General features: G+C 55.9%; 42 protein-coding genes (1 of these 42 running past the window's edge). 21 read left to right on the forward strand and 21 right to left on the reverse strand.

The window, feature by feature from the left end:
* Positions 1-451 precede the first annotated feature (451 nt).
* Positions 452-2,878: an alpha-L-rhamnosidase-related protein gene (locus FBR45_RS17940; protein ID WP_138504806.1), complete on the forward strand. Its 2,427-nt coding sequence runs from the start codon at positions 452-454 to the stop codon at positions 2,876-2,878.
* Between the two features lie 15 nt (positions 2,879-2,893).
* On the opposite strand, the gene FBR45_RS17945 is transcribed toward FBR45_RS17940, so the two are convergent.
* From FBR45_RS17945 to FBR45_RS17965, 5 genes are all read right to left on the reverse strand, one after another.
* Positions 2,894-3,631: a DUF1223 domain-containing protein gene (locus tag FBR45_RS17945; RefSeq protein ID WP_138504808.1), complete on the reverse strand. Its 738-nt coding sequence runs from the start codon at positions 3,629-3,631 to the stop codon at positions 2,894-2,896.
* Positions 3,632-3,685: 54 nt separating this feature from the next.
* Positions 3,686-4,486: a molybdopterin-dependent oxidoreductase gene (locus FBR45_RS17950; RefSeq protein WP_138504810.1), complete on the reverse strand. Its 801-nt coding sequence runs from the start codon at positions 4,484-4,486 to the stop codon at positions 3,686-3,688.
* Positions 4,483-5,229 carry a cytochrome b/b6 domain-containing protein gene (locus tag FBR45_RS17955; protein WP_138504812.1) on the reverse strand — a complete coding sequence of 249 codons (747 nt, stop codon included), beginning with the start codon at positions 5,227-5,229 and terminating at the stop codon, positions 4,483-4,485. The genes FBR45_RS17950 and FBR45_RS17955 overlap by 4 nt, the downstream gene beginning before the upstream one ends.
* A gap of 94 nt (positions 5,230-5,323) precedes the next feature.
* Positions 5,324-5,884: a carboxymuconolactone decarboxylase family protein gene (locus FBR45_RS17960; RefSeq protein WP_138504814.1), complete on the reverse strand. Its 561-nt coding sequence runs from the start codon at positions 5,882-5,884 to the stop codon at positions 5,324-5,326.
* A 102-nt stretch (positions 5,885-5,986) separates the two neighbouring features.
* Positions 5,987-6,865 (reverse strand): helix-turn-helix domain-containing protein, encoded by an 879-nt coding sequence (locus FBR45_RS17965; protein ID WP_138504816.1) that lies wholly within the window; start codon positions 6,863-6,865, stop codon positions 5,987-5,989.
* A gap of 82 nt (positions 6,866-6,947) precedes the next feature.
* Here FBR45_RS17965 and FBR45_RS17970 point away from each other — a divergent pair, with 82 nt between their 5' ends.
* From FBR45_RS17970 to FBR45_RS17995, 6 genes are all read left to right on the forward strand, one after another.
* Positions 6,948-7,808 (forward strand): MBL fold metallo-hydrolase, encoded by an 861-nt coding sequence (locus tag FBR45_RS17970; protein ID WP_138504818.1) that lies wholly within the window; start codon positions 6,948-6,950, stop codon positions 7,806-7,808.
* A gap of 73 nt (positions 7,809-7,881) precedes the next feature.
* Positions 7,882-8,664 carry a patatin-like phospholipase family protein gene (locus FBR45_RS17975; protein ID WP_138504820.1) on the forward strand — a complete coding sequence of 261 codons (783 nt, stop codon included), beginning with the start codon at positions 7,882-7,884 and terminating at the stop codon, positions 8,662-8,664.
* 416 nt (positions 8,665-9,080) lie between these two features.
* Positions 9,081-12,374: a SusC/RagA family TonB-linked outer membrane protein gene (locus FBR45_RS17980; RefSeq protein ID WP_138504822.1), complete on the forward strand. Its 3,294-nt coding sequence runs from the start codon at positions 9,081-9,083 to the stop codon at positions 12,372-12,374.
* A gap of 71 nt (positions 12,375-12,445) precedes the next feature.
* Positions 12,446-14,173 (forward strand): SusD/RagB family nutrient-binding outer membrane lipoprotein, encoded by a 1,728-nt coding sequence (locus tag FBR45_RS17985; protein WP_138504824.1) that lies wholly within the window; start codon positions 12,446-12,448, stop codon positions 14,171-14,173.
* A 75-nt stretch (positions 14,174-14,248) separates the two neighbouring features.
* A complete protein-coding gene (locus FBR45_RS17990; protein WP_138504826.1) occupies positions 14,249-14,941 on the forward strand; it encodes a hypothetical protein in 693 nt (230 codons plus the stop codon).
* A 70-nt stretch (positions 14,942-15,011) separates the two neighbouring features.
* Complete coding sequence (locus FBR45_RS17995) at positions 15,012-16,250, forward strand: c-type cytochrome (RefSeq protein ID WP_138504828.1); 1,239 nt, start codon at positions 15,012-15,014, stop codon at positions 16,248-16,250.
* A 9-nt stretch (positions 16,251-16,259) separates the two neighbouring features.
* Here FBR45_RS17995 and FBR45_RS18000 read toward each other — a convergent pair whose 3' ends face one another.
* A complete protein-coding gene (locus tag FBR45_RS18000; protein ID WP_138504830.1) occupies positions 16,260-16,781 on the reverse strand; it encodes a thioredoxin-like domain-containing protein in 522 nt (173 codons plus the stop codon).
* A gap of 193 nt (positions 16,782-16,974) precedes the next feature.
* Between FBR45_RS18000 and FBR45_RS18005 the strand changes: the two genes are divergently transcribed.
* From FBR45_RS18005 to FBR45_RS18025, 5 genes are all read left to right on the forward strand, one after another.
* Positions 16,975-20,010, forward strand: a complete 3,036-nt coding sequence (locus FBR45_RS18005) for a SusC/RagA family TonB-linked outer membrane protein (RefSeq protein WP_138504832.1) — start codon at positions 16,975-16,977, stop codon at positions 20,008-20,010.
* Positions 20,011-20,028: 18 nt separating this feature from the next.
* Positions 20,029-21,426 (forward strand): RagB/SusD family nutrient uptake outer membrane protein, encoded by a 1,398-nt coding sequence (locus FBR45_RS18010; RefSeq protein WP_246082296.1) that lies wholly within the window; start codon positions 20,029-20,031, stop codon positions 21,424-21,426.
* Between the two features lie 78 nt (positions 21,427-21,504).
* Entirely contained in the window at positions 21,505-22,356 is an 852-nt protein-coding gene (locus FBR45_RS18015) for a hypothetical protein (RefSeq protein ID WP_138504834.1), read from the forward strand.
* Positions 22,356-22,859, forward strand: a complete 504-nt coding sequence (locus FBR45_RS18020) for a hypothetical protein (protein ID WP_138504836.1) — start codon at positions 22,356-22,358, stop codon at positions 22,857-22,859. Before FBR45_RS18015 ends, FBR45_RS18020 begins: the two co-directional genes overlap by 1 nt.
* Positions 22,860-22,879: 20 nt before the next feature.
* Positions 22,880-25,243 carry a M43 family zinc metalloprotease gene (locus FBR45_RS18025; RefSeq protein WP_138504838.1) on the forward strand — a complete coding sequence of 788 codons (2,364 nt, stop codon included), beginning with the start codon at positions 22,880-22,882 and terminating at the stop codon, positions 25,241-25,243.
* Between the two features lie 236 nt (positions 25,244-25,479).
* Here the strand turns inward: FBR45_RS18025 and hemE are convergent, their stop codons facing one another.
* Positions 25,480-26,511, reverse strand: a complete 1,032-nt coding sequence (gene hemE, locus FBR45_RS18030) for a uroporphyrinogen decarboxylase (RefSeq protein ID WP_138504841.1) — start codon at positions 26,509-26,511, stop codon at positions 25,480-25,482.
* Between the two features lie 168 nt (positions 26,512-26,679).
* Here hemE and FBR45_RS18035 point away from each other — a divergent pair, with 168 nt between their 5' ends.
* On the forward strand, positions 26,680-27,753 hold the full coding sequence (locus tag FBR45_RS18035; protein ID WP_138504842.1) for a glycosyltransferase family 4 protein: 1,074 nt from the start codon (positions 26,680-26,682) through the stop codon (positions 27,751-27,753).
* A gap of 6 nt (positions 27,754-27,759) precedes the next feature.
* On the opposite strand, the gene FBR45_RS18040 is transcribed toward FBR45_RS18035, so the two are convergent.
* The 3 genes from FBR45_RS18040 to FBR45_RS18050 form a co-directional block, all read right to left on the reverse strand.
* Positions 27,760-28,968, reverse strand: coding sequence for an FG-GAP repeat domain-containing protein (locus FBR45_RS18040; protein WP_138504844.1), 1,209 nt, complete (start codon positions 28,966-28,968; stop codon positions 27,760-27,762).
* Between the two features lie 166 nt (positions 28,969-29,134).
* Positions 29,135-29,989, reverse strand: a complete 855-nt coding sequence (locus FBR45_RS18045) for an MBL fold metallo-hydrolase (protein WP_138504846.1) — start codon at positions 29,987-29,989, stop codon at positions 29,135-29,137.
* 13 nt (positions 29,990-30,002) lie between these two features.
* A complete protein-coding gene (locus FBR45_RS18050; protein ID WP_138504848.1) occupies positions 30,003-30,848 on the reverse strand; it encodes an SDR family NAD(P)-dependent oxidoreductase in 846 nt (281 codons plus the stop codon).
* Between the two features lie 334 nt (positions 30,849-31,182).
* Between FBR45_RS18050 and FBR45_RS18055 the strand changes: the two genes are divergently transcribed.
* The 4 genes from FBR45_RS18055 to FBR45_RS18070 all read left to right on the forward strand — a co-directional run bounded on the left by FBR45_RS18055 (position 31,183) and on the right by FBR45_RS18070 (position 35,881).
* Positions 31,183-31,749 carry a hypothetical protein gene (locus FBR45_RS18055; RefSeq protein ID WP_077924343.1) on the forward strand — a complete coding sequence of 189 codons (567 nt, stop codon included), beginning with the start codon at positions 31,183-31,185 and terminating at the stop codon, positions 31,747-31,749.
* A gap of 57 nt (positions 31,750-31,806) precedes the next feature.
* Entirely contained in the window at positions 31,807-32,154 is a 348-nt protein-coding gene (locus FBR45_RS18060) for an ArsC family reductase (protein WP_138504850.1), read from the forward strand.
* Between the two features lie 28 nt (positions 32,155-32,182).
* Positions 32,183-32,569, forward strand: coding sequence for a group III truncated hemoglobin (locus FBR45_RS18065; RefSeq protein ID WP_138504852.1), 387 nt, complete (start codon positions 32,183-32,185; stop codon positions 32,567-32,569).
* Between the two features lie 486 nt (positions 32,570-33,055).
* A complete protein-coding gene (locus FBR45_RS18070) occupies positions 33,056-35,881 on the forward strand; it encodes a PAS domain S-box protein (RefSeq protein ID WP_138504854.1) in 2,826 nt (941 codons plus the stop codon).
* A 10-nt stretch (positions 35,882-35,891) separates the two neighbouring features.
* Here FBR45_RS18070 and hemN read toward each other — a convergent pair whose 3' ends face one another.
* Positions 35,892-37,259 carry an oxygen-independent coproporphyrinogen III oxidase gene (gene hemN, locus FBR45_RS18075; RefSeq protein ID WP_138505345.1) on the reverse strand — a complete coding sequence of 456 codons (1,368 nt, stop codon included), beginning with the start codon at positions 37,257-37,259 and terminating at the stop codon, positions 35,892-35,894.
* Between the two features lie 112 nt (positions 37,260-37,371).
* On the reverse strand, positions 37,372-38,196 hold the full coding sequence (locus FBR45_RS18080; protein WP_138504856.1) for a universal stress protein: 825 nt from the start codon (positions 38,194-38,196) through the stop codon (positions 37,372-37,374).
* Positions 38,197-38,353: 157 nt separating this feature from the next.
* On the opposite strand from FBR45_RS18080, the gene FBR45_RS18085 reads away from it, so the two are divergent.
* Positions 38,354-40,855 carry a heavy metal translocating P-type ATPase gene (locus FBR45_RS18085; RefSeq protein WP_138504858.1) on the forward strand — a complete coding sequence of 834 codons (2,502 nt, stop codon included), beginning with the start codon at positions 38,354-38,356 and terminating at the stop codon, positions 40,853-40,855.
* A 10-nt stretch (positions 40,856-40,865) separates the two neighbouring features.
* On the opposite strand, the gene FBR45_RS18090 is transcribed toward FBR45_RS18085, so the two are convergent.
* The 7 genes from FBR45_RS18090 to FBR45_RS18120 all read right to left on the reverse strand — a co-directional run bounded on the left by FBR45_RS18090 (position 40,866) and on the right by FBR45_RS18120 (position 51,459).
* The gene (locus FBR45_RS18090) at positions 40,866-43,385 is read right to left on the reverse strand and encodes a phosphocholine-specific phospholipase C (protein WP_138504860.1); all 2,520 of its coding nucleotides are present in this window, start codon (positions 43,383-43,385) and stop codon (positions 40,866-40,868) included.
* A gap of 192 nt (positions 43,386-43,577) precedes the next feature.
* Positions 43,578-44,735 (reverse strand): aldose epimerase family protein, encoded by a 1,158-nt coding sequence (locus FBR45_RS18095; protein WP_138504862.1) that lies wholly within the window; start codon positions 44,733-44,735, stop codon positions 43,578-43,580.
* A gap of 64 nt (positions 44,736-44,799) precedes the next feature.
* Entirely contained in the window at positions 44,800-45,498 is a 699-nt protein-coding gene (locus tag FBR45_RS18100) for an L-ribulose-5-phosphate 4-epimerase (protein WP_138504864.1), read from the reverse strand.
* A gap of 126 nt (positions 45,499-45,624) precedes the next feature.
* A complete protein-coding gene (locus FBR45_RS18105) occupies positions 45,625-47,169 on the reverse strand; it encodes an alpha-N-arabinofuranosidase (protein WP_138504866.1) in 1,545 nt (514 codons plus the stop codon).
* Between the two features lie 182 nt (positions 47,170-47,351).
* Entirely contained in the window at positions 47,352-48,860 is a 1,509-nt protein-coding gene (gene araA / locus FBR45_RS18110; protein WP_138504867.1) for an L-arabinose isomerase, read from the reverse strand.
* Positions 48,861-49,035: 175 nt separating this feature from the next.
* Positions 49,036-50,703, reverse strand: a complete 1,668-nt coding sequence (locus FBR45_RS18115; RefSeq protein WP_138504869.1) for a ribulokinase — start codon at positions 50,701-50,703, stop codon at positions 49,036-49,038.
* Between the two features lie 45 nt (positions 50,704-50,748).
* Complete coding sequence (locus tag FBR45_RS18120) at positions 50,749-51,459, reverse strand: NUDIX hydrolase (protein WP_138505347.1); 711 nt, start codon at positions 51,457-51,459, stop codon at positions 50,749-50,751.
* Between the two features lie 145 nt (positions 51,460-51,604).
* Between FBR45_RS18120 and FBR45_RS18125 the strand changes: the two genes are divergently transcribed.
* From FBR45_RS18125 to FBR45_RS18135, 3 genes are all read left to right on the forward strand, one after another.
* Positions 51,605-53,692, forward strand: coding sequence for a glycoside hydrolase family 97 protein (locus FBR45_RS18125; protein WP_138504871.1), 2,088 nt, complete (start codon positions 51,605-51,607; stop codon positions 53,690-53,692).
* 459 nt (positions 53,693-54,151) lie between these two features.
* On the forward strand, positions 54,152-55,063 hold the full coding sequence (locus FBR45_RS18130) for a type II restriction endonuclease (RefSeq protein ID WP_138504873.1): 912 nt from the start codon (positions 54,152-54,154) through the stop codon (positions 55,061-55,063).
* Positions 55,064-55,066: 3 nt separating this feature from the next.
* Complete coding sequence (locus FBR45_RS18135) at positions 55,067-55,993, forward strand: DNA adenine methylase (RefSeq protein ID WP_138504875.1); 927 nt, start codon at positions 55,067-55,069, stop codon at positions 55,991-55,993.
* A gap of 374 nt (positions 55,994-56,367) precedes the next feature.
* On the opposite strand, the gene FBR45_RS18140 is transcribed toward FBR45_RS18135, so the two are convergent.
* Both FBR45_RS18140 and FBR45_RS18145 read right to left on the reverse strand, forming a co-directional pair.
* Complete coding sequence (locus FBR45_RS18140) at positions 56,368-57,105, reverse strand: class I SAM-dependent methyltransferase (RefSeq protein ID WP_138504877.1); 738 nt, start codon at positions 57,103-57,105, stop codon at positions 56,368-56,370.
* Positions 57,106-57,254: 149 nt separating this feature from the next.
* Positions 57,255-57,671: the 3' portion of a hypothetical protein gene (locus FBR45_RS18145; RefSeq protein ID WP_138504879.1), read on the reverse strand. It continues 204 nt past the right edge of the window; only the last 417 of its 621 coding nucleotides appear in the window; its start codon lies beyond the right edge, outside the window; its stop codon occupies positions 57,255-57,257.

Consider the following 57,671-nt stretch of genomic DNA (forward strand, 5'->3'; position numbering starts at 1 on the left):
GCTAGGGAGAGCTCGACGGCCATCCGTTTGAACTCCTCGTCGTACTGTCTTCTGCTGGTTTTCATGGTTCACTAAGTTAGATCACACTTAACTTAATGTCCAGTCAAATGTAGCAGGTCCAGTTATACCCAGGCGTTGGGCTAGTTCTTTGGGCGAGCCAGTGGCCCGTTTGCGGATCAGGGAATCTAAAAAGCGAAACCGGTTGGCTAGTTTCTGAATCATAATGGTGGGTAGGGTTAACTACTCCACTTAAGACGACATCATGCTGTAGAATGTGCACTTGTTTACGGGTCAAACTGCGTGAAATCACTCTTTTTATGTGTGAAATCACCCATAAACCTGTATACAAGTACAGACGCTAGTTTTGCCTATATGCTATTTATACCGCTCCGGAAGCAGTAAAAGGGAGAGAAAGCTAACTTGCAATCCTATTAGTAAGTCCCTCTGCCTTATGATCCGGTTCCGATTCGTGTTCCTGTTCCTTGTTGCGTCGATAGCCTCGTTGGCTCAGACACCTACTACCGACTGGACTACCACCTACTGGCCTGCGCGCTGGATTCTGCACCCAACGGCGCCGGCCCGGCAGTATGGGGTGTTTCACCTGCGCAAAGCCATTGACCTGCTGCAAAAGCCGGCCCGCTTCGTTGTACACGTTTCGGGCGATAACCGGTATCGGCTGTTTGTGAATGGTCGGGCGGTGCTGCTGGGGCCAGCCCGCAGCGATACGCAGAACTGGAACTACGAAACGATTGATCTGGCGCCGTATCTGCAGGCCGGGCGGAATGTACTGGCCGCGCAGGTCTGGAATATGGGCGAGGGTATTCCGTTTGCGCAGATGAGCTACCAAACCGGGTTTGTTTTGCAGGGCGACACCGACGCGGAAAAAATAGCCAACACCGACGCTAGCTGGAAGATATACCAGAACCTGGCTTACTCACCCATCAAGAACGACATCCCTAAACTGCGAACCTATATCGTGGCGGGCGACGGCGACCGGGTCGATGCGGCCCGCTATCCCTGGGGCTGGGAGCAGCCCGACTTCAACGATAGTGCCTGGCTGGCGGCCAAGCCGTTTGGTTTTCCGACCAAGCCCCGCGGGCTCGGCACCGATGGGAACTGGGGGCTGGTACCCCGTCAGATTCCGATGATGGACGAACATCCCGAGCGGCTGGCGGCCGTTCGGCGAGTAGAGAACGGACAGATGGAAGCCGCCTTTTTGCAGGGAAAAGCGCCCGTAACCGTTACCGCTAATAAAAAAGCGGTCTTTCTGATTGACAATGGTGTGCTGACCAATGCCTACCCGGAGCTGACCGTGAGCCGTGGCAAAAACGCGGTAATCACCCTGAGTTATGCCGAAGCCCTGATCGACGCAGCCGGTAAAAAAGGAAACCGGAACGAGGTGGAAGGCCGGTCGTTACGTGGCTTCGACGATCAGTTCGTAGCCGATGGGTCAGACCGCCGTACGTTTCGGCCTCTCTGGTTCCGGACGTATCGGTACCTACAGCTGACGGTAGAAACCAAAGACGAACCGCTCGTACTGAACGACCTCGTCGGGCAATTTACCGGCTACCCATTCGAGCAGAAAGGAAAGTTTACCGCCAATGCTCCCACATCAACAACAACATCTACGCTCGGCGTGAATGCACCGGGCGACTCGTCGTTGCAGGGAATCTGGGACGTGGGCTGGCGAACGGCCCGGCTTTGCGCGGGCGAAACCTACTACGACTGCCCTTATTACGAACAACTGCAGTATACCGGCGATACGCGCGTACAGTCGTTGATTTCGTTGTATGTGGCGGGTGACGACCGGCTGATGCGGAAAGCCATTCTCGACTATGACCACAGCCGCTTCAATGATGGGCTGACGCAAAGCCGCTATCCCAGTGCTGACTTTCAGGTAATACCGACGTTTTCGCTATTCTGGGTCTGTATGATCCACGATTACTGGATGCATCGGCCCGACGATGCCTTTGTGAAGTCTATGATGCCCGGCGTACTGAGCGTGCTGAACTGGCACGAAGAGCGGCTCGATAAAAACGGTTTGAACGGGCCGTTGCTCTGGTGGAATTTTGTGGACTGGGCCAAGTGGCAGAACGCGAAAGATGAGGTGGCGGGTGGTGTGCCGCCGGGCGCTAAGAAGGGCGGGTCCAGCATCTTGACTTTACAACAGGCCTATACCTATTTCCGCGCGGCCGATCTGCTGGCCCATTTTGGTCAGAACGAACGCGCCGAGCATTACCGGGAGCTGGCCCGTCGGCTGAACAAGGCGGTTTATACCCAATGCTGGGATGCCGGACGAGGCCTGCTGGCCGATACTCCCGCGAAAAACAGTTTCAGCCAGCATGCCAACCTACTGGCGATCCTGACCGATGCCGTGCCAAAAAATCAGCAGGTGGCTTTGTTGACAAAAACAATGGCCGCCACGGATCTTATTCAGGCTACCTTTTATTTCAAGTTTTACCTGTTCGAGGCTCTGAAGAAAACCGGGCTGGGCGATGAACTGGTGCCGCAGCTCAAGCCCTGGCGCGATATGCTGGCCATTGGCCTGACTACCTTCGCCGAGAATCCTGAACCAACCCGCTCTGATTGTCACGCCTGGAGTGCCTCGCCCTTGTATGCGCTTCTGTCGACGACCTGCGGTATCCAGCCTGCTGAGCCGGGCTTCCGCACGGTGCGCATCGAGCCAGCCTTCGGTACGTTGACCCGTGTTGATGGCCGCGTGCCTCATCCGCAGGGTGAGATTGTGGTCAGCTTCCAGAAAACGGCAGCGGGCGGCCTGACCGGCAGCGTGAGCTTACCCGAGAAAATGACCGGTACGCTGCGCTGGAAAGGCAAAACCCTCGCCCTGACAGGAGGTACGCAAACGGTGAGTTTATGAGACTAGTCGGGTCGGCTACAGCATGCTGGCGCCAACAACCTGTCCGTTGTCCGTTCGCTGAACGTAAACCAGTACGCTGCTTTGATCTGGGCCGAGGCCATTGGGTACCGGGAGGGTGGCACTACCCGACGAGTCCGACTGGTCTATGGTCCTGAACTGCCGCACGATGTTGGTATTGACCAGCGTTCGGCCCCCGTTTTCGCCGTTGCCAACAGCGGTACGGGCTTCTTTCTGCAGCAGGGCGATATTGACGCGGTAGGGACCTTTTGCCGACAGCGTATAGGTCACCGTCAGGATTTTGTCCGTACGGTTTACCTGGCCGTTTACCGTTACAAATGATGAAGCCGGTTGTTTCTGAACGGCGGTAACAGCCTGCTCTATGCGGCTCCGCTGGCCGCCAATGATGTCCTGTTGTCCATTTACGATCAGTTGGGGCGTATAAGTTTGCGTGCGTAGCTGCCGGTTATACTGCCGCTGCCGATCGGTGAATTGCCGACTGCTGAACGGGTCCTGCCAGCCAAGCCGGTTCCAGTAGTCGACATGAAACGACAGGCCATATACCGCCTGGCCGGCCCGGGCCGCTTTTTCGGTGATTTCCTGCAAAGCCCGGTCAGCAGGCGGGCAACTGGAACAGCCCTGTGAGGTGAACAATTCCAGCACTACTACCGGTCGCGCAGCTGGTTTGACGGGTGGAGAAGTCGAGACGGCTGGGGCTAGCAGCAGAGTCACCGCCAGCCAGAAAAATGCGTTCATGAGTCATGTTGTTGAGAGATGATATAGGACTGCTGTGAGAGATCGACCGGTCGGTTACAGGCCCAGATAGTAGTCGTAGCCACGCTCGGCCCAGAAGTCGCGCGGGCGCGTGTCGGAGAAGAAAATCCGGCCGATGCGCTTGAGATTTTTGACGCCGTATTTGTGCGGGATAATCAGCCGGATGGGGGCGCCGTGCTGGTTGTTGATCGGCTGGCCGTTAAGTTCGTAGGCCAGCAGCGTTTGCGGATGCAGCGCGCTCTCCATATCGATACCTACGTAATACCCTTTGTCGGGCGTTTCCATACCGACAAACGAGTACAGATCGGTCGGACGGTCCGGCGCGGGGGCATTGCCGCTTTTGGTGCCGAGTTTATAGCGCTCCAGAAAATCGGAGAGCCGCACGCCACCCCAGTGCTGAATCTGACTCCAGCCTTCCACACACTTAAAATCATAAATCAGCTCTTGCTTTGGCAGCGCCCGAACGTCGTCCATGGTGAGGAGCAGCGGCTCCTGGTTCGGCCGGTCGATCTGTAGCTTCCAGTCGGCCGGCAGTGACGTGCGTAACCCGTCGAAGCCGTTTACACGCGGTCGTTTGGCCGCTTCTTCGCGGGGGTAGGTCTTAACCAGGTGGGTGTTGCTGAAATACGTCCGGGCAATCTGTTCGTTGGCGTCTAGTACCCGGCGTAACGGTTTTTTTATGCCAAATACCTTCGGGCTGTTTTTTATCCACGAATAAACGCCGAACGGAACGGTGGCGGCCAGCGCGAACAGCCCAAAGGAACGGAGCGTTCGGCGACGTATGGCTGATTCGGGAGCGTCGCTTTCCGGGAGGTTGGGTTCGTTAGATGTCTTCATGACAGGGCAGGGCGTATGGGTGCCGGATCGGGGGTTGGGTCGTTGGTAGGCTGTGGCTCGGGGGCAGGCCGAAGCGGCTGGGCCGGGTCGTTGGCTTTTAGTACGTCGAAGCCCGTAACCATACTCTGAAAGTTGCCCCAGCCCGCCCGGATTACCTGAGCAATATGCACCACAAAAAACAGCACGTACCCGACCGTCAGCGCAAAATGAATCAGCCGGGCCATTTCGTACCCCCCCGACAGGGCCGTTAGCCAGTAAAACTGCGTCGGCTTGTAAATGGCATACCCCGTCAGAACCGACCCGGCGCCCATGATCATGATCGAGAAGTACGCAATCTTCTGCGCACCGTTGTACTTGATGAAGGGCGGCTGGGTTTTTCGCAGGCCCAGATCATAGGCCGTAACCTGAATGGCTTCCCGAAATGAGTGGCGGTTCGGAACCAGGTGGCGCCACTCGCCCGATACAATCGTGTAGCCTACATACAGCAGCCCGTTGAGCAGGAAGAGCCACATGAACACAAAGTGCCACGCCATACCCTCGGCCAGTCGGCGCGATAGCCCCAGCGCCTTATAAAACCCGTCCGGAAAGAAAGAGATCAGTGTCCAGTCGCCTAGCACGATCTTGTACGGGTCGTAGGCCCAGTAAATGAGCAGGCCGCTCCAGATCATGACGAACAGGACCGGGAAATTAATCCAGTGAAACCAGCGGATGGCCAGCGGGTGTTTATGGACGATGCGTTTCATGATAAATACCGATTCGGGTACGTAAGCTACTGGTTTACCAATACGTACGCAAACAAAATAGGTGCCGATTCCGCTGCGGCCAACCAGCCACCAATCAGGCGGCTACGGCTTCGGTAGGCAGAGCGGGCGCTGCCGGGAAATCGACGGGAATCTGGGTGATGCTGTGGAGGTAATTCGAGATGATTTTATCCCCAATGAGCAGAAGCAGATCCACCAGGGCGCTCTGTGGATAACCGACCGCTACAAACTGGTCGATCAGCTGGTTGTCGGGATGTCCTTTCGTTTCGGTGATGGCTTTGGCCAGTTTTACCAGTGCATCGAGTTTGGGGTCGAAGTTGGCATGGCCCGCCCGTAGTTGCAGTATCTGCTCGTCGGAGAAGCCGTTCAGTTTGCCCAGCGCGGTATGGGCTGCCTGACAGTAGACGCAGTTATTGGCCTGAGAAACCACGAGGTTGATAGCCTCCCGCTCCTTGGCTTTGAAAATACCTTTGGTTTGGCTTTGCTGAAAGGCGAGGTAAGCCCCCAGGCCATTGTCAGACAGGCCGAATGTGGCGTACAGGTTCGGTACAAAACCTAATCCTTTTTGCAGATTGTCGAAGAGCTGTTGGTTCTGGGCCGAGACCTGGTCGCGGGTTGGGACGTGAAACGTTGCCATTGTCGTGTTGGTTTATGGTGAATTGACAGGGCAAAGGTGCAGCCAGTGAAGACACCCGAAAATGGATGTATTTCCCGCTCTGTTATCAATTCTTCCCGATGGTTAGCCGGCAGCGGTTGCCAGACCCTGTATTACCTGCTTTTTGAAAGTCGATGGGGGCTGGCCGGTCTGTTTTTTGAAGAACCGACTGAAATGCGACACTTCATCGAAGCCCAGCTCGAAGGCAATTTCCTTGGTCGACTTATCCGTATAGAGCAGCAGCCGTTTGGCCTCCAGCGCAATGCGCTCGTGAATGATCTGCAGTGGACTTTGCTGACTATAGAGGGCAAACAGGTTGGCCAGGGTTTTGGGCGATTTGTTCAGCAGGTCGGCGTATTCGCTTACGGTATGCAGGCTGCGGTACTGGTTCTCAACGAGCAGGTTGAACCGACGCACCAGGTTAAGGTCGGCTTCGGATAAGTCAGGAGTCAGGTACTGCTCCTTAGCCAGCCGTGTCAGCTTAATAATCAGCCGCTTCAGCAACATCCGCAGCATTTCGCCCTGAATAGTATCTCGGGTCGAAAACTCGTCGTCGAAAACCATCAGCAGCGCTTCAAATTTGCGTTGCTCAGCTGGACTAAGCTGCAGGAAGAGCGGATTTTGGGCACCATAAAACAAAAAGCCAACACATGAGACTTCTTTGTCGTGGTCAACGATGCAGTAGAAATCGCGGTCGAACTGCCAGGCAACGACCGCGTCGGGATTAGCAAATCCGAACGACTGATTGACCATGAGCGGTAACACCGTCTGCGCCGGAAACGCATACGTCACTTCATCGATCGTGACCGATTGCGATGCCCCCGTATTCCAGGCAATGGTCAGCAGGCGTTGAGGATGTCGGTTACCCAGCCGGTCGCTGAAGAAGTGCCGACTGAAACCCTTCTCCCGGCAGATCAGTTGCAAAACGCCATTCGTTTTTGGTTCGGTGTAGGTATAGACCATAAGCTATAGGTGAGCCAGATGGAGGCTATAAATATATAAATACTCCTGACGCGTTTTACCTTTGTTCCATACCCTTACGTTGATGATCATTCATACCCTTGATACCGGCCCCTTCAAACTCGATGGGGGCGCCATGTTCGGCGTTGTTCCGAAAACGCTTTGGCAGCGCACTAATCCCGCCGACGACCGAAATCTCTGCGACTGGGCACTGCGTAACCTGCTCATCGAAACGACCGATGCCAGCGGCAAACCCCGGCTGGTGCTGGTCGATACCGGCGTAGGGGATAAGCAGGATGCCAAATTTTTCGGCTTCTATGACCTGCCTAACGGCAAAACACTCGTGCAGGCTGTTGAGCAGGCCGGCTACGCACTGAGCGACGTGACTGACGTCCTGCTGACGCATCTGCATTTCGACCATGCGGGTGGCGCCGTTCGCTGGGCCGATGCGGGACGCACCCGCCTGGAGCCTACCTTTCCGCGGGCCACCTACTGGAGCCATAGTGGCCAGTGGCAATGGGCCATGCAGCCTAACCCCCGCGAGCGGGCCACCTACCTCCGGGAGAACATCATGCCGCTGCAGGAGAGCGGGCAGCTCCGCTTTTCGGATCAGAGCGAGCTGGGAATTCCGGGCATTGAGCTGCTGTACGTAGACGGCCATACCGAGAAAATGCTGATGCCCCAGCTAGAGACAGCTGGCAAAAGGCTGCTGTTCTGTGCCGACCTGATTCCGTCGACTTCCCACGTGCCGGTTCCGTACGTGATGGGCTACGACGTGCGCCCGTTGGTGACCATGGATGAGAAAACGACCTGCCTCGAGCGCGCTGTCGACGAAGACTGGCTCCTCGTTTTCGATCATGATCCCTATTGCGAAGCGGCCACCGTTGAGCGGACTGAGAAGGGCATTCGGGTGAAAGACAAGGGGCGGCTGGCCGACTGGTTATAAGTCTGCTGGCGGATAGGAGCGGCACAAACCAAATCTTCGAACGTACCGTTATCTGACCAATACGTCAGACAGTATGAAAATCGGGTTGGTTTTATCGGGCGGGGGCGCCCGTGGCATTGCCCATCTGGGCGTGATCAAGGGCTTGCAGGAAATGGGTATTCGCTTCGATCAGATTGCGGGCACCAGCGCAGGGGCTATCGCCGGGGCGTTACTGGCTAACGGCTACACCCCGGACGAAAGTCTGAAAATTATTGAATCGTCGTCGTTCGTGCGGCACCTGCGTCCGGCCTGGAACCGTATGGGGCTGCTGCGCATCGATACGGCCGTCGACCTATATAAGAAATACATACCGCATGATTCGTTTGAAGGGCTGCAGATACCGTTGCATGTTGTTGCCGTTGATCTGAACGAAGGCGAGCAGGTTGTTTTCGAGCAGGGCGAGCTGATACGGCCCGTGCTGGCGTCGTGTTGCCTGCCGGGTATCTTCGAGCCACTACTGATCAATAAGCGGCAGTATGTAGACGGGGGCGTACTTAATAACCTGCCCGTAGAAGTAATCGAACACAAGGTTGACCTGGTCATTGCATCGCATACGAACCCGTTTGGGCTGGCCAAGCCGATCCGGTCTATGCGGGGCGTCATTGAGCGCAGCCTGATTTTAGCGGTACAGAGCAAAACCAGAGAGAAGTTCAACCGCTGTCAGGTGTTGATCGAACCAGCTGATCTGGCTGGCTACAGTCCTACCGACGTCAGCAAAGCGCGCGAATTATTCCGGATCGGTTATCAGCACGCACGCTCTATGGCTGGCTTTATCGATAAAGCTCTCTCGCAGCTAACAGACAACGAATCAACATAAAGCCACTTGGCTTACTGGACAAACTAATTTCTGTCATGCTGGGACACCTGTTCCGGCATGTTGCTTTTCTGGCCGATTCAATAGGTTAAGAGATGCCAAAATAGGACATAACTGCTAATTGGGCGGTCCGTAACGCCATTGAAGTCAACGGGTGGAGTTTAACTTTTCCAAGTTCTTTTAGAAAAATACTTAAGCATACTTACTAAATAATCTATTTCAATGTATTGATAAATAGTAAATAGAGTATTAATTACTAAGTAAAGAAAATAGGGCTGTTAGAATAATATTCTATCTATTACTCGTAAATCAGAATAAAAAATTGTATAAAATATATTAGACAAAGAATTTGCCTGATAAAACAGCTTTATTACTTTTGCAATAACTACAGTGTTTTCTTAACCTAACTTAAATCAAGTATGAGTAGAATTTTACTTGTGGGCTTGCTGTTAGTATGCTCACTCTGCGCTCCTGTGTGGGCGCAGGAGCGAACCATTACGGGTAAGGTAACGGCCGCCGAAGATGGCTCGTTAATGCCCGGGGTGTCGGTAGTGGTTAAGGGCACCACGCGTGGCGCGAACACCGACGCCAGCGGTGCTTACTCGATCACCGTACCGGACAAGGCTGCGAAACTGGTCTTCAGTTTCGTAGGCTCAGCTTCGCAGGAAGTTGAAATCGGGAATCGGTCGGTGATTGATGTCAAGCTGGCTAACGACGCCAAACAGCTGGGCGAGGTGGTGGTAACCGCACTTGGTCAGCAGCGCGACAAAAAGGCGCTGGCCTACGCGGTAACCAACGTAAAAGGTGATCTGCTCCAGCAGCGTTCCGAGCCCGACCCGTTGCGGGCGTTATCGGGTAAAGTTCCAGGCGTAAACATTACGGCTGGTAACGGAGCGCCCGGTGCGGGTACTCGTATCACCATTCGGGGTAACAACTCATTTACAGGTAACAACCAGCCGCTGTTCGTCGTAGACGGCATCCCATTTGACAACTCGGTAAACGGAAGCCAAGGGTACAACCAGAACACCGTTTCTACCAACCGGGCGTATGACATCGATCCCAACAACATCGAAACAATGACGGTGTTGAAAGGCGCTGCTGCGTCGGCTCTATATGGGTCGCGTGCTGCCAACGGGGTTATTGTAATTACGACCAAGTCGGGTAGTAAGTCAGCCCGCAAAGGTCTGGAAGTCAACTTTAATACGTCCTACTCTGTAGAAAACGTATCATCAATTCCTGATTATCAAAACACCTATACGCAGGGTTCCAACCAGACCTACAACGGTGGATTTATTGGGAACTGGGGAACAGTTTTTCCGGCTGAAGTGGACCGGGTCAATGCTGCGTTAGGTTTTGAACGGTACTCTAAAGTTATTGATCCAGATTATCCGGCTGGCACCATTCCTCACCCACTGGTCGATGCTACGGTTCCGTACGGTGCAGCACGGTATCAGACCGCTTTTCCGGAGCTACTGCAGGCCAATGGCCGCGGTATTGCAGTTCCGTTGCAGCCCTATGACATTATTGGCGGTTTCTTCCGGCAGGGTAAAGTACTCGAAAACGGCATCCAGATTACCTCTACGGGCGACAAAACATCGCTGAATGCGTCGGTATCGCGGATGAAAAATGAGGGTATCATCCCTAACTCGTTCACCGATCGTACCACGCTTAGCTTTGGTGGTAACGCTACGCTGAACAACAATATCAACATAGCGGGTAGTGTGGCCTATACGAACACTAACCAGCAAAGTCCACAGTCTGGGGCCGGTTATTACGCTGATTATGGCGGGTTGGCTTCTGCCGGTTCTATTTACGGTCGGTTGTTCTACCTACCCCGTAACTACAACCTAAGCGGCTATCCGTTCGAGAATCCGGTCGATGGATCGAACGTATTTTACCGCGCGCTGGACAACCCGCTCTGGACGGCTAAATACAACCTCTACAACTCAGGCGTGAATCGGGTATACGGTAACATGACGTTGAGTTATGACGTAGCGCCCTGGCTGAACCTGACTGCCCGCGGTGGGATCAATACCTATTCTGAAACCCGCAAAAACGTTATCCGCCCAGGCGGTACGTTCGTGCCACTGGGTTCGGTACTTAGACAGGATCTGACCAGAACAGAGACGGATTTTACCTTCCTGGCTACGGCGCAGCACGACTTTTCGGAGCGGTTCAACGCCAAACTGCTGCTTGGCTTTAACCCTAACCAGCGTAGCTACAGTGAGTCGGGTATTGCGGGGGCACCGGTTATCGATCCTAATGTGTTGACCATTGGTGGTACGCTGAACCAGAATGCGGCCGATTATAAGTCCCAACGTCGTCTGTACGGTATTTTCAGTGAGTTAACCCTGGGCTATAACAACTATCTGTTCGTAACCGCTTCGGTACGCAGAGACCAGTCGTCTACGCTGCCAGCCGGTAACAACAGCTATTATTACCCTGCCGTATCGGGTTCGCTGGTCTTCACCGACGTACTCAATCTGCCTAAGAACATTCTGAACTTCGGTAAAATCCGGGCTAACTACGCTAAGGTGGGTAAAGACGCTGATCCCTATCAGGTGTTTACCGCCTACAACCTGGGCCGTACGTTCTACAATGGTACGGCTATTTCTGTGGCAGCGCTACCCAGCCAGCTGAACAATATTGCCCTGAAGCCTGAGTTTACGGCTGAGGTTGAGTTAGGTGCTGAATTGCAGTTCTTCAACAATCGGATTGGAATTGACGTCGCTCACTTCGACCGGATTTCGACCGACCTGATCGTGACTCGTGAGTTGCCTCGCGCAACGGGTTTCTCCACGGAGATTACAAACGCTGGCAAGATATCTAACAAAGGTTGGGAAGTTGGCCTTACGCTCGTTCCTATTCGCACTGCCAGTGGGTTTACCTGGACCTCGTTTGCCGCCTACACCCGCATCCGGTCGCTGGTAGAAGATGCTGGTCCGGGTGGTGAGATTTTCATCGGCGGTACCGGTCTCTCGTCGTTGGGAACGATTTTCCGGAACGGCCTGCCATACGGACAGATCATTGGTTCGGTCAATGCCCGTGATGAAAGCGGAAACCTATTGATCAACCCATCGACCGGCCTGCCGATCCGTGCGGCCAAGTCAGCCATCATTGGTGACCCCAATACTAAATACACCATCGGCTGGACAAATACGGTGAATTTCAAAAACTTCACGTTAAGCGTATTGACCGACTATAAAGCGGGCGGTAGCCTGTTTTCTAGTACGGCAGCTTCGCTCCTGTTGCGTGGTCAGTTGAAGAATTCGGAAGATCGCGAAGGGATGCGGGTAATTCCGGGCGTGCTGGGTGACCCCGCTACGTACAAACCACTGGTGGGTGATGATGGCAAACCCATCAAAAATACCATTGCCATGTCGGCTTTCCAGTATCACTTCACCGACGGATACGGCGCCTACGGGGCCGACGAAGTCAACATCTACGATGCCTCTGTGGTCCGGTTGCGGGAGATTTCGCTGGGCTATAGCGTACCCAAAGCCTTCCTGCAGCGGTATGCCAAAGTACTGGGTAGCCTGCGGATCTCGGCATCGGGCCGTAACCTGTGGTTCTACGCACCCAACATGCTGAAGGGGCTCAACTTCGACCCTGAAGTGCTGTCGAACTTCGCTGACTCAAACATTCAGGGCTTCGATCTGGGCGCTTCTCCATCTACCCGTCGTTTTGGTATCAACCTCAACGCTTCCTTCTAATTCCGAGTCAGAGCGCCTGGCCAACCGACGGGCGCTCTGGCAATCCGATCAACCATTACTCGATGAAGTACATGACAAACTATAAAAACGTATTCAGGACACTCGCGCTGGCCGGCGTTATCAGTGTGGCTAGCTCCTGTAGCATGACCGAACTGGATATTAATACTGATCCGAACCGGCCTGCGTCGGCTTCGCTGGCCCTGCTCATGCCCGTTGCCGAAAACGCAGCTATCAACGCGTTCGGTGCCGTAAACGGCAATGCGATGGGTTTTGCGGGTCTCTGGAGTTCGGCCGACGCCTACAACCTGAGCAACACCAGTTATCAGGGCACCTGGAATGCTGCCTATCAGAGTCTGCAAAGCATCGAACAGATGTTGCGGGCTACCGAAGATGGTAAAAACCCGCGCTACCGAGGCATCGCGCTGGTGCTGAAGGCCTATTCGGTAGGCAACTATGTAGATATGTTTGGCGATATGCCTTATACCGAAGCCTGGAAAGGTAATGCGGCCGAGCCCAACAAACAGCCTAAGTTTGATAAGGACTCGGACATTTATGAAGATCTACTGAAACTCTGCGATCAGGCTATAACCGAGCTGGCTAAGCCGCAGCCTGTGGCCGTTGGGGGCGACTATATGGGCTCGGGCAATGCTGCTACTTGGACTCGTATCGCGAGAACCGTTAAGCTGCGTCTGCTACTGAACTCACGGAAAGGGCGGGCCAACGGGAATGCCGAGCTGAAAGCCGCTTTCGACGCCGGTGGCTACATTACTACGCCGGCTCAGAACTGGACCTATCTGTATTCAACCCAGATATCGCCAGAGCGAAACACGCATCCCTGGTTTATTACCTATACAGGAACCTCAGATCCTACTTATATCAACCACCAGTTGATGGGTGAGATGCTGCTGAACAAAGACCCCCGTCTGCCTTTCTATTTCTACCGACAAACATCACGCATCCTGGATCAGAACAACCCAACCGACCGGGGTACCACGCCTTTTGGCGGGTCATATCTGCCTCTGCGTGAGTCGTTTCTGTCGGAATACAGAAGAGCGTTCAACATTACGGGGGCTATTCCAGCGGCTGATCTGGCCTACATCGCCGGTTACTTCGGCCGCGACCGGGCTGACGTGTCAGGGGCGGCTGCTGACGGTCCGCTGCGGACGGCGCCCGGTACCTATCCCGCCGGTGGTGTGTATTCTGACCGTAGTACGGCGGCTGTAGCGTTGACAGGTCAGGCTGCGCTGAACTTTGGCGGTAACGGACAGTGGCCTATTATCAACAGCTGGAATACCAAGTTCTGGCAGGTAGAAGCCATCCTCGACGGGACCGGCGTAACCGGCGATGCCCGCGCGCTGTTTGAAGCGGGCATTCGTGAGCAGATTGCTGTAGTAGTTGCGCAGGGACTTAAGTCGGACCCGAGCCGGGCAAAAACACCCGCTACGGCCGAAGTGGATGCCTACGTAAAAGCCTGGCTTGACCTGTACGATGCAGCAACGACCAATCAGGCTAAGCTGAACGTAGTGGCCAAACAAATCTGGTTTTGCTCATGGGGGCAGGGTATGGAAATATGGAACTTGCAGCGCCGTACCGGTTACCCCATTCAGAGCCAGTTCCGGCAGTTCTCGGTGGGTATCCAGGCGCCCATCTCAAAGCCTCCCCGTCAGTACGCACTGCGGTTGCCCTATCCGCAGTCTGAGGGCGCGCTTAACCCCAACGCATCAAAATACATCACTGACGTTGTTTTCGACCGCGATCCAGTTTTCTGGGATAAGGTGAAAGTGAAGTGGGAATTTTAAATAAGATTATGATCGGCTGAACCTCGAAACCAGCGATCTGGCGAGGTTCAGCCGATCGACAAACTAAGAATAGCCATGAAAAAACTCTTTACATACTCGTTTGTGGCAGCTATTACGTTACTGCTCAGCTGCCGCGATGAGTCCCTTGATCCAAATAAGCCCTGGGAGCCAGGCGTACACGGCTGGGGCGTTTTTGATGGCGTTGCCGAAGCGGGCAAAGCCAATATTGCTGCCAATGCCAGAAACTTCCCGCTCACCGGGCAGGACAACGCGAAGATCGATTTCAAAATCCGCTGGGTATCTCTCGATAATAAGTTGACAGTTAGTAAAATAGCTATCAAGGTCGACATGATCGAGTCCTACACGGATCCCGATGGTAACCCTAAAACGGTTGCATTAGGGGGTGGTGGCCGGGTTGTCAAAACGATTGATGCGCCAGCGGCTAACCGTCAATGGAACAACTTTTCGATCACGCCCGCTGAAATCTACAACCTGTATAAAGATGCAACGGTGAAGTACGATAAGGTCAATGCTGTTAAAGTCTTCGAAAACCCAACCCGACCCCGTCCGGCGGGCGCCCGCCTGCAGGGGCCCCTGGTCGTAGGAGGCAAAACGGTGGCTAATGCCGATGCTTTCCTTGTAACCTGGGAGTTGACCACAACCGATGGGCTTGTCTTTAAGGTATGGAACGAGGACAGCATCTGCCTCGACCCGACTCCTGTTTCTCAGGCCAACGCGAACTGCCGATTGAGCTTCACGGTTCGTTAACTGGTGCTCAAACATCCTTAAAGCAGCAGGCTCAGCGATGGGTCTGCTGCTTTTTATTTATCTTCGGAAGATGCGTACGCTATACTGCTGGCTGATACTGATTGGCATAAAGAGCACAGGGCTGGCTCAGGCCCCTACGTTCCTGACCGATGTTCAGCCAATTATTATGCGAAATTGTGCTACCCCCTGCCATCATACGGGCGGGGTAGGGCCGTTTCGCCTGCTTACCTACGACGATGTGGCCAAGCGGGGTAAGTTCATCGCCAAAGTCACCCAGAGCCGCTATATGCCTCCTTTTCCGGCCGACCGGCAATTTCAGCACTACACCAACGAACGTGGGTTATCCGAGGCTGAGATAGAAACTATTCAGGCCTGGGTGCGGGGCGGTATGAAAAAAGGAGAAACCGCGCCAGCGGCCAGCCATCCTAAAGAGACTGCTGCCGTATCGGTTACAGCCCGCCAGCCAGACCTGGTGTTTCGTATGAAACCATACCTCGTTCGGGGCGATGGGCAGGAGGATTTTCGGTACTTTCATGTGCCTATGAACCTCACACGGGACATATGGGTAGAGGCCATCGAGTTCGTGCCGGGCAACCGGAAGCTAGTGCACCACAGCAGACTGATGGTCGACTCGACCGGTACGATGAGTGCCATCAATGGAATTGCCGAAGCAGATCCAAAACTGCGCGAGTTTCAGCGGACGCCCCTGGCCGACGAGTTCCTGTACGGATGGGTACCTGGCAATGACCGCGTCACATTTCCGGCTGGCGCTGCCAAACGCATCCGGGCGGGTAGCGATCTTATTCTCAACATCCATTACGCGCCCTCAGCGAAAGAAGAGACGGATCAGTCGGAAGTTCGTTTGTATCTGGCCCGACAACCCGTCGACCGGGTCGTGCGGACGCTTAGCCTGACCGAAAACGATGTAACGAACCAGCCATTCCGGCTCGCGGCCAATACGAAACCTGTTTTTTATATGAAGTTCGGACCGCTGCCCGACAGTATCCGGCTGTTATCGGTCATGCCGCACATGCACCGACTGGGCCAGTCCGTAAAAGCGTTTGCCATCACGCCCGACGGCGATGCCATCAACCTGATACAGATACCGGCCTGGGACTATAACTGGCAGCTGACTTATTTTTTTCGGCAGGCCCTGACCTTACCGAAAGGGACTGTCATCCTCGCCGAAGCGCAATACGACAATACCGATCAGAATCCCTTTAATCCGCACCGACCCGCCCGAACCGTTGGCTACGGCTGGAACTCTACCGACGAAATGATGAACCTGGTGTTCTACTACATCCGGTAATTGACGGTACTACTCGATCAGGCAGCCTACCGCTTCAGTTCTGGGCAGAGCTACCGCCTTACCGGCCAGGATAGCGTCTAGGGCATCGCGCAGGTATGGCTGCGTAGCATCGGGCCGGTGTTTCCCGAGTGCTACGTACCAGTCATCGATAGCGCCCTGATAACGCACCCGTCCGCTAGGATCAACTACTACTACTTCGGGGGTTACGGCCGTACGAAACTGGTGAGCCAGCCGGGCACCTGGGTCGGGTCGGGCTTCCAGAGAAAGGTGGTACGCAGCACAGAAATGCCGGATCAGGCTGGGCGAGTCGGTGCGTAGCGGAAACAGGGCTACGAACCGGACGGCAGCCCGGTCGTACTGCCGGTGCAACGTTGTGAGCCGACGTGCGTATTGCTGACTAATGGGGCATTCGGTATTCAAAAAAACATAGACCGTGATGGGCCCGGCAGCCGCAAAACATCGTGCCGGTCCAGCAAGCCCCAGCACCCACACCAGTGGAATTAGAAAGAAGACAAATCGCCTGAGTAGCATAGGTATAATGTGGCGTTTGTGAAGAGCCCATTATTTTGTTGGTTCTACCGGGCTAACGGCCAAATTTTTATACAGTAAAGATACTTTTGTTCGTTGGTATTACGCTAAATTGTCCATATTACGCGCCCGCTTGCCTCCGCTTGTAATGGCAGAAACGGACGGCGTACTGGATTACTCAACCCTAACCTGTTCTATGAGGAACAATTACCGATTATTTTGGCGGATTTTACTACTGCTGGCACCAGCCCAACTACTGGCGCAGGGACTACGGATTTCGGGGCGCGTTACCTCCGATCAGGACGGGCAGCCCGTACCGGGGGTAAACGTAGTGGTCAAAGGAACAACGACCGGAATCAGTACCGATGCCAGCGGTAATTATAGCCTGACCGTACCGGGTGCCAATACGGTGCTGCTCTTCACGTCCATCGGTCTGGTGTCGCAGGAAGTCAACGTTGGCAACCGAACCGTGGTGAACGTGGTCATGAAAGAGACCGTCAACGAATTGGCTCAGGTGGTTGTAACGGGCTATAACACTACCCAGCGAAAAGACATTACCGGCTCTGTCACTTCCGTCTCGCCCGACAAATTCAAAAACATTCCGGTTGCCAGCTTCGACCAGGCCCTGCAGGGGCAGGCGGCTGGTGTGCAGGTGACCCAATCGTCGGGTACGCCCGGAGGTGGGTTAACCGTGCGGGTGCGGGGTAATACGTCCATCTCGGCCAGTAACCGGCCGCTGTTTATTGTCGATGGCGTACCGGTCGAAGACGGCAACCTCACCGGCCGCGACTTCGGCGGGCAGCAGGATAACGCCTTTGCGCTCTTCAACCCGAACGATATTGAAAGCATCGAGGTGCTGAAAGACGCGTCGGCCAAGGCCATCTACGGCTCACGGGCGGCTAACGGGGTAGTACTGGTCACCACCAAACGGGGCCGGTCGGGTCAGAAAACGACCTTTACGGCCGATGTCCAGCGGGGGCTGACGGAGATCATCCGCCGACCTGATATGCTGAACGCTACCGAACTGCTCGAACTCCAGCGAGAAGCAGTTACTAATGCCGGCCAGGACCCCGATCAGAGCGGCCTCATCAAAGGAGTAACCGACGGTGTCAATACCGACTGGGTCGATGAGGTATTGCGCCGGGGCGTTTATCAGCAGTACCAGTTATCGGCCCAGGGCGGTAACGACAGAACCCAGTTTTACCTCAGCGGTAGCTACCGCGACGAGCAGGGCGTTCAGCTAAACAACGGGTTTACCCGCTATACGGCCCAGTTCAAGTTTGACCAGAAAGCGACCTCCAAGCTCTCGTTCGGAGCGAACATTACTGCTTCCTATGCCAAGAACAAACGGGTAAAAGGCGATAACTTCCTGGATGGCGTGTATTCAGGAGCCATAAAGAGCCTGCCATATTATGCGCCCTACAACGAGCAGGGGCGCCTGTACGGGCCCAACGATCCCAACTACGCCGGGTTTCCCAACTTCAATCCGGTGGGTCAGGCCGTTTTGCCCCGTTTTGTCAGCTACACCGCCAAGTTTTTGGGGGGCGTTTACGGCGAGTACGAAATTATTCCGAACCTGCGCTTCCGTACCAAGGCCAGCGTAGATTATAACAACATCACCGAAGATAACTTCGAACCCTCGTCGACCGCTATCGGCGGATTTCTGGAAAGCGTTGGCGGCCAGGGCTATGGCGACTTCAGCAACACGACCCTTGCAACGCTGATTAGCACCAATACACTGGCCTACAACTTCCAGCTGCCCGGAAAACACCGGTTCAGTACGCTGGCCGGGTTTGAGGTGCTGAGTCGGCAGCAGCGCAGCAATAACGTGCAGGGGCGGCTGTTCCCGAGCGACGATTTTACCTATATCCGCTCGGCCGGCGTTGTTGACCAGGGCGACTCGTATCTACTCAACAGCGGCCTGATCTCGACCTTTGGTGAGGTTCGGTACGATTACGATGAGAAGTACCTGGCCACGATTACGGCCCGTTACGATGGCTCGTCCCGCTTCGGTAAGGATCGGCAGTTTGGGGTGTTTCCGTCGGCCTCGGTAGCCTGGCGTTTATCCAGCGAGCCGTTTATGCAGCGGTTCCGTTTTCTAAACGACCTGAAACTGCGGGCCAGCTACGGCTTCACAGGTAACGAACGCATCGGCGATTTTCAGTTTCTGGGTACCTGGGCTTCGGTTACCTACAGCGGCTCTACCGGGGTTGGCCCGTCGGCGTTGGTTAATCCACTCCTGCAGTGGGAGCGCACCCGCGAAGCCAATATCGGGTTCGATGCCTCATTCCTGAACGGCCGGCTCAGTGTAACGGTCGATGCCTATGATAACCTGACGGATAACCTGCTCTTTGCACAGCCCATTCCGCTTACGACCGGCTTTGGTTCTGTACAGGGCAACATTGGGAAAGTAGGGAACCGGGGTGTCGAGCTGACGATCTCGACGGTCAACATCGACCGGGGTGGTATCCGCTGGAGTACCGATCTGAACCTGTCGCACAACCAGAATAAAGTGGTTGAACTGGTTAGTAACGAACCCATCTTCAGAGGCTATACGGCCGACGGGGTTAGCCGTACCAACGTCATTCTGCCGGGCCAGCCGCTGGGTACCTTCTGGGGGCTGAAGTTCCTGGGCGTTGACCCGGCCACGGGGAATGCGATCTACGACGATAAAAATGGCGATGGCCGTATCAGCCCCGAAGATGGGCAGGTGATCGGTAACGCCCAGCCTAAACTGACCGGTGGCTTCACCAACCGGGTGAGCTGGAAAGGAATCGAGCTGAGCGTGCTCCTGCAGGGGTCTTACGGTAACAGCATTCTGAACTTCTCCAATACGACCCTGCTGAACGCGGGGGCCGACATCCAGAACAACCAGACGCGTAAGGCCCTGCAGCGCTGGCGTAAGGAAGGCGATATAACCAGTGTACCACGTTATGAGTTAGGCAACAGCTATAATAACTACCACAGCAGCCGCTTCCTGGAAGACGGTTCGTTTGTGCGGATCAAAAACCTGACGGTAGGCTACAACCTGCCCCGCCAGTGGACTACCCGCTACGGCATGACCAGCGTCAGACTCTATGCGTCGGCCACCAACCTGTATACCCTGACGCGGTACAGCGGTCCCGATCCGGAAGTGAGCACACTCGATGGGTCGACGGTTGCGCAGGGTATTGACTTCTTTACGCTTCCACAGGTAAAAACCATACTGGGCGGTTTATCCATCGTCTTTTAACCGCATCGACTCGACACTATGATTCATTCTGCACTTTTTATGCGTTCTGTTCGGTCTCTAACGGCACTGCTGCTGGTGAGCCTGGCTTCCTGCCAGACCGTGCTGGAGCCCGATCCGGTCGATCTGCTGGTCGATGAACTGGTCCTGAACGAGCCTAACGACGTACAGCCGGTTCGCATCGGTTTATATAACACCCTGCGCGGCACGGCTTCGTCGACCATTATAGCGGGTGACTTTACGGCCGATTATATCCAGTTTAACGGGACGTTTTCCGACAACCGCGAGTTTGGTAACAAGCAGATTACGGCGGCCAACAGCGTTGTTGGCACGCTGTGGGGTGCGCTTTACCGGACCATCTATGTAGCCAATTTTATCCTGGAAACGCTGCCTGGGGTAGCGGGGGTACCCGAGTCAACGCGTAAACAGGTGCTGGCCGAAGCCCATTTCATGCGGGCCTGGGCTAACTTCATCGGCACCTATACATACGGGGATATTCCGCAGGTAACCACAACCAACCAGGCCGCGAACCGCAATATTGGCCGCACCGCCCGGGCTACGATCCTGGCCGCGGTCCTGGCCGACTATCAGGCTGCGCTGGCTGATCTGCCCGCCGTTGCCGCCGGGTCGACCAATGTGACGACCAACGCCACTTACCTGAATAAAGCCACCTGCCAGGCGGCCATGGCCCGGTTTTATCTGTACCAGCGTAACTGGGCCCAGGCCGAAACGCTGGCCGGTCAGGTCATTGCCTCCGGGATCTACGCCCTCGAAACCAACTATTCCGATGTAGTGCTCAAGGATTTTACCCGTGAGTCAATTCTGGAAGTAGGCTACTCGCTGTCCGATGATCCGGGAACAACGGCTACCAGTCTGAACAACCTGCTGGTGGGTCGTCGGGAGGTGATTCCGTCGAACCAGCTCGTTACCACTCTAGTGTCTACCGAAGCCGGCACCCGTCGGGAAACCATTGGTTTCAACGTACAGAACCTGCGCGGCAGCGATAACGGCTGGAGCGTTCGGAAATACGGTACTGCTTCGGAAGATAATAACAACATTGTACTGATGCGGCTGGCCGAGATGTACCTGATCCGGGCCGAAGCGCGCGCGCAGCAGGGTAAGATTACGGGGGCGGCCGGTGCCGTAGCTGATCTGAACGTACTGCGAACCCGCGCCAACGCGCCGGCCATTGCGCTGACCGCCCAGGCCGATGTGGTGCTGGCCGTAGAACGCGAACGGGTCTATGAGCTGGCTTTCGAAGGGCATCGGTGGTACGACCTGGTCCGAACCGGGCGGGCGCAGGCCGTTATGTCGGCATTCTCGCCCAACTGGACCAGTCGATTTGAGCTATGGCCTATTCCGCAGTCGGAGATTCAGCAAAACCCCGCACTGGCCGGTAAACAAAACCCCGGCTACTAACCGGCTGGTGCTGGCACAGATTATAGTGAAGAGAAAAAGGCCAAAGGCCAGGAAACAGCAGACACAGACACTCGAATTATGAAGCTTTTTGCCAATACTAAACACATTCGCTTCGGCTGGGGAGGGCTACTGATGGCGGTAGTTCTGGGATGGGCGGCTATCGGCTGCGAGGAGCAGGACCTCGACCGAACATTTGCAGGGCCGTATTTTGTGCGCTTTACCGATACAACGCTGACATTCCGGGAAAGCTATAACCAGATTGTGCCAATTCGGGTGCATAATGTAGGGCCCGTACTGACAGAAGCCATCCGGATCAACTATACCATCAGCGGCACCGCCCGCGAAGGCCGCGACTACGCCATCCAGGGCGAAAAAGGCGTTGTGGTCATCCCAGCCAACAAAAGCTTCGGGCAGATTAACATCAGGCTGATCAACAACGCCAACAATATTCTGGAGTCACAGTCGCTGACGTTTACGCTGACGGGGGTTAGTCCGGCGTCATTGCAAGTGGGGCTGGCTCCGAGCGGGGCGCTGGGCCGGTCGATGCGGTTTACCATCAACGACGACTGCCTGTTTGGCGGCACCTATACGGGTACGAGTCGCATTGGCAATCAGAATTTCACCTATCAGAACATCGACATTTCCAGTACCGACTGCAAACAGTACATCCTGAGCAACTGGAACATCGGTATTCCGTTCTTCAATTTCGACGCCATCAAACCAACGCTCCGGTTCGTCGATAACGGCGACAATACCATTACGGTACCGGCGCAGACAAACGCCGAACTGGGCTCAACGGATACGCTCCGCGGCAACGGAGCTTGGAATCCGCGCGACCGCCGGATCACGCTGAATCTTCAGTTCAAGCTGCGGCTCACCAACAACCGCGACACAACGCTTTCCTACACGCAGACTTATACACCACAGTGATGCGAACTCTACTCCGTTTTCTGCTTATACCGGTTGGGGCTATGTGGCTTTTTGGAGGCTGCGCCGAAACCCTCGAACCTAAACCGCTCACGTATACGCAACTACTGACCGGAACGACCGAGAAGTCGTGGCGGCTGGTGTCTTATCAGATTTTCGATGATGGTAACTCGTCGCAGGTGATTCCGGTGCAGGGCCAGTTCGACCCCTGCGTGACGGATGATCTGTACACCTTCTATGCCAACGAAGGGCGTCGATATGCGGTTAGCGAAGGAGCCAGCAAATGCGGAGCCAACGACCCGGATATTTTTCTGGACGACCAGTGGACACTCGTCAACGCCAGCGCTACCCTGGAGTTTGCCTTTCCTATTTTGTCGGGCCAGCGCCTGCCGTATACCATCAAAAACCTGACGGGAAATGTGCTGACCATTGAGATCTACCTGCAAAACATCCAGGATATCAACGCCAGCTATCGATTTACGTTCAACGCCGTTACCACGCGCTAACGCTACTCAACCGCACGATTATGATCCGAATACTACTGTATATACTGCTTTTATCCGGGGTATGGGGAGCCTCTCTGGCCCAGACCTTACCGCCCAGCCCGGAGCAGTGCGCCACCATGCAGATGGATAGCCTGCTTCGGAGAAAATACCCCGAGCTGGGGAGCCTGAACGATTTTGAGCGTGAGTTGCAGAAGAAAATCGTTACCATGAAAGCCAACATGGCTTCCGGGCGGGCGGCAGCGCCGGTCGTTACCATTCCGGTAGTCGTTCATATTGTCCATAATGGCGAAGCCGTTGGTACCGGTCGCAACATCAGTGCCGCCCAGGTGCAGGCTCAGCTCGAAACCCTGAACGAAGACTTCCGCCGGAAACCCAATACGCGGGGCTTCAACAATAACCCCGTCGGGGCCGACATCGAGATCGAGTTCTGTCTGGCCGCTGTCGATCCGCAGGGGCGTACCATGGCCGAGCGCGGGATCGACCGCTATAACGGCAACCGAGCCACCTGGAACCGCGACGCTATCGAAGGGGTGCTGAAACCCAGTACCTTCTGGGACCCGAACAAGTATTACAACATCTGGGTACTCGACTTCGACAGTGCCGACCGGCTGCTGGGCTATGCGCAGTTTCCGAGCCAGTCGAGCCTGCCCGGTATCCCATCGCAGGGGCCGGCCAGTACCGATGGGGTCGTTATTGCTTACCGTTCGTTTGGCAATTCCGAGAAAGGAAACTTCCCGATTATGCAGGCGCCCTACAACCTGGGCCGGACGCTCACCCACGAAACCGGCCATTGGCTGGGCCTGCGACACATCTGGGGCGATGCCAACTGTGGCGACGATTTTTGTGGCGACACGCCCCCGCAGGCTTCCGAAAGCCGGGGTTGCCAGGTTGGGCGAATCAGCTGCGGCAATACCAACATGGTGCAGAACTACATGGACTACTCCGACGATGGCTGCTTCAACATTTTCACCCTGGATCAGAAAGCCCGGATGCGGGCTGTTATGGATGTGAGTCCGCGTCGGGTGAGTCTGATTACGGCCAACGTCTGCGGCACGCAGGTCGTCTCGCGGCCTATTCCTAACTTCCGGGCCGAAGCCCAGCGGGTGCTGCTGGGTGGTCAGGTGCGCTTCAACGATCTGTCTGGAGGGTTCCCCACGCGCTGGGAGTGGACGTTCGAGGGCGGTACGCCAGCCACCTCCACTGACCAGAATCCCGTAGTGACCTACAGCCAGCCCGGTCGGTTCCGGGTTACGCTGCGGGTAACGAATGCGGTAGGAGCGTCGGAACCGCTTGTCCGCGAGCAATACATCGAAGTCCTGAGTTCGGGCCTGTGCGCCGAGCTGACCAATTTTAACGGCACGCCCACGGTGCTGCGCGAAACCGGCGGCACTGGCTATGTAGCGGGGCAGAACAGCCGACGGACGCAGGCAGTGTCGGAGTTTTTCCAGAACGAGCTGGGGTATAGCAATCTGGCCGGGGCTGCCCTGCGGTTCGGTGTAGCCAAAGCTGCCCGTGGAGCCGCTACCGAATCGGTTGTCACGGTAACGGTCTGGAACGGCCGGGGTTTCCAGAACGGGCCTGGCGCTATCCTGGAGCAGAAAGACGTGCCGCTGCGCGATATCCTGAACGATGTTGCCAATAACCGCCCCACTACCGTAACCTTCGAGCGAAATGTGCCGCTCAGCGGGTTGCCCTTCCACATTGGCATTACCCTGCCCTACGTAGCGGGCGACACCGTAGCGCTGGTAACGACGCAGAACGGCCAGTCGACCTTCGCCACTTCCTGGCGGCAGAACCGCAACGGCGACTGGCTACGCTATGCCGATAGCCTCGGGCTTAACGTAGCGCATAACGTAACGGCTCGTATCGGCATGAAATCGTCGGTGCAGGTAGCTTCGTCGGCCCTGTTCATCAACCCCGGCGAAACCGTTACGCTCAACGCCCGCGGGGCCAGCGTTTTCAGCTGGACAGGTACGGGCCTGAACACGACGCTGGGTCCGCAGGTAATTGCTTCGCCCAGCCAAACCACCTCGTACACGGTATCGGCCACCGGGCAGGATTTGTGCAGCACCTCGGCGGTGGTTACCGTAAACGTTAGGGCCGGGGTCGTAACGGCCACACCATCGACGGTAGATCAGGCACTGATGGTGACGCCTAATCCCAGCGATGGGCAGATGGTGGTGTCGCTGAGCGGGCCGCAGCGGGGCGCACTGACCTTATCGGTACGGGGCCTTAACGGGGGGCAGCTTCTTCGGCAGAAGCACCAGAAAACCGGCGATCTCTTCCAGCAGTCGCTCGACTTACGCAGCTCGCCTGGGGGCGTTTACTTTATCGAGATACAAGTCGGCGACGTCACCTTCCGACGACGAGTTGTAAAGCAGTAACACCAGCCCCGGTCGGGGCGATATGTACATGGTCACCCCAGCTACATGTCGCCCCGACCGGGGCTGAACCGTTTACGGGGTGGCTGATGCATGGCTGCGAAGGGACCGGATATGTGGCCAATCATTTGGGACACAAGAAAGGGATGCCAGACTGTACTGACACCCCTTTCTTTTTCTGTAGATACCGCTCCGGCCCAGCCGGAATGATAAATTGATGGCTTGTGAGCCGGGCCGTATCAGCGCTGGGCCGACAGTTCCTTGACGGCATCGACAAAGCAGCGGGCCTTGTCGGGATCGGTATCGGGATAAATACCATGCCCCAGGTTAGCTATGTAATGCTGATGGCCAAATGCGTCGAGCATTTGTTTTACCTCCGTCCGGATTTGGGCAAAATCGGCGTAGAGGACGCAGGGGTCGAGGTTGCCCTGTAATACTTTGTTGGGTACCAGCGTCCGTGATTCGGCGGGGTCCATATTCCAGTCGAGACCAACGACCTGACAGTCGAGCTGGCCAATTTCGTGTCGGGCAAAGAAAGCGCCTTTGGCAAAAACCGTAACCGGCACCTCCGTGATGGCGTCGCAGATCTGTTTGATATACGGTAGCGAGAAAGTGCGGTACTGTTCCGGCGACAGAATCCCGGCCCACGAATCGAACAGCTGGATCAGGTCAGCACCCGCCCGGATCTGGGCTTTCAGGTAGGCAATGGTACTGTCGGTAATTTGCCGCAGCAGCGTATGCGCAAAATGCGGGTCGGTGTACAACAGCTTTTTGGCGACAGAAAAGGTTTTGGAGCCTTTCCCTTCGGTCATGTAGCAGAAGATCGTGAAGGGCGCGCCCGCAAACCCAATGAGCGGTACGCGGCCGTTCAGCTCGCGTTTGGTGAGCCGGATAGCATCCAGCACGTACCCCAGGTCGGTCTCGGCATCGGCCACGTGCAGGCGGCTGAGGTCGGCCGATGACCGGACTGTTTGCGGAAATACGGGCCCGCGCGCTTCGATCATTTCGTACGGCAATCCCATCGCTTCGGGAACGACCAGAATATCGGAGAAGATGATGGCCGCGTCGACCTCGAACGCATCGACGGGCTGGATGGTCACCTCGGCGGCTAGCTCGGGCGTTTTGGCCAGGGTGATAAAACTGCCCGCCCGCTCCCGAACGGCCCGGTACTGGGCCAGCACGCGTCCTGCCTGCCGCATCATCCAGACCGGTACTCGCTCGGTCAGCTCGCCCCGCGCGGTGCGGAGTAGCAAATCATTCTGTAAAATCATGCTGCAAAAGTACGGCTGAACCGGTATTTGTAGGCCTGAATGCTGAACATGATTTTACAGAGCTGGCAGATCGTACCTTGTTCGACAGACCGACATAGGGCAGATTCGGCGGCAGACCGTGTAGATCGTTCAAGATTTGCCAATTTTGCTGAAAATAGACTAATCGCTATGCCTTCATTGTTTATTGATGCTGAACGCCTGCGCGACCTGAACAGCGGGTTAGGCCAGGTCTGTCTGCACCTGGGTCACGAGCTGGTTCGCCAACGCCCGGCCGACTGGCAGCTAACGTTTTTAGTGCCCAAAGGACAATCAGGTATATTCGGCGATACGGTGTCGTACGTAGAGGCCTGGTGGCTGCGGAAAGTCTGGATTGCGGGGCAGTTCGATGTATGGCATTGCCTGCATCAGGATTCTGCGTACCTGCCCCACGCGGGCCAGGGTAAGCTGATGCTGACCATCTACGACCTGAATTTTCTGGAGCGCAGCGACTACTCGGCCGCCAGAAAAGCCCGTCGGCTGGCTACTCTCCAGCGCAAGATCGACCGGGCTTCGCTGTTAACGGCCGGGTCGAAGTACACCGGGCAGGTGGTTCGTGAGCACCTCCGCGTACCCGACGCGCTGCCGTTTCCGGTGGTGCATACAGGGGTGGCCGTTGACCCATCCAGAACTCCGTCCGACCTGCCCGCCGACTCGCCGATTCGAGCGTTTACCGACTCGCCATTCTTCTTTTTTGTGGGTGTCGTACATCCCAAGAAAAATGTACATACCCTTTTGCCCTTGCTCGAAGCGTTTCCGGATTACCGGCTGGTGCTGGCCGGGCCCGACGGGCATCCGTACGCTCAGCATATCCGCGAGCAGGCGCAGAAGCTGGGCGTAGCCGACCGGTTGCTGATGCCCGGCGCTATTGATGAAGGAACCAAGCTCTGGCTCTACGACCATTGCGAGGCCTTTCTGTTCCCGTCGCTGTCGGAGGGGTTTGGTCTGCCGGTGGCCGAAGCCATGACGTTCGGTAAACCAGTTTTTATCTCCAGCCTGACCAGCCTGCCCGATGTGGGCGGTAAGGAGGCCTACTACTTCGAAGATTTCGAGCCGGAGACTATGGCGCGTACCCTGCATGACGGGCTCCACGATTTCGGGCAGAACACTCTGCGGCAGGAGCGGTTGCGGAAACGGGCGGCTCAGTTCACCTGGCCGAGTGTGGCGGGTGAGTACTGGAAACTGTATAAAAGTCTGATCGGGTAAACGGGCTTATTTTTTCTGCTGGTTCCAGTAGATGAGTACGTTCAGGGTGGCGCGGCCCGATGCAATCAGGTCGAGGTCGCCGTCGTTGTCGAGGTCGGCGGCCTGCACGTCTTCGCAGGCCATCCGAACGCTGTCGTCGAGCACGTAGCCTGCAAAATTGTCGGTTTCCTGCGGGATAAACAGTCGTAGTCCTACTTTGCCTTCCGGGTTGGGGTTGCGCCAGCCCGCTACGATCTGGTCGCGACCCGTTCCTAAGAAATCGCCACACACCAGCGCATGGCCCTGGCTGAGGTCATCGGTAAGGATGTTGATCTCTTTGTCAGACAGGTCGGCGCGGGGGCGTTTGGTTGAGTAATACCCCGTTTCGACCTGGATAAGGTTACCGTGCATGGGCTGGATGGTAGCGATACCGGCTCCTTTGTCGAACCGCCGGATTTCGCCAATACCGTCGGTATTGTTGGTGACGAGCGGCAGGGCGTTGCGGGCGGCTTCTTCGGGCTGATACCGCCACTGTCCCTTCTGCCACTCCATGATTTTGCCCCCTTCCTTCCCCGCCAGAATAAGCCCGGTAATGGGGCCGTCTTCCCAGATTTCGAAGTTGTGGGTCATGTGTAGGGTCGAGTCGACGAGGTGCTGCTTCCAGGGACCGCGCGGATTTTTCGGAAATTCATACCCCCACACCCGAACGCCCCGACCTTCACCCTGCTGGTTGCCCAGCCCGTGGAGTGGCACAACGATGAGCTGGTACGTGCTGCCGGTTTTGGCCCAGCGCATCCGGTGGGTCGTCACTTCGTGGGGCAGCCGGATCGCTTCCCAGCGCTGGGTCGGGTCCTGCGGGCGTATGAGGTAGAATACGGCACCGGATTTGGTGCTGTCGCTGGTTTCGGCGGGGTTCCAGCCTGCCCCGACGGCTACTTCGACACGGCCGTCGCCGTCGAGGTCACGGGCGGCAATGCACACATTATCCTGAGGAGTGAGATTGTCGGCCATCACATGCCGCGTCCAGGTGCCGGTTTTCTGGCCGGGGTTTTTATACCAGACAAACTGCTTCTGGTCGGCCAGCAGAATATCGGCCTGCCGGTCGCCATCGACGTCGCCGATGGCCAGGCCATAGCCGATATTGATCTGGTTATCGACGACCTGAATAGAAAACGACGGTTTGGGAGTCTGAGCCAGTGCCAGGGCCGGGCAGAGAAGCAGGAGCAAAAGGCGCATAACGAGAGTGCTGAGTTAGGGTTGGTCGCGATTGTTATCAAATGTACGAAAACCACCGCCCGGACAGGTCATTTGTCTGCGTGGTTTGCTGTCGCGTATGAGACGCAAAGGCCGGGCCGCTGGGCGGTTGCGTCTCTACATCATGGTCCGCACGGACCACGGACCATCAGACGGTGATCCCTTCGCCCAGTTGCATGACGCGGTGGGGAGTGTCGTGCTGATGACAGGCCTGAACAAAGTCGTTCGGGTCGGCGGTGTTGAAGGCGAACAGGTCGTAATGATGCGGGATAACCAGTCGGGCACCTATGGCTTTGCCCAGTCGGGCGGCTTCGTCGGGGTTGAGGTTGCCGGCCACGCGCCGTTCGGGTTTGTTGCCGTTGATGGGCAGAAACGCGACATCTACACCGAAGGGCTTCAGCGTATCGACCAGTCCGTCGTACCAGAGCGTATCGCCGGAGTGATAAACGGTATACGGGCCCAGTTCGACAACGAACCCCATGAACCGGCACTGGCCCTGTTCGTCGCGCTCCAGGTCATTATGGGCGGCTGGTACGCCGTGAACGATAAAAGGCCCCACGGGCCGGGTTTGGCCGTCGTTCATACCAATTGGCCACGCGACCTGGCCGGGCACCGAAGCCCCTTGCAGCCGACTGGTCACAAACGAGCGATTGGCTTCGGGGATGACCAGCTGCAGGCCGGGATTAGCCGCCAGCAAGGGCAGCAGCGTATCGGCGTCGAGATGATCGGTATGGTTGTGGCTCGAGGTAACAACGTCGATCATGTTTAGCCGAGCCGGGTCGATTACCCGTTCCGAAATACGCGTGTGTGGTTTGTCCGTATTGGCGTATTTGGTCGTGAGCGAATCAGACAGGTACGGGTCGAAGAGCAGATGCCGACCCTGGTGCTGCAGCAGAAAACCACTTTGGCCAAGCCACCAGATATGAAGCTTGTGCGGGGTTTGGGTAGCCCGGTCAATATGAGCCAGCAGCGATTCGTTCGTTTGAAAAGCAGGTTTGAGCATACTAAGCTTGTTATTAATTCATCAGTCGGTTCAGCACCCAGTCCAGGGTCCGGGTGGGCAGGAGCCGGGGCAAAACCCAGCCGGTTAGTTTGCCGGGAACAAGCGCGTACCGGACTCGCGGCCGGGCGGTTTCGTGAATCTGGACAATACGTTCGCCGAGGTAATCGGCCGGAAAGCCGCGCGCTTCGGCCGCCCGGACCTGCTTCAGAAAACGCTGCATGGAATCGTAATACGCCGTTTGCTGATACGGACTGATATCGGTTCCTTTTCCCCAGATTGGTGTCTTCACGGCTCCGGGACCAACGATGACCACCTCAATACCAAACCGCGCTACTTCGCGCCGGAGACTGTGCGACATACCCTCAACGGCATGTTTTGAGCCAACATAAGCACCCATGAATGGAATGGCCACCTGTCCGTTTACCGAGCTGATGTTCTGGATTCGGCCGGGCCGGACGGGGTGGTCGGCGCGGGCACCGAGGAGGGGTAGAAACGCCTGGGTGACCTGCATCAGACCCAGCACGTTGACCTCGAAATGGTGCCGGATTACATCGATGGGCTGATGTTGGAGGGGGCCGCCAATGGCAATGCCGGCGTTGTTGATCAGCCCACCCAGGCCGCTGCCGCGGAGCCGGTCGGTGAGTTGCCGGGCGGCCTGCGCAACGGCCGCTGCATCGGTCACATCGAAAACCAGCGGCACGAACTGGTTGCCCAGCTCGGTCTGCAGCCGATGGGCGTCGGCATCGCTCCGAACGCTGCCAAAGACCGTATAACCACGCTGGAGAAACTGCCGGGCGGCTCCGTAACCGATTCCGGTCGATGCGCCCGTGATGAGGATGGTAGTACTGACGGGTTTCATAGGGGCCAAGGTAGGCATATCCACTGAATAGGGTAAAGACGTCGGAAATCTACCCGTTTTCGGAAACCGGTCGACCCGGTGCCACGAATCTAAATAAGCCATGCCATATGGCCGTCCGGTCTGTTCTATCCGCCCAGGAACCGGCTGGCGTACCGGCGTTGAGAGGTTCCGATGGCGAGTTTATAAGCCGTAAAAAGTGTACTTCCGCTAACTTATTCGGCTAAAAAGGGGTTAGGAATTTGATGGGCAGGGGAGTGCCGACGGCATCAGATCATCGACAAATTACCCGTCGTTTCTGCGCTCGTTTGCCCTTTAACGCTTTTGCTTTCTGGTTATGCAGGACATTGAACCCTTTTACGGCTGGGAGAAATATTATGTAGCGTCGGAGGATGAACGATCGCCGTTTCACGAGCGGGAGTACAACATGCAGCAGTACGAGAATGACATCTACGGCTACTACATCCATCCGCTCTGGGACGAGATCGGCTCCGAAACGCTCTATTGCAAAATACTGTTTGCCAACTACGACCGGCAGTTCGCCGTTATCGAACTCTTCGGCGAGTGGAACGATACGCTTCATAACGACATCATGTACCTCAAGCGACAGGTGGTGGACCCGCTCGTCCAGGAGGGTATCAAATACTTCGTGCTGGTAGCCGAGAATATCCTCAACTTCCACGGGTCCGACGATAGCTATTACGAAGAGTGGTTTGAAGATGTGGAAGACGGCTGGATTGCAGCCATTCACTCGCCCGAGTTCATCGAACGCGAATGGAAAAAATACCACCTCGACTACTACATCAATTTCGGTGGCACCCTCGACCTGGCCAACTGGCGCACGCTGAAGCCAGCCGCCCTGTTTGAGCTGGTAAACGGTCTGATTGTTCGGCGACTGGGCTAGATTGGTAAGGCGGCAATAGCGGGAAATCAATATGTTTGCAGGTTGTAAGTCATTCGTATGTACACCTTATTTGCTATTCCGAATTGCGATACCGTGAAGAAAGCCCGCACCTGGCTGGCCGAACACGCAGTCTCGTATCAGTTTCACGATTATAAAAAACAAGGCATCGATCGCGCCACTATTGAGCGCTGGCTCACGCAGAAAAACTGGGACGAGCTGGTCAACCGGGCCGGTACGACCTGGAAAAAACTGCCTGACGGTGAGAAACCAGCCGATGCCGAAGGCGCTATCCGGCTCATGCTCGAAAAGCCGTCTGTAATCCGTCGGCCACTCATCGAGTCAGACGGTCAGATTGTGGCTCTGGGCTTTAAGGCCGACGACTACGATAGCGTATTTGCCGGTTAGGTCGAACGCGCTTTATACACCATCCGTCATGACTCAACAAACTCTCGACTCGCCCGAAGCGGTGCGCCTGCTGGTCGATTCGTTCTATGAAAAAGTACAGGCCGATCCGTTGATCGGTCCCGTTTTTACCGACGTGGCCCAGGTCGACTGGGCCAGCCACCTGCCTAAAATGTATGCGTTCTGGGAGTCGATCATTCTGGGTAACGGCGCCTATGACGGGCACCCGTTTCGGCCGCACCTGATTGTGAACCAGAAACACCCCCTGCGTATCGAGCATTTCGAGCGGTGGCTGACCTTATTTTCGGCAACCCTGACCGAGCAATTTACCGGCGAAACTGCCGAGCTGGTCCGTCAGCGGGCCACCCAGATCGCCCTGGTCTGGAATCAGAAGCTGACCTACCTCAACACCCCGTAAATCGCAACCGCCCGGCAGCCCCACCGTGGTCCGTGTCCGCACCGAGACGCGCAGTCCGGGACGCGTAGTCGGACCATACAGGCGACAGCAACAAACCATCCGGACAGGAGACGCAACCGCAACGGCGGCCCGGCCCTTGCGTCTCATCCGCGGCAGTAATTCGTACCAGATCCAGGCATCAGCATAGGCTGGTGTACAGAATCCGCCAGGCAAAAGAAGTTGGCTGGTTCCGGCCCGTTGTTGTATTTACTGTGTGGTAGTAGCTAGTTGAAGGTTAGGGTTTATTTTTGTATAAAATTAGTAGAAAACGTTAATTATAGATTTAGAAAAATAGATAGTTAGTTTACTTTTAGTCGCGAGTAACGGGCGCTTTCATTAAAAAGTGAATAAAATTTGTGGCCTAATTCAAGTATTCTTTTCTAATCTCATAATGATACCTAATTGATTGGGCCAACCAGCACCGTGACTGGTAAAAATGAACCTGACATGGAGAGTGAACGGATTTCTGACCAGCCTGTAGCGTCGTCTTCCGATGCTCAGCTGATGCTGGAAAACGAGCGGCTTCGGCGCGAACTACAGCGGCTGGAAACGCTTGTTCAGCAGCAGCACGATACAATCGTCCAGAACGAACAACGCTGGACATTTATGCTGGATGGTATGGCCGATGGCGTTTGGGAGCTCAACCTGCAGACCCTGGCGATAACCCGTTCGGCCCGCTACCGGCAAATGCTGGGCTATACCCTCGACGAGTTTCCGGATAATGTACAGATCTGGATGGATTTGCTTCATCCGCAGGATCGGGCCGCTATGACTGACCCCGGTATCAGGCCCTATGAGGAGGGGCTTCGGCAAAGCCACGAGACGACCTACCGGCTGCTGGCCAAAGATGGGTCGTACCGGCATATTGTAGATCGGGGGCAGGTTGTCAGCTATTCGGCCGATGGTAAACCGTTGATGATGGTGGGGGTCAGCACCGACGTTACCGAGCAGAAAAAGCTTGAAGAAGATCTACGCAGGAACCTAAACCGCCTGGCTAATCTGATCGCCAACTTTCAGGATGGCATCTTGCTGGAAGATGAAAACCGATCGATTGTCCTCGTCAATCAGCACTTTTGCGACATGTTCTCCGTGCCGCTTGCCCCGGATCAGTTGATCGGGCTGGATTGTTCAGGAATGGCCGAGCAGAGCAAGCATTATTTCGCAGAACCCGAGCCGTTTGTTGAGCGGGTTAATCAGCTGCTCAGGGATCAGAAGCTGGTTATTGGCGAGGAATTGCTTCTGGCCGACGGTCGCGTGCTGGAGCGTGACTACGTTCCGGTTTTTCTGGACAATGTCTATACCGGCCACCTCTGGAAATACTCCGACATTACTAAACGCAAACGTGCCGACGATGCGGCCCTTCGGCAGAAAGAGAAATACCAGCGCATTATCGAAAACATAAACCTGGGACTTATCGAAGTCGACCTCGACGACCGGATCGTCTATACCAACCAGAGTTTCTGCGCCATGAGCGGCTACCGCGCCGACGAACTCATTGGCGAAATTGCGACGGACGTGCTGCTACAGGGGCAGGATGTGTCGTTTATGAGGAAGAAGAGCGAAAGCCGCCTGAGCGGGAAGATGGATGCCTATGAGGTAGCCGTTACCAGCAAAAGTGGGGAAGCCATGTGGTGGCTGATCAGTGGCGCTCCGCTGTATTCAGAAACCGGGCAGGTAATTGGCTCAACCGGTATTCATCTCGACATCACTAAACAGAAACAGCTCGAATCGGAACTGCGCATCGCCAAACAGGAGGCCGAAAATTCAGCGCGGGCCAAAGAACTCTTCCTGGCCAACATGAGCCACGAGATTCGGACACCCATGAACGCTATCCTGAGCCTGGGACAACAGTTGACTAAAACGCCCCTCAACGAACAGCAACAGTTTTTTCTCCGCATGATCAATACGGCAGGCAGTAATCTGCTGGTGATCATCAACGACATACTCGACTTCTCGAAAATCGAGGCCGGGCAGCTGTCGCTGGAAAAAATTGGGTTCGACATGGCAGAGTTGCTGCGGAGCGCGGTGCACGTGATGACGCACAATGCCGATAAAAAAGGCCTGGGGCTGAGTCTACAGCTCGACGCCGGTATTGCGCCCGTGCTGCTGGGCGACCCGTACCGGCTGAACCAGATTCTGCTGAACCTGATCGGCAACGCGATTAAGTTCACCGACCAGGGGCGGATCGACGTGCACTGTACGTACCAGCAGCAGCACCAGACGCAGACTATCTCGATCACCGTGGCCGATACGGGCATTGGTATGGACCCCCAGTTTCAGCGAAACCTGTTTACCAAGTTTACCCAGGAAGACGGTAGCATTGGTCGGCGGTATGGTGGAACGGGGTTGGGGATGAGTATAACCAAGCAGCTCGTCGATCTGATGGGTGGTACGATCAACGTCCGAAGCGTCAAGAACGAAGGCACTACCGTAACCGTGCAGCTAACCCTGCCGATCGGTACCGAGACCGATAAACCGGCCCAGAGCCAGGAGATCGGCCAGACCAGCGCGCTAAGTTCCCGGCGCATTCTGCTGGTAGAAGACAATGAAATGAACCGGCTGGTGGTGACTACCATTCTCGACCCCTACAACATGGTCATTATCGAAGCTACCAACGGCCTGGAAGCCATTGAGCTATTACGCACCGAATCGGTCGACCTCATTTTGATGGATGTACAGATGCCTGTGCTGGATGGCCTCGAAGCTACCCGGATCATTCGGCGCGACATCAGCCCGTCGCTGCCTATCATAGCGCTGACAGCCAGTGCGATCCGCAAAGAGAAAGAAGCCTGCTATCAGGCCGGCATGAACGACTTTCTGGCAAAACCGTTTGACGAGAAAAATCTGATTGGTAAATTGGCAAATTGGCTCAAAGCCGATAGTACCCTCCCTCAGAACCAACAGGAAACTATGAACGAAGATAAGTATGACTTATCGAACCTACAGGCAATCAGCCGGGGAAATGACGAGTTTGTTAAGAAGATGATCAGCCTCTTTTGTACGGAAACCCCGGCCGCTGCGTCTCAGATCAAAGCCGCCTACGAATCGGGCGATTTTGAGACGATCAAATACCTGGCTCACCGCACCAAACCCTCTATCGATAGTCTGGGCATCGAATCGCAGCGGGCGCCCATCCGGCAGATTGAGCAGCTGGCCGTAACAGACCCGGCCTCGCCGGAGCTGAAAACCCTCATCGACAATTTTGAGCGCGCCATCATCGACGTAACCACGCACATGCGGAAGACGTACCTGACCGACCAGGAGCCGGGCTGACCAGGTGGGTTTACACCGTCTGGGAAAATAGCGGCTGCTGCGAAACGGAACTGGCGGCCAGGTACTGGTCAAACACCATGCAGATGTTCCGCAGAAAAGGGTGACCGGCGGGCCTGACCCGCAGGTGGGTATGGTTATAATCCAGCAGACCGTCGGCCATCATGGCATCCAGCTGCCTGTCAATGGCGTCCCATTCCGTTTCGGTCCAGTCGTCGGCCGACCAGCTTGTCTCGAATCGGCACATGATATTCAGGATCTGTTCCCGGATAAACTGATCCCGTGGGGTCAGCAGGTGGCCCCGCAGCACGGGCAGTTCATTCGTCTGGATGCGCTTCTGATAGGCACCAATCTCTTTTTCATTCTGCATAAAGGCCGTACCCACATCGCTGATGGCCGACGCACCCAGACCAATCAGTACGTTGGTGCGGGCGGTGGTATACCCCATGAAGTTACGATGGAGGGCGCCGGTCTGCATGGCCTGGTAGAGCGCGTCGTGGGGTAGGGCAAAATGATCCATACCTATTTCGCTGTAGCCGCCTGCTTCGAGTAGGGCGCGGCCGGTTTCGTAGAGCGCCCGTTTCTGATCGGCATCGGGTAGGTCGGCGTCCTGAAAACCGCGCTGGCCGGTTCCCCTGATCCAGGGAACGTGGGCATAGGAATAAAACGCGATGCGGTCGGGCCGGAGCCGGAGGGTCTGCGCCACGGTATTCTGGATAGACGACCGCTGCTGAAACGGCAGGCCAAACACCAGATCATGACTGATGGAGGTGTACCCGATAGCGCGCGCCTGGTCGGTTACCCGCTCTACGTTGGCAAAAGGCTGGTGACGATGAATGGCCCGCTGCACCGCCGGATCGTAGTCCTGCACGCCGAAACTAACCCGCCGGAAGCCAAACGAATACAGGGTTTGCAGGTGCTCGAAGCGGGTGTTGTTGGGGTGGCCCTCCCAGCCGTAATCCGGATCGCTGACGGGGTCGGCCCAGCGGAAAATACCCGTCAGCAACCGCCGAAGCTGATGGGGCGAAAAGAAGCTGGGTGTGCCTCCGCCGAGATGCAGCTCGGCAATACGCGGCCGCTCGGGTAACCAGTCGCAGTACAGTTCCCACTCGGCCAGCAGCGCATCGATATACGGTTCTTCTACGCCATGGTTGCGCGTAATCCGTTTGTTACAGCCGCAGAACGTACACAGGCTTTCGCAGTAGGGGAGGTGGATATACAGGCTGATGCCGTCGGTATAGTTGCTGGTGGCAAAAGCCGTAGTCAGCCGTTGCTGCCAGTCGTGGGTAGTGAAGGCGGCCGTGTTCCAGAACGGAACCGTTGGGTAGCTGGTGTAGCGTGGTCCGGCTACGTTATACCTGGCAATCAGCGAATGGGTCATTGAGGGAGCCGCGCCGGTGTTGACAACGGGCACGGCTACGCAAAACTCGGTGGTACCCATCGGCATCGGACTAATCAGCCTCAGCCAGCCAGCTGATAAAAATCAGCTCAGCCTACTCGTCTTCGCGAAGCGGAACGACCAGTACCGGCAGCTGCGCGTGGTTAACGACATCCTCGGCCACGCTGCCGTTGAAGAAGTGCCAGAAACCCGTCCGCTGGTTGGTAAACAGCACGATAAGATCGAACTGGTGCTGCTCGGCAAACTGGATAATGCCTTCGTGGGCGGTGTGGTGCGGTATGATCGACAGATGATAGTCGGTCAGCTGCCGGGCTTCGGCCAGTTCGCTCATCCAGTCGCGGATACCTTCTGGGGCGCGCGGGTCGTTGGGGGTAGTAACGAACAAAAATTCCAGGTGCGAATTACCCACCGGCAACGGGTTGGTGAACTGCGTTTTTAGCCGGTCGTCGGCATCGATGGCAAACAGGATTTTCTTTAGACTCAGCTCCGGATGCGCCTGCTTCACGACCAGCACCGGACTATGAACGGCCTGTACGATATGCTCGGCATTGGACCCCACGAGCCACTCGGCCCAGCCCTCGGACCCGTGCGAAGCCACAACGATCAGATCGGCGTTCTCGCTGGCCATGGCGCCGTACAGTCCGGCTTCGTGCCGACTAAGAACGGGGGTTACCGGCACCTCTGCGGTCTGGTAGTGGCTACAGAGCTGGTCGAGTGCCTGCCGGGCTTCGGCGGCCTGTTCGTCGAGGTAGCGGCCAATGGCAATAGGGGCTCCGCTGAGTTCGGGGGCAATAAGGCCGGTCGCGAGGTAGTGCAGTACCCGCACCTCGGCGCCGTATTGGTTGGCCAGACTAATGGCAATGGGCAGTGCCAGGGCAGAGAGCGGGCTCAGATCGGTAGGGACCAGAATCGTTTTCATGAGTCGGTTCAGTTAGTGTGTCAGAACAGGAGGGCGGTGCCACAAAAGTCGCCGATCGGTTCGGTCGCTATACCCTATCAGAATCAGGCAGCGGGCTGATTTATGTCAGCAGACGGCCCGGCCCGCCCGGGCAATTTTGGGAAAATATTTGGCCATCATGATGACAGCTGCTCCCTCCCGAACGGTTTGCTACCACTGCGGCAACGACTGCCCTGCGGAGGCAGGACCCCTGGTTTTTGATACTAAACCGTTTTGCTGTACGGGCTGCCAGACCGTTTATCGGGTGCTGAGCGAGCACCAGCTCTGCCAGTACTACGACCTCAACACCAGTCCGGGCGTTACCATACCAGGCCCCGGGCTATCCAGCCAGACAGCTACCCTCGACCGGCTGGCTTTTCTGGACAACCCGTCTATTGCCGATCAGCTGATCGACTTCCGCAACGATCAGGTCGCCCATGTCACGTTCTTCGTGCCAGCGATTCACTGCTCGTCGTGCCTGTGGCTGCTGGAACACCTGTACCGCCTTGAACCCGGGGTGCAGCAAACCCGCGTCGACTTCCTCAAAAAACAGGTGCATCTGGTTTTCGATCCGGCACGGCTGTCGCTGCGGCAGGTGGTCGAGCTGCTCACGTCGCTGGGCTACGAGCCGCTCATCAGCCTGAACGATGTGGTTAAGGAGCAGCAGAAGCCGTTGTACCGGTCGCTGCTGTATAAGCTGGCGGTGGCGGGCTTCTGCGCGGGTAATATCATGCTGTTCAGTTTCCCCGATTATTTCGGACTGGATGATCCGTCGTTCAGGCATCTGTTCGGTGTGCTGAACCTGCTGCTGGCAACGCCCGTCGTCTTTTATTCGGGTTCGGGTTACTTTGTCTCGGTCTGGAAGAGCCTCCGCCGGGGAATCATCAACATCGACTTTCCTATCCTGCTCGGCATTCTGGTGGCCTATGGCCGCGGCACCTACGAGGTGCTGGCGCTGGGCGGGGCGGGTTATTACGACTCCGTGAGCGGGCTGATTTTCTTCCTGCTCTGTGGTCAGTGGTTCCAGCAGCGTACCTATGATTTTCTGTCGTTCGAGCGCGATTATAAATCCTATTTCCCCCTGGCCGTTACGCGCCTGGAGCCCGCCACGTCGCTGCCGGCTACGGAAGCTGAATTGTCGGTGCCGGTGGCTGATCTGCGCAAGGGTGACCGGATTCGGGTGCGGCATGGCGATCTGATTCCGGCCGATGGACTTTTGTACCGGGGCGACGGGCTAATCGATTATTCGTTCGTGACGGGCGAGTCGGTACCGGAGCGAAAAGAGCCCGGTGCTCTGCTTTACGCCGGTGGCCGGCAGGCGGGGGGCAGTATCGATCTCGAAATTGTGCGGGAGGTGTCGCAGAGTTACCTGACCCAGCTCTGGAACAACGACGCTTTTCGGAAAGATCAGCCCAGCCAGGCGAAGACCTTTGCCGATGCGGTCGGGAAATACTTCACCCTGACCGTGCTGACGCTGGCTACCCTGATCGGGGCTTACTGGTATGTGGGGGCTGGCCAGCCGACTACCGCCGTCAATGCCTTCACGGCGGTGCTGATTGTTGCCTGCCCCTGCGTACTCTCGCTTTCGTATCCGGTTGCGCTGGGGCATGGGCTGCGGCTGCTGGGCAGGCAGGGTTTCTACCTCAAAAATGCCGACGTAATCGAGCAGCTTACCCGCTGCGATACTCTCGTGTTCGACAAAACCGGAACCCTGACGGAGGTTAGCTCTCCTGCCACCGATATCGACAGCGTTCTGCCCGTGGGGGTAAGCCGGAGCGGAGCGGTAACGGAGGTGTTCGAGCCACCCCTGACCGGTATCGAGCGCGCTATGATCCGGTCGGTAGTGAGCCAGTCGGCCCACCCCCTGAGCCGTCGGCTGAGCCAGTACCTGGCCGATACCCTGCCCATGCCGGTCAATAACTTCACCGAACTAACCGGGCAGGGTATCGTAGCGCTGGTCGACGATGAGCTGATCAAGATAGGCCGAGCCGACTTTGTAGCGGCTGACCGTGTCGTAAACGAAAAGCCAGACGGTTCTTCGGTGCATGTCAGCATCGATGGGGTATACCGGGGGTGGTTCCGCTTTGCCGCCCAGCTGCGCGATGGGCTGGTCGACATGCTGACGGCGTTTGTGGGCCGGAATCAGCCAATGTACCTGCTCTCGGGCGATACCGACGCCGACCGGTCCAGCCTGCGCACCTGGTTTACCGATGATGCCATGCGGTTTGGGTGCAGCCCCGAAGACAAACTGCGGTTCATTGAAGACCTACAGGCCAGCGGCCACCGCGTATTGATGATTGGGGATGGGCTCAACGACGCCGGGGCGCTGAAACAGGCCGATATTGGTATTGCCGTTACCGACGATACCCTCCGGTTCACCCCGGCCAGCGACGCTATTCTGGAAGCGCGCTCGCTGCGGGGGCTGCCCCAGTTTCTGCGCTACAGCCGGTTTGCCATGCGGCTGATCCGGTTCAGCTTCGCCGTGTCGTTGCTCTACAACCTGATCGGGCTGTCGTTTGCGGCTACGGGCCATTTGTCGCCGGTGGTGGCTGCGGTGCTGATGCCGCTCAGTTCGGCCACGATGGTGCTGATTGCCACAGTAGGTATGCGGTTTCGTCGGCTCCTGCCAACTGCCCGATAACGAGTGGGACTTATCGGCTGGTCAGGTCGCTTGTCTGCCCAATCAGGGGGTCGGTGACGCCTTCCTGCCCGGTTTCGACCCGACCGGCATACCGCTGTTCAACCTCCGGAAAACCATCGATCAGCACGCTGATATCGTACCAGTTGTGGCTGCGGTTCAGGTTCAGAGTAACCGACTGCCGGGCGCCCGACAGGCCTGCCCTGGCCAGACTGACCGACTGTTCGCCGGTCTGGTAGGCGTTATCCCTGAGCCGCACCACGTACGGGCGGCTGGGGTCCGGGTTGTGTAGTTCCATGACGAGATGGCCCGTATACTGCTTCCGGGCGTTCTGTTCGTAGCGGCAGTCGATCGTTACCGGTGGATGAGCGCCAGTGCTGCTAAACGATCGAAAGAAGCCGTTCGGCCCGTATACGCTCAGGTGGAGCGGCTCGCTGAGCGGCCACTCGTCGGTCAGTGTATCGCCGGGTGATACGGTATACGAACGGAAGCGCACATCGTCCTGTAGGTGCTGGTGCACCTGGAAGGCGGTACCAGCCGCCCGTTTGCCGAATACGGCATTGTCGGCGGTCAGCTTCAGCATAAACCGGTCGGCCTGGCTGTACCCGTCGGCATATAGTTCATACGGCAAGGCACAGGACGATCGCATGCCTGCTTCCTGGCGCGGCATCCAGGGCGACAGGCTGGGGCGCTGGCTGGCCTGCCGGGCTTCGTCGGGCGAGAGCGATTTGTAGTTGGTCGGTACGTCCTTGAACTGGGCCTTGTGAATACCTTCGATAAACGGCTCGCGGGGCAGGAAAGTCGGTAGTCGGAGCGACTCGCCCCGGTAGGGCCGAAAGGCCGACGACAGATCGCCACAGACCGTCCGTCGCCAGGGGCTAATGTTCGTTTCCCGGATCGGTTTGCCGGTTTTGTGGCTCACGAAATTCTCGAGAAAGCGGAGCGTCGAGGTATGGTCGAACACTTCGGAGCAGACGTATCCGCCCCGGCTCCAGGGCGACACAATAACGAGCGGTACCCGATAGCCCAGTCCGATGGGCCCGGTTCGGCCTTTGGGCCCGCGGCTCTTTTCCTGCTCGGCCGTAACAAACTCCAGCCGGGTGTCGATGCCCTTGCTGGATTTACCGGTCTGCGGCCGGTCGGGGTGCGCCGGCACCAGCGGAGGAACATGGTCGAAGTAGCCGTCGTTTTCGTCGTAGGCCAGAATGAAAATGGTTTTTTTCCAGACGTCGGGGTTCTGGGTCAGTATGTCGAGCATCTCTGACAGGTACCAGGCGCCATACCAGGGGGCGGAGGGGTGATCGGAGAAATTCTCCGGCGCCACTACCCACGAGACGGTGGGCAGCGTCCGGTTCTTCACATCGGCCCGAAACTGGTGTAGCACGTCGCCTTTGGGTACGGTAACCTGCCGTTCGGTGGTGCCGTCCTGGTATGTCAGCGTGCTCAGCTTCCGGTAGTCGGGATCGCTGGTGTTGGTCGTAAAGGCCCGCTGGCAAAGCTGCTGGTCGCGCGCTGATAACTGGCTAAACTTCTCGGGGGCGTAGGTAACCAGATCGGCTTTAACCTGGGCCTGGGCTTGCTGCTGCTGCTGAAGTTTTTTTTGTACGCTGGCGTAGGTCGGGTCGGCGGGCGTCAGGGTGCTGAGCTGGGTCTGGAGGCTGGCAATACGATCGGGAATGGCTTTTTCTTCGCGCTGGATAAAGGCATAATAGGCCGGGTGAAACCGAACCCGGAACTGCGAAAACCATTCGATGGGGTTGTCGGTGAAGTTGCCGAGCCAGCCGTCTTCGTCGCCCTGCAGCCCGGTGGGCAGGCTGATCTCGTTCTGGTATATTTTCCAGGAAACGCCATGGTCCTGCAGCCGTTCGGGAAAGGTGGTCCAGCTTACTTCGGCGTCGTAATCTACGTTTTCGTTACGAACCAGAGCCGGGGCTTTTGGGTCGCGGGGGTCGCGCAGGGTGCCGCTCCAGAAATAAAGCCGGTTGGGGGTCGTGCCCGTCAGTGAGGAGCAGAAGTTCTGATCGCAGACGGTAAAGGCATCGGCCAGCGCGTAATAGAAGGGTAAGTCCTGCCGGTTGTAATACCCCAGGGTCAGCGGCATGCTGGCGTATTCTTTTCGGCCCGATCGTTTGGCATCCAGCCACTTGTCGAACTTGCCGTCATGTCGGGCATCTACCTGGTCGGTCCAGGAGTGGGGCAGCGAACTCATCCAGGTAGCTTTGGTATCGTGGATGTTGAGCCGGAACGGCGCGTAGGTTTCCCCGGCTGCGTTGGTCTGGAGCCAGACTTTGTTGCCGTTGGGCAGGGTGATGGCCCGCGGATCGTTAAAACCCCGTACGCCCTGCAGCGAGCCGTATATATGATCGAAAGAGCGGTTCTCCTGCATCAGAATAACCACGTGCTCCGCGTCCAGGTAGGTAGTTCCCGGCGACGGGTCGATGGCCAGCGCTTTCTGAATAGAGTCGGGCCAGGTACCCGACAGGCTGGTGGCCAGTAAAGCGGCTTTTCTGATAAACTCCCGTCTCGAATCCATACCAGTAGAAAGGGGTAAAATGAAAGGGGTAAAAGTAATGTAAGCCCCGAATACTACCAGCGATCGGGCATTATGAAACTGTTACCTGAGGAGTTGATAAGGGCCGGGCCGTATGCAATCAGGGAGGTATTCCGCGCAGAGATTCCGCGGAATACCTCCCTGATGAGTCTGATCCGTTTCTCAGGTCACCCCTTATTTTCGGGTAGAGAACTGATAGATCGTAGTGGTTTTGTACGTCTGACCGGGGCGTAGCGTCGTTGTCGGGAAGGCGGGCTGATTGGGCGAGTCGGGGTAGTGTTCGGTTTCCAGACAGAAGCCGTAGCGTTTTTTGTAGGGGTTGCCTTCCCGACCCGTTACGGAACCGTCGAGGAAGTTGCCCGTGTAGAACTGTACGGCTGGCTCGGTCGTCTGTACGTCCAGCACCCGTCCGGTGGTTGGCTCGAAAACGGTAGCCACCGACTTCAGACCCTGGCTGCTGTCGGCAAATACCCAGCAGTGGTCGTAGCCCAGGCCGTATTTGATCTGGGTATCGGCGGTGTCGTCGATGCGGTCGCCAACGCGGGTCGGTTTGGTGAAGTCGAACGGGGTGCCGGCAACAGCCTGGAGCTGCCCGGTCGGGATCAGCGTCTTATCGACGGGTACGAACCGGTCGGCCTTGATGGTTACTACGTGGTCGAGAACGTCGCGCTTAGCCCCGCCGGTCAGGTTGAAATAGGTATGGTTGGTCAGGTTTACGATCGTGGGTTTGTCGGTCGTGGCTTCGTAGTCGATCCGGAGGGCGTTGTTTTTCTGAAGCGTGTACGTTACGGTAACGGCCAGGTTGCCGGGGTAGCCTTCTTCGCCGTCTTTGGCGGTGTAGGTCAGTTTCAGCGCGGGTTCGTCGCCCTCAACGGGCGTGGCTGTCCAGAGCACCTTATCGAAGCCGACCTTTCCGCCGTGCAGGTGGTTCCCCATATTGTTGGTTGCCAGCGTGTAGGTCTGCCCGTCGAGGGTAAACTTACCCTTGGCGATCCGGTTGCCGTAGCGGCCCACCAGCGCTCCGAAAAACGGATTGTTTTTACGGTACGTGTCGAGTGAGTCGAACCCCAGCGTGACGTCGGCAAACTGGCCGTCTTTATCGGGGGCGGTCAGGCCCACCAGAATGCCGCCGTAGGTCGTTATCCGGGCCGTCATGCCGGCTTCGTTACGCAGGGTGTACAGATCGACTGGGCGACCGTCGGGTAATTGGCCATAGGCCTGTTTGTCAATAGTCATCGTTTGGGTATTCGTGGTTTTTTTAGACGCGCAGGCATTCAGGAGCGTCAGCGCGCCGAGGGCCATCAGGCCGACATACTGAGAAAAACGGTTCATGGGTGACCAAGGGGTTTAGGCGTTGGGATGGGGGCGAACCAGCAGGCCGGTGCGCCCCGACTGACTAGCAGCCCTGTCCGTAGTAGGCGTTCGTGCCGTGCTTGCGCTGGTAGTGCTTGTTACGGAGGGTATCTTTAATACGAGCTGTGTTGGGGTTGATCTGTAACGTCAGGTAAGCCATACGGGCTACTTCTTCCAGTACGGCTGCGTTGTAAACCGACTTTTCGGCGGTCTTACCCCAGGTAAACGGGCCGTGGTTCTGCAACAGCACCATCTCGACCTCGGTATGCGAAAGGCCTTTTTCCCGAAACACGTCGAAAATCTGGTTACCGGTCTCGTGCTCATAATCGCCTTCTATCATGGCGTCGGTCAGGACGGGCGCACACGGAATGTCGTGATGGGTATGGTCGGCATGGGTGGTTCCGAAAATCGGAATGTCCAGACCTGCCTGGGCCCAGGCCACCGCATGGGTGCTGTGGGTGTGGGTAATGCCGCCAATGTCGCTCCAGGTTTTATAGAGCAGCGCATGGGTTTTGGTATCGGACGACGGCCGCAGGGTGCCTGCTACAACGCGGGCGTCGTAATCGCAGATCACAATGTCGTCGGGTGTAAGAATATCGTACGACACCCCACTTGGTTTGATGGCAAATACGCCCCGCTCGCGATCTACCGCGCTGACGTTGCCAAAGGTAAACAACACCAGCCCCAGCCGGGGGAGCTGCATGTTGGCCTCGTAACATTCTTCCTGTAAGGTCCTGTACATGGAGTTGCTTATTGAGTGATTTGTCTCTTGAGTGATGGAGTGAATGGTGATTGAGTGATGAGTAGCTGGCATGGCCAACTTTATCACCATCGCTTTATCGCCATTCACTCCATCAACAGACCCTCGTTATTTCATTTCCAGCACGACTACGGAGACCGGGGGGAGGGTTACGGTCAGGACGTCGCCGTTGCGGGTAGCCCCGTTGAACGAAACGGGTTTTACCTTGTTCGGCTGCTCGAAGGTGTTATGATCCTGTACTTTAGCCGATGTCAGGATGCGGCCCGTCAGGCTGCTGGCGCTTACGCCCTTCAGGTTGACCGTAACGGTTTGCGGCTTCCCGGCGTCGATGTTGACCAGCGAGATATGTACTTTACCCGCCTGGTCGCGCGAGGCCGATGCGGATATGGCCGGGAGTTTGTATTTGCCTGATGTATAGTCTTCCGTTTTGAGGTCGATGGGCAGCATCGTCGCGTCCTGGTGTACATTATACATTTCCAGCACGTGGTACGTTGGCGTCAGCAGCATCTTGTCGCCCTTTGTCAAAATCACGGCCTGGAGTACGTTCACGGCCTGGGCCAGATTCGCCATTCGTACCCGTTCCGCGTGTTTGTGGAAGATGTTCAGCGTGGCACCGGTCAGAATGGCATCGCGCATGGTGTTCTGCTGATACAAAAATCCCGGGTTCGTCTTGGGTTCGACCTCATACCAGGCGCCCCATTCATCAACAACCAGGGCAATCTTCTTCTGGGGATCATACTTGTCCATGATTTCCGAATGCTTCTGCACGAAGGTGTCCATCTTCAGGGCTTCGTTCATCGTATGGGCGTAGTCGGTTTCGGTAAATTCAGTAGCCGACCCTTTCTCATTCGGTCCCCAGCCAAAGGTAGAATAATGGTGGAGGGCTACGCCTTCAACCATTTTGCCGGGAATATTTTTCATCAGCGTTTCGGTCCAGTTAAAATCATCTGAACTGGCACCCGATGCAATCCGGAAGATGGTTTCTTTACCCACCTGAGAACCCATGAACGTAGCGTACTGGCGGTAAATATTGGCGTAATAATCGGCCGTCATGTTGCCGCCACATCCCCAGGCTTCGTTGCCAACACCCCAATAGCGTACGTTCCAGGGGGTTTTGCGCCCGTTTTGCTGCCGCAGGGTAGACATGGGGCTATTGCTGGGAAAATTGACATACTGCACCCAGTCGCTCAGGTCCTGTACCGTTCCGCTGCCTACGTTACCGGCCAGGTAAGGCTCGGTTCCGAGCAGTTCGCACATATTCAGAAAGTCATGGGTACCGAAACTGTTGTCTTCCGTTACGCCCCCCCACCAGGTGTTCACAATCTTGGGGCGTTTGGCTTTCGGGCCGATGCCGTCTTTCCAGTGATAGGTATCGGCAAAACACCCGCCCGGCCAGCGCAGGTTGGGGATTTTCATCTTTTTGAGAGCCTCGATCACGTCGAGCCGCACCCCGTTTTTGTTCGGGATTTTTGTATTGGCCTCGCCCACGTAAAAGCCATCGTAGATACAGCGGCCAAGGTGTTCGGCAAAGTGGCCATAGATATGGCGGCTAATAACGGTCTTGCCGTCGCTGGCGTTGATCGTTACGCGGTTCTGCGCCGTAGCCGACAGGGTCAGTGCCGCGAGCAGAAGAGGAAGCAGTTGTTTTTTCATAAAAAGTGGGTTTATGTAAAAAGGCGTGTAGAGACACAACCGAATTGGCGGCCGGGCCCTGGCGTCTCCTGTCCGGATGGTTTTGCTGCTATGACCGTGCTCCGCGTCGTCACCCTGGTCCGCGTCCCGGTGGGGACACGGACCACTTGTGGGTCGGGAATACCATCCGGGTCGGCAACGGGTTACCGGCGGTAGGCGGCTTCGCTCCAGCGGAGTTCGTTTTTCAGCTGGCGCAGTTTCGTTTGGCTATCGATCACGACGAGTTCGACCCCGAAAATGTCGGCGAAGTCCTCGATATGGCTAGTGGTCAGGTTCTGGCTGAATACCGTATGGTGAGCGCCCCCCGCCAGTATCCAGGCCGCGCAGCCGGTAGCCATGTCGGGCATGGGTTTCCAGAGGGCGCGGGCAACGGGCAGTTTCGGCAGGGCCTCCGTAACGGCTACGGCTTCTACCTCGTTTACGATGAACCGGAACCGGTTGCCCATATCGACCAGCGATACGTTGATGGCCGGGCCGGCCGGTGCGTTGAATACCAGCCGAACCGGATCTTCCTTGCCACCGATACCGAGCGGGTGAACCTCGCAGCTGGGCTTGCCATCGGCAATGCTGGGGCAGATCTCGAGCATGTGGGAGCCCAGAACGAGCGGGTTGGTCGGGTCGAAGTGGTACGTATAATCTTCCATGAACGAGTTGCCGCCCGGTAGTCCAGCCGCCATCACTTTCATGACGCGTACCATAGCCGCCGTTTTCCAGTCGCCCTCGCCCGCAAAGCCGTAGCCATCGGCCATGAGCCGCTGCGACGCAATGCCGGGGAGCTGTTTCATACCGTACAAATCCTCGAAGGTGTCGCTATAGGCGCCAAACCCGCCGTCCTGCAGGAAGGCCCGCATCCCGATCTCGATCCGGGCTGCGTCGCGCAGGGAGCTGTGTTGTGCGCCACCCCGCTGCAGCGAATCCATCAGGGTATAGCTGTCGGCATACTCGGTCACGAGCCGGTCGACGTCGGCATCGGTGACCTGATTGATTACCGTGACCAGATCGCCAATGCCGTGGGTGTTGACCGACATGCCGAAGGTCATTTCGGCCGCTACCTTGTCGCCATCGGTAACGGCTACCTGGCGCATGTTATCGCCAAACCGGACTACCTTCAGGGTTTTCAGCTCGTGGGCGGCTACGGCTACCCGCGCCCAGTCGGCCAGTTGCGCAACGACAGAGGCTTCCTGCCAGAACCCTACCACCACTTTGCGGTTCAGGCTCGGTCGGGCCTGATGCATGCGGGTCATCATGAAGCCAAACTCCCGGTCGCCGTGGGCCGACTGGTTCAAGTTCATGAAATCCATGTCGATGTCGCCCCACGGAATGTCGCGGTTAAACTGGGTATGGAGGTGGAGCAGGGGTTTGTTGAGGATCGTCAAGCCCCGAATCCACATTTTGGCGGGCGAAAAGGTATGCATCCAGGTGATGACCCCGATACAGTTCGGTGCTGCGTTGGCGGCCTGGCAGATGGCGTAAATCTCGTCGGTTGTCTTGACTACGGGCTTAAATACAATCCGTACCGGCATGTCGGCGGCCCGATCGAGAAATTCGGCAATCGCCTGCGAGTGTGCATCGACCTGCTGCAGGGTCTCCTCCCCGTATAAATGCTGGCTCCCTGTAATGAACCAAATCTCAAACTGTTTCAGGTTAATCATTATGAACGTTGTACTGATTTTGACGGATGAATAATGAACGTTGCCGTGGTTTCGCCGACCACGATGTAGAGACGCAACCGCCCGGCGGCCCGGCCTTTGCGTCTCCTGTCCGGATGGTTTAGGGTATCGACCGCTCAGCCCGCAATGAAACCGCTCTGTCCGGCCGGAAAGCTACTTATACGGCACTGGCCGCCAGGGGTTGGCGGGCTGGGGTGCCTTCGACAAAACCGCCCAGCTTCAGGTATTTCTGGTAGAGCGTTTCGTACAGGGCTACCCGCTCGGGACGGGGCTGGTACTGGGCGTCGAAGCCCGATCCCATAGCCCGCTGCGCCGATTCCAGCGAGGGATGAACGCCCGCAGCTACCGACGCACACATGGCCGCCCCCAGCGCACACGCCTGGTCAGCCTGCGCTACCTGAATGGGCTGGTTCAGTACATCGGCCAGGGTCTGCATCACGAAGGGCGATTTCTTGGCAACCCCCCCAATGGCAATCACTTTACGAATCGGCACCCCTTCCTGAATAAACCGATCGACGATGCTGCGCGATCCGAAAGCCGTTGCTTCGACCAGGGCTTTGAACACCCGAGCCGCATCGGTGCCGAGGTTGAGGCCGGTGATAGCGCCCTTGAGCGTATGGTTGGCGTCGGGGGTCCGGCGTCCGTTTACCCAGTCGAGCGCAATCAGGTCGTTTTCCGTAACGGGTAGCCGCGACGCCTGTTCTGACAGGTACGGAATGAGCTGGCGGTTCAGGGTGTCGGCGGCTTCGGGGCCGAGCAGGTCGCGCACGGGGCCGGTCAGCAGGCGCGCAAACCAGGCGTATACATCGCCGAAGGCCGACTGACCCGCTTCCATCCCCAGCATGCCGGGCGCCACCGACCCGTCGACCTGGCCGCAGATACCACGGATGAGCCGATGCCCGATCTCTTCGTTGGGCGCCATCAGAATGTCGCAGGTAGAGGTGCCCATGATCCGGACGAAGGCATACGGCTCAATTTCGGCACCGACCGCGCCCATGTGCGCATCGAAAGCACCAACGCCCACGACTACCCCGGCCGGTAGCCCCAGCTTCTGAGCCCATTCGGCCGAGAGCGTACCCATCGGCTGATCGGCGGTGTAGGTCTGGGTGAAGAGCCGGTCGCGCAGACCGCTCAGCAACGGGTCGAGCTGCGTCAGAAACTCATCGGAGGGCAGGCCGCTGAACTCGTCGTGCCAGAGTGCTTTGTGCCCGGCCGCACAGCGTGACCGCCGTAGCGTCAGCGGGTTGGTCTGCCCGGTCAGCGTCGCCGAGATCCAGTCGCAGTGTTCAATCCACGAAAACGCATGCTGCCGCACGACCTCGTCGACGCGCAGGGTACGCAGGATCTTGGCCCAGAACCACTCTGACGAGTAGATGCCCCCAACGTACTTGGTGTAGTCGGTATCCCAGTGGTGGGCCAGCTGATTGATTTCATCGGCTTCGCGGTTGGCCGTGTGGTCTTTCCAGAGAATGAACATACCGTTCGGGTTCTCGGCAAAGTCGGGACGCAGCGCCAGCGGGAGTCCGGTTTCGTCGACAGCAACGGGCGTTGAGCCGGTCGTATCGATCGAGATACCGACTACCTGCTGCCGCACGTCAGCGGGGGCGTTGGCCAGCGCGCCGGTAATGGTAGCTTCGAGCCCTTCGAGATAATCGAGCGGGTGCTGCCGAAACTGCGACTGCTCGGGGTCGCAATAGAGCCCCTGTTTCCAGCGGGCGTATTCGTGTACGTGTGTCCCTACGGTTTCGCCGGTATGGGCGTTGACCAGCAGGGCCCGTACGGAGTCGGTGCCAAAATCGACACCCAGAACATATTGATTTTTCATAGCAATGATAGTCGGGCCAGGAAAGAGTGGATACGTAATCGTTGGTTAAGTGCCTGATAATTCGGCCAGCTCGGGCAGGAACGTGTAGTAGCCGTCGAGGTATTTCCGGTAGCGGTCGCTATTGAGCGTGTAGAGCTGCCCCTTTTTGGTGACGGAGTTGGTGTCTTTTTCGCCGGTGCTCAGCAGCAGGTCGGTAGCCATGATTTTGCGGCTGAAATTGCGCCGGTCCAGCTGGGTGCCGTAGATGGCTTCGTAGAGCTTCTGCAGCTGCGGAACGGTGAACTTGCTGGGCAGCAGCTCGAAGCCAATCGGGTGCAGCGCGGCTTTGTAACGCAGCCGTTGCAGCGCCACGGTAACCATCTGGTCGTGATCGAAAATAAGGGCGGGCTTACTGTCCAGACTGATCCAGGACGCGTTGTGCGCCTGAATGGCTGCTACATCCTGATCGGCAATGTTGACCAGCGAATAATAGACCACCGAAATGGTACGCTCAACCGGGTCGCGGTACACGGTGCCGAACGTCTGTAGCTGTTCCAGGTAGTTATTTCGCAGGCCCGTCAGGTTGTACAGAATCCGGCCGGCAGCTTCTTCGAGGTCTTCGCCGTCGTTCAGGAATCCGCCCATCAGCGACCATTTTCCGTACTCAGGCTCGAAGTTTCGTTTGATCAGCAGCAACTTCAGCGATTCGCCGTCGAACCCGAAGATGATACAATCCAGCGCCACCAGAATGCGGGTGTTGTGTTGATAAACGGCCATGATGGGATAAGGCAAAAACGTGTGTTTTTGACACAATTCTAGGTTGGTAAAAGCAATTCTCCAACTAGTTCTACCATTTTTTATACATTAGCATACTGGCGGCTGGCCCCCTGTACTGTACCATTCATCTACTCCTACCTATCTAATGACTGCACGACTCCTGATTGCATGGCTTGGTTTTTCATGGTCCAGTGTCTGCGCGCAGCAGATCGTTACCATTCATTCGCCAAACGGGGCTGTTGCGGTGTCGGTCCGGCAGGGCGACGCGGGGGCTGTTTCGTACCAGATTCAATACCGAAACAAGCCGGTCATTACGCCCTCGGGCCTGGGGTTTGTGTTGAACAAGCCAAAGCTGACCCTGAACCGATTCGATATCGTATCGGTCGATTCGTCCCGAACAGACGAAACCTGGAAACCGGTTTGGGGTGAGGTGAGCCAGATTCGTAATCACTATAGAGAGCTGCTCGTTGGCTTACAGGATAAGTCAGGCTCGGGAGTTGGGCTTCGGGTTCGGTTTCGGGTGTTCGACGATGGGGTCGGGTTTCGGTATGAGTTTGCCCCGCAGAAAGCGCTTACCCATTTTATCGTGGCCGATGAGCTGACCCAGTTTACCCTGTCGGCCGATCACCAAATGTTCTGGATGCCGGGCGATTATGACTCGAACGAATACCACTACAACAAAACCCGGCTCTCGGAAGTCGACGCCCTGGCTGCGGCCAGCCGGGAAAAAGACATTGCTCTGAAGTCAGTCATCGGGCCGAACGCGGTGCAGACGCCCCTGCTGCTGAAAACCGCCGACGGGCTATACATCAGCCTGTACGAAGCGGCTTTGCTGAACTACCCGGTCATGCATCTCCAGCTCGACAAACAGGCCCTGCGGCTGACCGCTCAGCTCGTGCCCGATGCCGTTGGGAATAAAGCGTATCTGCAAACCCCCCACAACGGCGGACCAGCCCAAACCCCCTGGCGAACGGTAATTGTTAGTGACAAGGCCACCGATCTGCTGGCGTCTAAACTGATCCTGAACCTGAATGAGCCATCGACCATTGCCGATCCGTCGTGGATCAGGCCACAGAAGTTCGTAGGCATGTGGTGGGAGATGCACATCGGGAAAGCCACCTGGGAGAAAGCGGGCGGAAAGCACGGGGCCAACACCCGGAACGTAAAGAAATACATTGACTTTGCGGCCAGACACGGCTTCGACGGGGTATTGGTCGAAGGCTGGAACGAGGGTTGGGAAGACTGGTTCGGCAACTGGAAAGAAGAGGTATTCGATTTTGTGACGCCCTACCCGGATTACAACCTGGATTCGCTGACGGCCTACGCCCAGCAGAAAGGGGTTCGGCTGATCATGCACCACGAAACGTCGGGTTCGGTCACGAATTACGAACGCCGGATGGATGCCGCGTTTGCCTTCATGGTAAAGCAGGGCATCAATACCGTAAAGACCGGCTACGTGGGGCCTATTATTCCGCGGGGCGAACACCACGACGGGCAGTGGATGGTGAACCACTATCAGCGCGTTGCGCAGAAGGCGGCTCAGTACAAACTGATGGTCGACTCCCACGAGTCGGCGCACCCTACGGGGCTGCACCGCACTTACCCGAACTGGATGGCGAGCGAGGCTGCCCGCGGCAGTGAGTTCAATAACGCCCCAACGCTGGGCATCGCGCCTGAGCATACCACCATTCTGCCGTTTACCCGCCTGATGGGCGGGCCGATGGATTTTACGCCGGGTCTGTTTCGGTTCAAGCTGAACCAGTTCGACAGCACCCGCACGCAGGCGGTGCGAACCACACTGGCTAAACAGCTGGCGCTCTACGTTACGTTGTACAGCCCGCTCCAGATGGCCGCCGACCTGCCCGAAAATTACGAAAAGCACCTCGACGCGTTCCAGTTTATCCGGGATGTGCCTGTCGACTGGGACGATACCCGAATCCTGGCCGCCGAACCCGGCGATTATGTCATGATTGCCCGGAAAGAAAAGGGAGCCGCCAACTGGTACGTAGGGGCCATTACCGACGAAAACAGCCGCGACCTGCTGCTGGACCTATCGTTCCTCGAATCCGGCCAAACCTACGAAGCCGTACTCTACCGCGACGCCCCCACCGCCGACTGGAAAACCAACCCCGAAGCGTATATTATTGAAAAGAAAGCCGTTACGGCTAAAACGAAGCTCATGCTTCATTTGGCGAAAGGGGGCGGGTGCGCTGTGCAGCTTGTACGAAAGTAAAAGTTGTTCAGGACAACCTTTAAAAAAGGACATCACCCTGAAATGATAACTTACTATCAGAAACGGAGCCATTCTAGTTGAAGGCCAATACGCTGTACAGTATCCTGCAAAGGGAGACCCGACCTCTGAAAAGCTGGCGAGTTGTACCTACGTTTGAATACAGGCCTTATTGAGAGACCTATATCCTACTATTTATGCGTAAATTATTCTGTAAAGACGTTTTCTCGTAAAAAGTAGCTTGGCTTTTCAGGAGCTATATCGACTAATTATAAACTTTACAGACTTACTCATAGATCAATAACGAAGAATAATAATATTTCAAATTGAAAAAGTTATAATAAATTACAGTGAGCACGACAAAGTTTTCGTATATTAGGGAATTATGCCCAATACTACCGAGCGACAATACTAACTTCAACATACTGGAAAACAGACCCAATTTTTTAGTAAATTTGACCGATGACAGCACAGGAAAAAGAGAAATATAAAGCGGACTTTAAGAAAGCACTTGACAATTTTACGACCAAGTTGGAAAAATACGTTTCTACCGACAATGGCGACTGGTCGGTCAAAGGCTTCATAGACGTTTACAAGAATATCTACACAATCTCATCTGACACCAAAATTGTTTCAAAAATCCTTGAAATACATATCTTTCCTCAAATCCTTCAATTTGCTGGCGAAATCGGATATAAAATTATACTGACTGAACACCAAAATTATTATCCCGACTTAACATTTATTAGTAAAGAAAACGAAGAGGTAAAATTTGCCGTTGATTTAAAAACAACTTATCGGAAGAAAAACGGTATTTCAAGTTTCACTTTGGGAAGCCACGGTAGCTATTTCAAGGAACGAGATAAGAAAAAGAACATTCAATTCCCTTACAACCAATATTTAGGACATTACTGCCTTGGCGTTATCTACACACGGACAGACATAAATGCTGACGATCCTACGGATACGGAAATCTATCAAGTTCAGGAACTTCAAGAAGAATATGAAACACCAAACAAGAAAGTAGGTGAACGAGAGGTAACCTCCGTCAAAAACTTAAAGTCTATCACATCTGTAATTAAGGACTTTGATTTTTTCGCAGCCGAAAAATGGAAAATTGCCAGCGACAAACAAGGATCGGGTAACACTGCAAACATTGGTTCTACACTGAGCATTAACGACTTGCGAAATGGAAATGGCGTATTCAGCCAACTTGGAGAAGAATGGTTTGACGAATATTGGATAAATTTTGGGGCTGCAACGATGGTCAAAGAAGGAAAGACCACAAAAATAACCAACCTCAAAGACTTCTTAGAATTTAAAGGCAGAACGGATTTGTGGGCTAAAATTGTAACAAGAAATTCAAAAGATTAAGTCATGAAAGTTATTGTTCCGCCAATAAAAAGTCAAGGTATTAAAACCAAACTCGTCCCTTGGATAAAGGATTTGGTAAACATAGCCAATCAAAAAGGAAAATGGATAGAACCATTTCTAGGAACTGGCGTAGTTGCATTTAATTCAGGTTATAAGAAAGCAATCTTAAATGATACTAATCCTCATATAGTTGGCTTCTACAAAGGGATACAGAGCAAAGCTATTTCTGCACCTTTGATGAAACAATATTTGGAGCAAGAAGGCAAACTGTTAAGCGAAGCTGAAAACAATGGCTATGAACATTATCTAAAAGTTCGTTCGCGGTTTAACAGTGGAGAATTTTCACCTTACGATTTTATCTTTCTGTCACGTGCAGGTTTTAATGGGATGATGCGTTTTGGCAGCAAGGGTAACTGGAATATTCCTTTCTGTAAAAAACCAGACCGTTTTGCACAAGCATACGTAACTAAAATTACTAATCAGGTTGCAACGGTTTCTCAAATTATTCAACCTGAACCTAATTGGACATTTTACAACAAGTCGTTTGCTGACATCATTCCGCTGGCGACAGAAAACGACATTATTTATTGTGACCCGCCCTATTTCGGCAGGCATGTTGACTATTATAACGGCTGGACAGAACAAGACGAAGAACTATTGTTCAACCAGCTTTCAGAAACCAAAGCAAAATTTATTCTCTCAACTTGGCATCATAACGACTGGCGGGAAAATGAAATGATTAATAAGTTCTGGAGCAAGTTCAACATTGTTACCAAAGACCACTTTTATCATAATGGAGGCAGTATTGAAAACAGGCGGACAGTTGTGGAAGCTCTCGTTTGCAACTTTGACACAGACCAAATAGACCAACACAATCACGGACAGAAAACAAAACCAAAAGAACAACAATTGGAACTAGTTTGGGCTTAACGACAAGAAGCACTGGGCATAATATGATATTGGCGTTATAAGGACTGACAGTCAAGTGCTGAATATTTGTATTTCAATTTAGCTTTTGTGCAAGTCTGGGCTGCCGCTTCTTGATTTCCCCACCATCGGTAACAACAGTTCGTTACGTATCAAGCCTAGATGACTGTAATCAAAACGAAAATTGACAAAAAAAATAGACATATCGTAAAGAATCCTGGCCCGGCAATTGATATAAACGATCGATCTGAAACTAGTTGGGAGAAGATGACTAACGTAAAACTGGATAAGTGAGCGACAACTATCATCATCTCAAGGGCGAGTTATTTAGCGTCGTCCCTAAGTCAAGCAGGATATATACAGGCTGCCTGTAGTCACTACAACTTGCGGGCTGACAGGCCAATTACGGGCTGGCCTTCGAGCAGGGGCACCCAATAAGCCTGCCCGAACTCATCGACACCACCCGGCGATACGACCAGCGGGTGCCACTGAATGTCGGTCAGGCCAGCCTGCCGGAGGGCGGTTTCGTGGGTCGCTTTTTCCAGGTGGTAATTGGTAACGGCAATAGGCGATCCGTTGGGCTGATAGAAGCGATAGATGATCTCGGCCCCCTCGCTATAGCTGCTGTTTTCGCGGGTAAACCCATACGGAAACATCATCTCGACGGGAGCGCGGTAATCGGGGTTGCTGTTGATGGTCACGAACCGGCCGCCCGGCTTAAGGTGGCGGGCTATTACGGTAGCCATTCGGGCCAGTTCGTCGGCGGTGCGGGCGTAGTTGAGCAGGTAAGTGGCTGTAACCAGATCGAATGACTGATCGAGGTGTAGCGTGAGCGCATCCTGACAGATATAAACCAGTCCCAGCGGATTAGCCGCTTCGGCCTCGCGGGCCAACTGGATCATACCGGCCGAAATATCGACCCCGGTTACCTGGGTCGCTCCCCTTAGTTTCAGCTGTCGGGTGTAAAAACCCTCTCCGCAGGCTAGATCAAGCACATCCAGGTTCGTCAGGTCGCCGACCAGCTCGAAGAAGGTGTACGACTCGGCCTGCTTTCGCCAGGGGAGCATTTTTGAGGCCTGGTATTCTTTGGTAATGGTATCGTAGTTTGTCGCCACGGTTTGCTGGTCGTTTAGGAAGGTATGGGGCTATAGGTCAGCTCAATATACGCTGTAAACCTGCATAATTCCGTTGCGTACCCGGGTTAAGGTTCAGGCTACGGCAAACCGGGGTGGCCGACCCGACAACGGCCTGTGTTTCTGATTACTCAGACAGGGGCTACCGGCTGTTTGCCCACCTGCATCCGATATAGGACAAGCGCCAGCAGAATTGCACAGGCTATACCAGGTATTGGCCAGTTGAGCGGCTGTTCCGGTGGTGTTTCAACAAGGGTGTGCTGGTCCGCTTTCAGCGAAACCACAAAGGCGTTTTCGTCCTGAAGAATACAGGTTTTGGTAGGGGTGGCGGGCGTTTGTATGGTCAATACGCAGTACTGGTTTTTCAGCGTACTGAAGCCGAGGTGCCGGAGCTGTAATGTCTGCAGCTGATCGGGCATGCCGGTTACCTCGAACCGGACGTCGGTCTGGTGGCCCAGCCGGATCATGCCATGCGCCAGCTGGATCGTTCGGCCCGAACCGGCCTGTATGTGAATCGTATGCCGAAGGTGTTCAATGATTTTCTTTTG

The sequence above is a fragment of the Spirosoma lacussanchae genome, assembly GCF_005870035.1.
GTDB lineage: Bacteria > Bacteroidota > Bacteroidia > Cytophagales > Spirosomataceae > Spirosoma > Spirosoma lacussanchae.

Coding starts and splice junctions, on each gene's coding strand:
- FBR45_RS18115 (WP_138504869.1), bottom strand. CDS start 50,703: ATGAAAAATCAATATGTTCTGGGTGTCGATTTTGGCACCGACTCCGTA.
- FBR45_RS17940 (WP_138504806.1), top strand. CDS start 452: ATGATCCGGTTCCGATTCGTGTTCCTGTTCCTTGTTGCGTCGATAGCC.
- FBR45_RS18120 (WP_138505347.1), bottom strand. CDS start 51,459: ATGGCCGTTTATCAACACAACACCCGCATTCTGGTGGCGCTGGATTGT.
- hemN (WP_138505345.1), bottom strand. CDS start 37,259: ATGACCCATTCGCTGATTGCCAGGTATAACGTAGCCGGACCACGCTAC.
- FBR45_RS18100 (WP_138504864.1), bottom strand. CDS start 45,498: ATGTACAGGACCTTACAGGAAGAATGTTACGAGGCCAACATGCAGCTC.
- FBR45_RS17960 (WP_138504814.1), bottom strand. CDS start 5,884: ATGGCAACGTTTCACGTCCCAACCCGCGACCAGGTCTCGGCCCAGAAC.
- FBR45_RS18090 (WP_138504860.1), bottom strand. CDS start 43,385: ATGGATTCGAGACGGGAGTTTATCAGAAAAGCCGCTTTACTGGCCACC.
- FBR45_RS18040 (WP_138504844.1), bottom strand. CDS start 28,968: ATGCGCCTTTTGCTCCTGCTTCTCTGCCCGGCCCTGGCACTGGCTCAG.
- FBR45_RS18060 (WP_138504850.1), top strand. CDS start 31,807: ATGTACACCTTATTTGCTATTCCGAATTGCGATACCGTGAAGAAAGCC.
- FBR45_RS18085 (WP_138504858.1), top strand. CDS start 38,354: ATGATGACAGCTGCTCCCTCCCGAACGGTTTGCTACCACTGCGGCAAC.
- FBR45_RS18025 (WP_138504838.1), top strand. CDS start 22,880: ATGATCCGAATACTACTGTATATACTGCTTTTATCCGGGGTATGGGGA.
- FBR45_RS17955 (WP_138504812.1), bottom strand. CDS start 5,229: ATGAAACGCATCGTCCATAAACACCCGCTGGCCATCCGCTGGTTTCAC.
- FBR45_RS18125 (WP_138504871.1), top strand. CDS start 51,605: ATGACTGCACGACTCCTGATTGCATGGCTTGGTTTTTCATGGTCCAGT.
- hemE (WP_138504841.1), bottom strand. CDS start 26,511: ATGATTTTACAGAATGATTTGCTACTCCGCACCGCGCGGGGCGAGCTG.
- FBR45_RS18015 (WP_138504834.1), top strand. CDS start 21,505: ATGAAGCTTTTTGCCAATACTAAACACATTCGCTTCGGCTGGGGAGGG.
- FBR45_RS18105 (WP_138504866.1), bottom strand. CDS start 47,169: ATGAAAAAACAACTGCTTCCTCTTCTGCTCGCGGCACTGACCCTGTCG.
- FBR45_RS18070 (WP_138504854.1), top strand. CDS start 33,056: ATGGAGAGTGAACGGATTTCTGACCAGCCTGTAGCGTCGTCTTCCGAT.
- FBR45_RS18035 (WP_138504842.1), top strand. CDS start 26,680: ATGCCTTCATTGTTTATTGATGCTGAACGCCTGCGCGACCTGAACAGC.
- FBR45_RS18130 (WP_138504873.1), top strand. CDS start 54,152: ATGACAGCACAGGAAAAAGAGAAATATAAAGCGGACTTTAAGAAAGCA.
- FBR45_RS17980 (WP_138504822.1), top strand. CDS start 9,081: ATGAGTAGAATTTTACTTGTGGGCTTGCTGTTAGTATGCTCACTCTGC.
- araA (WP_138504867.1), bottom strand. CDS start 48,860: ATGATTAACCTGAAACAGTTTGAGATTTGGTTCATTACAGGGAGCCAG.
- FBR45_RS18010 (WP_246082296.1), top strand. CDS start 20,029: ATGATTCATTCTGCACTTTTTATGCGTTCTGTTCGGTCTCTAACGGCA.
- FBR45_RS17950 (WP_138504810.1), bottom strand. CDS start 4,486: ATGAAGACATCTAACGAACCCAACCTCCCGGAAAGCGACGCTCCCGAA.
- FBR45_RS18000 (WP_138504830.1), bottom strand. CDS start 16,781: ATGCTACTCAGGCGATTTGTCTTCTTTCTAATTCCACTGGTGTGGGTG.
- FBR45_RS18065 (WP_138504852.1), top strand. CDS start 32,183: ATGACTCAACAAACTCTCGACTCGCCCGAAGCGGTGCGCCTGCTGGTC.
- FBR45_RS17965 (WP_138504816.1), bottom strand. CDS start 6,865: ATGGTCTATACCTACACCGAACCAAAAACGAATGGCGTTTTGCAACTG.
- FBR45_RS18135 (WP_138504875.1), top strand. CDS start 55,067: ATGAAAGTTATTGTTCCGCCAATAAAAAGTCAAGGTATTAAAACCAAA.
- FBR45_RS18005 (WP_138504832.1), top strand. CDS start 16,975: ATGAGGAACAATTACCGATTATTTTGGCGGATTTTACTACTGCTGGCA.
- FBR45_RS17975 (WP_138504820.1), top strand. CDS start 7,882: ATGAAAATCGGGTTGGTTTTATCGGGCGGGGGCGCCCGTGGCATTGCC.
- FBR45_RS17970 (WP_138504818.1), top strand. CDS start 6,948: ATGATCATTCATACCCTTGATACCGGCCCCTTCAAACTCGATGGGGGC.
- FBR45_RS17985 (WP_138504824.1), top strand. CDS start 12,446: ATGACAAACTATAAAAACGTATTCAGGACACTCGCGCTGGCCGGCGTT.
- FBR45_RS18045 (WP_138504846.1), bottom strand. CDS start 29,989: ATGCTCAAACCTGCTTTTCAAACGAACGAATCGCTGCTGGCTCATATT.
- FBR45_RS17945 (WP_138504808.1), bottom strand. CDS start 3,631: ATGAACGCATTTTTCTGGCTGGCGGTGACTCTGCTGCTAGCCCCAGCC.
- FBR45_RS18020 (WP_138504836.1), top strand. CDS start 22,356: ATGCGAACTCTACTCCGTTTTCTGCTTATACCGGTTGGGGCTATGTGG.
- FBR45_RS18080 (WP_138504856.1), bottom strand. CDS start 38,196: ATGAAAACGATTCTGGTCCCTACCGATCTGAGCCCGCTCTCTGCCCTG.
- FBR45_RS17990 (WP_138504826.1), top strand. CDS start 14,249: ATGAAAAAACTCTTTACATACTCGTTTGTGGCAGCTATTACGTTACTG.
- FBR45_RS18050 (WP_138504848.1), bottom strand. CDS start 30,848: ATGAAACCCGTCAGTACTACCATCCTCATCACGGGCGCATCGACCGGA.
- FBR45_RS17995 (WP_138504828.1), top strand. CDS start 15,012: ATGCGTACGCTATACTGCTGGCTGATACTGATTGGCATAAAGAGCACA.
- FBR45_RS18095 (WP_138504862.1), bottom strand. CDS start 44,735: ATGAACCGTTTTTCTCAGTATGTCGGCCTGATGGCCCTCGGCGCGCTG.
- FBR45_RS18055 (WP_077924343.1), top strand. CDS start 31,183: ATGCAGGACATTGAACCCTTTTACGGCTGGGAGAAATATTATGTAGCG.